The 57,671-nt window shown below is 38.1% G+C and carries 56 protein-coding genes, 1 tRNA gene, 1 other RNA gene and 1 riboswitch (2 of these 59 running past the window's edge); of the genes, 8 read left to right on the forward strand and 50 right to left on the reverse strand.

The window, feature by feature from the left end; genetic code table 11:
- The 16 genes in view from rpe to dapF are tightly spaced (at most 56 nt apart) and all read right to left on the reverse strand, a layout consistent with a single transcriptional unit that may run on beyond the window.
- On the reverse strand, nucleotides 1–249 hold the 5' end (the start) of the coding sequence (gene rpe / locus ACZ47N_RS00875) for a ribulose-phosphate 3-epimerase (RefSeq protein ID WP_464887254.1). 417 nt of this gene lie to the left of the window's left edge; 249 of the gene's 666 nt are visible here — the first part of the coding sequence; its start codon is at nucleotides 247–249; its stop codon lies beyond the left edge, outside the window.
- A gap of 1 nt (nucleotide 250) precedes the next feature.
- Entirely contained in the window at nucleotides 251–1,129 is an 879-nt protein-coding gene (gene rsgA, locus ACZ47N_RS00880; protein ID WP_464887255.1) for a ribosome small subunit-dependent GTPase A, read from the reverse strand.
- Nucleotides 1,130–1,138: 9 nt separating this feature from the next.
- Nucleotides 1,139–3,124, reverse strand: a complete 1,986-nt coding sequence (gene pknB / locus ACZ47N_RS00885; protein WP_464887256.1) for a Stk1 family PASTA domain-containing Ser/Thr kinase — start codon at nucleotides 3,122–3,124, stop codon at nucleotides 1,139–1,141.
- The gene (locus ACZ47N_RS00890) at nucleotides 3,121–3,879 is read right to left on the reverse strand and encodes a Stp1/IreP family PP2C-type Ser/Thr phosphatase (RefSeq protein ID WP_464887257.1); all 759 of its coding nucleotides are present in this window, start codon (nucleotides 3,877–3,879) and stop codon (nucleotides 3,121–3,123) included. Before ACZ47N_RS00890 ends, pknB begins: the two co-directional genes overlap by 4 nt.
- A gap of 18 nt (nucleotides 3,880–3,897) precedes the next feature.
- A complete protein-coding gene (gene rlmN / locus ACZ47N_RS00895) occupies nucleotides 3,898–4,926 on the reverse strand; it encodes a dual-specificity RNA methyltransferase RlmN (protein WP_464887258.1) in 1,029 nt (342 codons plus the stop codon).
- An 11-nt stretch (nucleotides 4,927–4,937) separates the two neighbouring features.
- A complete protein-coding gene (gene rsmB, locus ACZ47N_RS00900) occupies nucleotides 4,938–6,248 on the reverse strand; it encodes a 16S rRNA (cytosine(967)-C(5))-methyltransferase RsmB (RefSeq protein WP_464887259.1) in 1,311 nt (436 codons plus the stop codon).
- 56 nt (nucleotides 6,249–6,304) lie between these two features.
- On the reverse strand, nucleotides 6,305–6,988 hold the full coding sequence (locus ACZ47N_RS00905; protein ID WP_464887260.1) for a zinc metallopeptidase: 684 nt from the start codon (nucleotides 6,986–6,988) through the stop codon (nucleotides 6,305–6,307).
- On the reverse strand, nucleotides 6,975–7,763 hold the full coding sequence (locus ACZ47N_RS00910) for a DUF116 domain-containing protein (RefSeq protein ID WP_464887261.1): 789 nt from the start codon (nucleotides 7,761–7,763) through the stop codon (nucleotides 6,975–6,977). Before ACZ47N_RS00910 ends, ACZ47N_RS00905 begins: the two co-directional genes overlap by 14 nt.
- Nucleotides 7,753–8,706 (reverse strand): methionyl-tRNA formyltransferase, encoded by a 954-nt coding sequence (gene fmt / locus ACZ47N_RS00915; RefSeq protein ID WP_464887262.1) that lies wholly within the window; start codon nucleotides 8,704–8,706, stop codon nucleotides 7,753–7,755. Before fmt ends, ACZ47N_RS00910 begins: the two co-directional genes overlap by 11 nt.
- 31 nt (nucleotides 8,707–8,737) lie before the next feature.
- The gene (gene def / locus ACZ47N_RS00920; protein WP_464887263.1) at nucleotides 8,738–9,232 is read right to left on the reverse strand and encodes a peptide deformylase; all 495 of its coding nucleotides are present in this window, start codon (nucleotides 9,230–9,232) and stop codon (nucleotides 8,738–8,740) included.
- 14 nt (nucleotides 9,233–9,246) lie between these two features.
- Nucleotides 9,247–11,574: a primosomal protein N' gene (gene priA, locus ACZ47N_RS00925; RefSeq protein WP_464887264.1), complete on the reverse strand. Its 2,328-nt coding sequence runs from the start codon at nucleotides 11,572–11,574 to the stop codon at nucleotides 9,247–9,249.
- Between the two features lie 33 nt (nucleotides 11,575–11,607).
- Entirely contained in the window at nucleotides 11,608–12,822 is a 1,215-nt protein-coding gene (gene coaBC, locus ACZ47N_RS00930; RefSeq protein ID WP_464887265.1) for a bifunctional phosphopantothenoylcysteine decarboxylase/phosphopantothenate--cysteine ligase CoaBC, read from the reverse strand.
- A 4-nt stretch (nucleotides 12,823–12,826) separates the two neighbouring features.
- Complete coding sequence (gene gmk, locus ACZ47N_RS00935; RefSeq protein WP_464887266.1) at nucleotides 12,827–13,441, reverse strand: guanylate kinase; 615 nt, start codon at nucleotides 13,439–13,441, stop codon at nucleotides 12,827–12,829.
- Nucleotides 13,442–13,487: 46 nt separating this feature from the next.
- Entirely contained in the window at nucleotides 13,488–13,736 is a 249-nt protein-coding gene (gene remA, locus ACZ47N_RS00940; protein WP_464887267.1) for an extracellular matrix/biofilm regulator RemA, read from the reverse strand.
- Nucleotides 13,737–13,748: 12 nt separating this feature from the next.
- Nucleotides 13,749–14,630, reverse strand: a complete 882-nt coding sequence (locus ACZ47N_RS00945; RefSeq protein ID WP_464887268.1) for a YicC/YloC family endoribonuclease — start codon at nucleotides 14,628–14,630, stop codon at nucleotides 13,749–13,751.
- Nucleotides 14,631–14,647: 17 nt separating this feature from the next.
- On the reverse strand, nucleotides 14,648–15,460 hold the full coding sequence (dapF, locus tag ACZ47N_RS00950; protein WP_464887269.1) for a diaminopimelate epimerase: 813 nt from the start codon (nucleotides 15,458–15,460) through the stop codon (nucleotides 14,648–14,650).
- Nucleotides 15,461–15,568: 108 nt separating this feature from the next.
- Here dapF and ACZ47N_RS00955 point away from each other — a divergent pair, with 108 nt between their 5' ends.
- Nucleotides 15,569–17,347 carry an Rqc2 family fibronectin-binding protein gene (locus tag ACZ47N_RS00955; RefSeq protein ID WP_464887270.1) on the forward strand — a complete coding sequence of 593 codons (1,779 nt, stop codon included), beginning with the start codon at nucleotides 15,569–15,571 and terminating at the stop codon, nucleotides 17,345–17,347.
- Between the two features lie 14 nt (nucleotides 17,348–17,361).
- On the opposite strand, the gene glsA is transcribed toward ACZ47N_RS00955, so the two are convergent.
- On the reverse strand, nucleotides 17,362–18,282 hold the full coding sequence (gene glsA, locus ACZ47N_RS00960) for a glutaminase A (RefSeq protein ID WP_464887271.1): 921 nt from the start codon (nucleotides 18,280–18,282) through the stop codon (nucleotides 17,362–17,364).
- Between the two features lie 252 nt (nucleotides 18,283–18,534).
- Here glsA and ACZ47N_RS00965 point away from each other — a divergent pair.
- Nucleotides 18,535–18,609, forward strand: a tRNA-Thr gene (locus ACZ47N_RS00965).
- Nucleotides 18,610–18,747: 138 nt separating this feature from the next.
- Here the strand turns inward: ACZ47N_RS00965 and ACZ47N_RS00970 are convergent.
- The 15 genes from ACZ47N_RS00970 to ACZ47N_RS01040 form a co-directional block, all read right to left on the reverse strand.
- Nucleotides 18,748–19,167: a PspC domain-containing protein gene (locus ACZ47N_RS00970; protein WP_464887272.1), complete on the reverse strand. Its 420-nt coding sequence runs from the start codon at nucleotides 19,165–19,167 to the stop codon at nucleotides 18,748–18,750.
- 140 nt (nucleotides 19,168–19,307) lie between these two features.
- A complete protein-coding gene (locus ACZ47N_RS00975; RefSeq protein ID WP_464887273.1) occupies nucleotides 19,308–20,453 on the reverse strand; it encodes a PP2C family protein-serine/threonine phosphatase in 1,146 nt (381 codons plus the stop codon).
- 13 nt (nucleotides 20,454–20,466) lie between these two features.
- Nucleotides 20,467–20,934: a chemotaxis protein CheX gene (locus tag ACZ47N_RS00980; protein WP_464887274.1), complete on the reverse strand. Its 468-nt coding sequence runs from the start codon at nucleotides 20,932–20,934 to the stop codon at nucleotides 20,467–20,469.
- A complete protein-coding gene (locus ACZ47N_RS00985; RefSeq protein ID WP_464887275.1) occupies nucleotides 20,934–21,413 on the reverse strand; it encodes a chemotaxis protein CheX in 480 nt (159 codons plus the stop codon). Before ACZ47N_RS00985 ends, ACZ47N_RS00980 begins: the two co-directional genes overlap by 1 nt.
- 21 nt (nucleotides 21,414–21,434) lie before the next feature.
- The gene (locus ACZ47N_RS00990; protein ID WP_464887276.1) at nucleotides 21,435–21,791 is read right to left on the reverse strand and encodes a response regulator; all 357 of its coding nucleotides are present in this window, start codon (nucleotides 21,789–21,791) and stop codon (nucleotides 21,435–21,437) included.
- Nucleotides 21,792–21,852: 61 nt separating this feature from the next.
- The gene (locus ACZ47N_RS00995; RefSeq protein WP_464887277.1) at nucleotides 21,853–22,344 is read right to left on the reverse strand and encodes a chemotaxis protein CheX; all 492 of its coding nucleotides are present in this window, start codon (nucleotides 22,342–22,344) and stop codon (nucleotides 21,853–21,855) included.
- Nucleotides 22,337–22,720: a response regulator gene (locus ACZ47N_RS01000; RefSeq protein WP_464887278.1), complete on the reverse strand. Its 384-nt coding sequence runs from the start codon at nucleotides 22,718–22,720 to the stop codon at nucleotides 22,337–22,339. The genes ACZ47N_RS00995 and ACZ47N_RS01000 overlap by 8 nt, the downstream gene beginning before the upstream one ends.
- A 7-nt stretch (nucleotides 22,721–22,727) precedes the next feature.
- Entirely contained in the window at nucleotides 22,728–23,573 is an 846-nt protein-coding gene (locus ACZ47N_RS01005) for a CheR family methyltransferase (protein ID WP_464887279.1), read from the reverse strand.
- Between the two features lie 5 nt (nucleotides 23,574–23,578).
- Nucleotides 23,579–24,703, reverse strand: coding sequence for a chemotaxis-specific protein-glutamate methyltransferase CheB (gene cheB / locus ACZ47N_RS01010; protein WP_464887280.1), 1,125 nt, complete (start codon nucleotides 24,701–24,703; stop codon nucleotides 23,579–23,581).
- A 31-nt stretch (nucleotides 24,704–24,734) separates the two neighbouring features.
- Complete coding sequence (locus tag ACZ47N_RS01015) at nucleotides 24,735–25,169, reverse strand: chemotaxis protein CheW (RefSeq protein ID WP_464887281.1); 435 nt, start codon at nucleotides 25,167–25,169, stop codon at nucleotides 24,735–24,737.
- Complete coding sequence (locus ACZ47N_RS01020; RefSeq protein WP_464887282.1) at nucleotides 25,166–28,228, reverse strand: hybrid sensor histidine kinase/response regulator; 3,063 nt, start codon at nucleotides 28,226–28,228, stop codon at nucleotides 25,166–25,168. Before ACZ47N_RS01020 ends, ACZ47N_RS01015 begins: the two co-directional genes overlap by 4 nt.
- 32 nt (nucleotides 28,229–28,260) lie before the next feature.
- A complete protein-coding gene (locus tag ACZ47N_RS01025) occupies nucleotides 28,261–28,563 on the reverse strand; it encodes an STAS domain-containing protein (protein ID WP_464887283.1) in 303 nt (100 codons plus the stop codon).
- Nucleotides 28,560–28,967: an ATP-binding protein gene (locus tag ACZ47N_RS01030; RefSeq protein ID WP_464887284.1), complete on the reverse strand. Its 408-nt coding sequence runs from the start codon at nucleotides 28,965–28,967 to the stop codon at nucleotides 28,560–28,562. Before ACZ47N_RS01030 ends, ACZ47N_RS01025 begins: the two co-directional genes overlap by 4 nt.
- Before the next feature lie 24 nt (nucleotides 28,968–28,991).
- Entirely contained in the window at nucleotides 28,992–30,047 is a 1,056-nt protein-coding gene (locus ACZ47N_RS01035) for an HD-GYP domain-containing protein (protein ID WP_464887285.1), read from the reverse strand.
- A gap of 98 nt (nucleotides 30,048–30,145) precedes the next feature.
- Complete coding sequence (locus ACZ47N_RS01040; protein WP_464887286.1) at nucleotides 30,146–31,486, reverse strand: MATE family efflux transporter; 1,341 nt, start codon at nucleotides 31,484–31,486, stop codon at nucleotides 30,146–30,148.
- Nucleotides 31,487–31,598: 112 nt separating this feature from the next.
- On the opposite strand from ACZ47N_RS01040, the gene pgmB reads away from it, so the two are divergent.
- Complete coding sequence (gene pgmB / locus ACZ47N_RS01045; protein WP_464887287.1) at nucleotides 31,599–32,249, forward strand: beta-phosphoglucomutase; 651 nt, start codon at nucleotides 31,599–31,601, stop codon at nucleotides 32,247–32,249.
- Here pgmB and ACZ47N_RS01050 read toward each other — a convergent pair.
- The 8 genes from ACZ47N_RS01050 to ACZ47N_RS01085 all read right to left on the reverse strand — a co-directional run bounded on the left by ACZ47N_RS01050 (nucleotide 32,238) and on the right by ACZ47N_RS01085 (nucleotide 42,670).
- Nucleotides 32,238–33,353 carry an ABC transporter ATP-binding protein gene (locus ACZ47N_RS01050; RefSeq protein ID WP_464887288.1) on the reverse strand — a complete coding sequence of 372 codons (1,116 nt, stop codon included), beginning with the start codon at nucleotides 33,351–33,353 and terminating at the stop codon, nucleotides 32,238–32,240. The two genes, pgmB and ACZ47N_RS01050, sit on opposite strands and share 12 nt — an antisense overlap.
- Before the next feature lie 5 nt (nucleotides 33,354–33,358).
- Complete coding sequence (locus ACZ47N_RS01055) at nucleotides 33,359–35,710, reverse strand: glycoside hydrolase family 65 protein (RefSeq protein ID WP_464887289.1); 2,352 nt, start codon at nucleotides 35,708–35,710, stop codon at nucleotides 33,359–33,361.
- A 93-nt stretch (nucleotides 35,711–35,803) separates the two neighbouring features.
- Nucleotides 35,804–37,144: an ABC transporter substrate-binding protein gene (locus ACZ47N_RS01060; RefSeq protein ID WP_464887290.1), complete on the reverse strand. Its 1,341-nt coding sequence runs from the start codon at nucleotides 37,142–37,144 to the stop codon at nucleotides 35,804–35,806.
- 117 nt (nucleotides 37,145–37,261) lie between these two features.
- Nucleotides 37,262–38,134: a carbohydrate ABC transporter permease gene (locus ACZ47N_RS01065; RefSeq protein WP_464887291.1), complete on the reverse strand. Its 873-nt coding sequence runs from the start codon at nucleotides 38,132–38,134 to the stop codon at nucleotides 37,262–37,264.
- Entirely contained in the window at nucleotides 38,121–39,200 is a 1,080-nt protein-coding gene (locus ACZ47N_RS01070) for a carbohydrate ABC transporter permease (protein WP_464887292.1), read from the reverse strand. The genes ACZ47N_RS01065 and ACZ47N_RS01070 overlap by 14 nt, the downstream gene beginning before the upstream one ends.
- Entirely contained in the window at nucleotides 39,197–40,690 is a 1,494-nt protein-coding gene (locus tag ACZ47N_RS01075; protein WP_464887293.1) for a glycosyltransferase, read from the reverse strand. Before ACZ47N_RS01075 ends, ACZ47N_RS01070 begins: the two co-directional genes overlap by 4 nt.
- The gene (locus tag ACZ47N_RS01080) at nucleotides 40,681–41,646 is read right to left on the reverse strand and encodes a carbohydrate kinase family protein (RefSeq protein ID WP_464887294.1); all 966 of its coding nucleotides are present in this window, start codon (nucleotides 41,644–41,646) and stop codon (nucleotides 40,681–40,683) included. The genes ACZ47N_RS01075 and ACZ47N_RS01080 overlap by 10 nt, the downstream gene beginning before the upstream one ends.
- Entirely contained in the window at nucleotides 41,633–42,670 is a 1,038-nt protein-coding gene (locus tag ACZ47N_RS01085) for a LacI family DNA-binding transcriptional regulator (protein WP_464887295.1), read from the reverse strand. The genes ACZ47N_RS01080 and ACZ47N_RS01085 overlap by 14 nt, the downstream gene beginning before the upstream one ends.
- A gap of 196 nt (nucleotides 42,671–42,866) precedes the next feature.
- On the opposite strand from ACZ47N_RS01085, the gene ACZ47N_RS01090 reads away from it, so the two are divergent.
- From ACZ47N_RS01090 to ACZ47N_RS01105, 4 genes are read left to right on the forward strand one after another with little or no spacing between them, the layout of a single operon-like run.
- Nucleotides 42,867–43,280, forward strand: a complete 414-nt coding sequence (locus ACZ47N_RS01090) for an OsmC family protein (protein ID WP_464887296.1) — start codon at nucleotides 42,867–42,869, stop codon at nucleotides 43,278–43,280.
- 32 nt (nucleotides 43,281–43,312) lie between these two features.
- A complete protein-coding gene (locus ACZ47N_RS01095) occupies nucleotides 43,313–44,380 on the forward strand; it encodes a pyridoxal-phosphate-dependent aminotransferase family protein (RefSeq protein WP_464887297.1) in 1,068 nt (355 codons plus the stop codon).
- Nucleotides 44,381–44,407: 27 nt separating this feature from the next.
- On the forward strand, nucleotides 44,408–45,337 hold the full coding sequence (locus ACZ47N_RS01100) for a D-2-hydroxyacid dehydrogenase (protein WP_464887298.1): 930 nt from the start codon (nucleotides 44,408–44,410) through the stop codon (nucleotides 45,335–45,337).
- Between the two features lie 2 nt (nucleotides 45,338–45,339).
- Nucleotides 45,340–46,581, forward strand: coding sequence for a DUF1015 domain-containing protein (locus ACZ47N_RS01105; RefSeq protein WP_464887299.1), 1,242 nt, complete (start codon nucleotides 45,340–45,342; stop codon nucleotides 46,579–46,581).
- A 28-nt stretch (nucleotides 46,582–46,609) separates the two neighbouring features.
- Here the strand turns inward: ACZ47N_RS01105 and metA are convergent, their stop codons facing one another.
- Complete coding sequence (gene metA, locus ACZ47N_RS01110; RefSeq protein ID WP_464887300.1) at nucleotides 46,610–47,524, reverse strand: homoserine O-acetyltransferase MetA; 915 nt, start codon at nucleotides 47,522–47,524, stop codon at nucleotides 46,610–46,612.
- Nucleotides 47,525–47,542: 18 nt separating this feature from the next.
- On the reverse strand, nucleotides 47,543–48,823 hold the full coding sequence (locus ACZ47N_RS01115; protein ID WP_464887301.1) for an O-acetylhomoserine aminocarboxypropyltransferase/cysteine synthase family protein: 1,281 nt from the start codon (nucleotides 48,821–48,823) through the stop codon (nucleotides 47,543–47,545).
- Nucleotides 48,824–48,900: 77 nt separating this feature from the next.
- A riboswitch (SAM riboswitch) is annotated at nucleotides 48,901–49,001 on the reverse strand.
- A 163-nt stretch (nucleotides 49,002–49,164) separates the two neighbouring features.
- On the opposite strand from ACZ47N_RS01115, the gene ACZ47N_RS01120 reads away from it, so the two are divergent.
- A complete protein-coding gene (locus ACZ47N_RS01120) occupies nucleotides 49,165–49,689 on the forward strand; it encodes an arsinothricin resistance N-acetyltransferase ArsN1 family A (protein ID WP_464887302.1) in 525 nt (174 codons plus the stop codon).
- A 59-nt stretch (nucleotides 49,690–49,748) separates the two neighbouring features.
- Here the strand turns inward: ACZ47N_RS01120 and ACZ47N_RS01125 are convergent, their stop codons facing one another.
- The 8 genes from ACZ47N_RS01125 to rihA form a co-directional block, all read right to left on the reverse strand.
- Entirely contained in the window at nucleotides 49,749–51,542 is a 1,794-nt protein-coding gene (locus ACZ47N_RS01125) for a glycerophosphodiester phosphodiesterase family protein (protein ID WP_464887303.1), read from the reverse strand.
- 131 nt (nucleotides 51,543–51,673) lie between these two features.
- Nucleotides 51,674–52,032: a transfer-messenger RNA gene (gene ssrA / locus ACZ47N_RS01130) on the reverse strand.
- Nucleotide 52,033: 1 nt separating this feature from the next.
- Nucleotides 52,034–52,498, reverse strand: coding sequence for an SsrA-binding protein SmpB (gene smpB / locus ACZ47N_RS01135; protein ID WP_464887304.1), 465 nt, complete (start codon nucleotides 52,496–52,498; stop codon nucleotides 52,034–52,036).
- A 6-nt stretch (nucleotides 52,499–52,504) separates the two neighbouring features.
- On the reverse strand, nucleotides 52,505–53,401 hold the full coding sequence (rbsK, locus tag ACZ47N_RS01140) for a ribokinase (protein ID WP_464887305.1): 897 nt from the start codon (nucleotides 53,399–53,401) through the stop codon (nucleotides 52,505–52,507).
- Nucleotides 53,398–54,801 carry an ADP-ribosylglycohydrolase family protein gene (locus ACZ47N_RS01145; protein WP_464887306.1) on the reverse strand — a complete coding sequence of 468 codons (1,404 nt, stop codon included), beginning with the start codon at nucleotides 54,799–54,801 and terminating at the stop codon, nucleotides 53,398–53,400. Before ACZ47N_RS01145 ends, rbsK begins: the two co-directional genes overlap by 4 nt.
- A 22-nt stretch (nucleotides 54,802–54,823) precedes the next feature.
- Entirely contained in the window at nucleotides 54,824–56,122 is a 1,299-nt protein-coding gene (locus tag ACZ47N_RS01150; RefSeq protein ID WP_464887307.1) for an amidohydrolase family protein, read from the reverse strand.
- A complete protein-coding gene (locus ACZ47N_RS01155; RefSeq protein ID WP_464887308.1) occupies nucleotides 56,112–57,044 on the reverse strand; it encodes a nucleoside hydrolase in 933 nt (310 codons plus the stop codon). Before ACZ47N_RS01155 ends, ACZ47N_RS01150 begins: the two co-directional genes overlap by 11 nt.
- A gap of 36 nt (nucleotides 57,045–57,080) precedes the next feature.
- Nucleotides 57,081–57,671, reverse strand: partial view of a pyrimidine-specific ribonucleoside hydrolase RihA gene (rihA, locus tag ACZ47N_RS01160; RefSeq protein WP_464887309.1) — the 3' portion only. It continues 339 nt past the right edge of the window; 591 of the gene's 930 nt are visible here — the last part of the coding sequence; the start codon falls outside the window, past its right edge; its stop codon occupies nucleotides 57,081–57,083.

A 57,671-nucleotide genomic window follows, 5' to 3' on the forward strand; every position in this document is an offset into this window, starting at 1 on the left:
TGCTCCTGCATTCGCAAAGGCTTCAATATATTTTTCTGGTTCAACAATCATTAAATGAACATCAAAAGGAAGCTTGCTTTGATTTCTTAAGGACTTAATAACAACTGGTCCAATCGTTATATTGGGTACAAACCGTCCGTCCATAACATCAATGTGTAGCATATCACTCCCTGCCGACTCAACCATCTCTACAGATTCACCCAATCGCGCAAAATCCGCTGATAGGATTGATGGTGCAATTTCAACCATATCAATACCTCCTATTTGTCTGTATTTCATCTATTATTTTTTTGTAATTTTCATAACGATGTTGCATAATCCTACCTTCTTTAAGCTCTTCTTTCACGCGACAGCCAGGTTCTTTTAAATGAAGGCAGGATTGAAAGCGACAGTTTTCCTGTAGTGGCATAAATTCTCTAAAGAAAAACCGCACTTCTTCTGTTTCTAAATCACTGGCTTTCAGTGTACTAAAACCAGGTGTATCTGCAATCCAAGTATTCTCTCCTGCTGCATGCAATTCTGTGTATCGTGTAGTGTGTTTTCCACGTTGTATTTTTCGACTAAGCGCACCAGTTTTTAATTGAAAGTTGGGGTAAAGAGCATTGATCACCGTAGATTTCCCTACACCTGAAGCCCCAGCAAGAGCGGTTGATTTATCTTTCAAAAATTCTCTTAAGCTTTCAATCCCATCGCCGGTTTTAGCACTAAGAAAAAAAACTCGATACCCTATCTGTCCATACCCTTCCAACAACTTCAGACCTTCCTCTGATACCATTAAATCTGTTTTATTAAAACAAATCCCCGAACTAAGCCCTTGCATTTCAGCTCTCAGTAGAATTCGATCCAACAAGACTAAATTAGGGATAGGATCCTTAACTGCAAATACGGCCAGTAATTGATCTAAATTAGCCAAGGGAGGACGGAGCATTTCATTTTGTCTTGGCAGTATTGCTTCTATCAATCCTTCATCAGGTGATTCACTCACCAAACTAAACTCTACCCAATCACCAGCAATAGGCACTGCTCCTGTTTTTTTAAGCGTTCCTCTGCCTTTACACGTAATCATTCTATCCTTCCACAGAACGTAAAAAAAACCACTCAGCGCTTTGATAATTCGGCCTTTTTTCATAAATGCCTCCTATTCAAAATCAACTTCTGTTTGTTGAATTGTCTCTCCATCGATGACAATTCTATATAATTCTTTGCCACTTCCCGTAACATTCACTTCTATAAAGTCTCCGTCTTCATCTATGTTATGAGTTTCCGTAAAGATTAGCATATCCTCTTCGGATTTCACTCGATACAACTCAACTATCACAGTACCGCTAGCTCCCAATGGTCCAATGCGTAGTGTTTTAGTTGTTGATTGACTAGTATCCACTTCTAAATCCTCATCAATTGGCTCTTCGCCTTCTTCAGTTTCGACTTCAATATCTTCCAGCTCATCGATTTGCGGTGAATCCACGCCTAAACTTACGGTCAACGAAACATTCGTACCTTCTGGTATATCCCTACCCGAAGCAATGCTTTGCTGAAGCACAATATCTTCTACAAATTCGTCACTCGTTTCCTCTCGCAAATTTCCAATTTTCAAGTTTAGATTTTGAAGCGTCTCTTTTGCACTATCAATTGTAGATCCAACTAAATCTGGCATAATTACTACTTCGTATTCAGGTCCTTCGCTAATAACCAAATCTACAGAACTCCCCTGTGTCGAAGCCGATCCAGCCCGTGGGGTTTGACTAATGACTGATCCAGCAGGAAAATCGCTCGTAGCAGACTCTACTTGCCCTACGGAGAAGCCTGCTTCTTCCAGCCTGAAAATTGCATCTTCTTTGGATTGGTACATAAGATCCGGTACTTCATCTGTCTCTTCTCCTGTACTAATAACTAATTGGACTGGATAATTTTCTCGAACACTCATTCCTTGGGATGGATTTTGTGATAATACCGTATTTTCCTCTCCCTCCCCATCATAACGATATTCAATTCTGTGTTGAAGGTTTATTTCTGCTAACGCATCCTTTGCATCATCTAGTTGCATGCCAATTAAATCAGGTACCTCAATTTCTTCTGATGATTGGAACAGATTGCTAACATAAAACAGACCAAAAGTAAATAGCAATGCTGCAATCAGAGCTGTCAATACACCAGCTACTAATACAGCTTTTGTTTTATTGGTGCTCTTTTTTTTGCGCGTGGTTTTTTTAACTGCCATATTTCGTAATTCTTCTCCTTCCATATATCCATTTACGTGGGTTGGATTTTCATCTACTTCATCCACAATATCGTTCAAAACATAATCTGGATCTGTTTCCAGCTGATTTAGTGCCTCAATAAGGCTAGCAGCATTTTGAAATCTGGATATTTGATCTTTTTCTATTAATTTCATAATAATACTCTCTAGTCCTTCAGAAACCGTCGCATTAATGCTGGAAGGAGGTTCAGGATCTTCTTGTAAATGCTTTAACGCCACAGTAACTGGACTTTCACCTTCGAAAGGCAACTTGCCAGTTGCCATTTCATACATAGCAATACCCAAAGAATAAAGATCTGATTTAGCATCGGTGTATCCACCTCTCGCTTGCTCTGGAGAAAAATAATGAACAGATCCCACTAAATTCCCAGTATTCGTTAGGGTATTCGCACTAGCTGAAAGGGCTATTCCAAAGTCCGTTAACTTAGCTCTGTGATCTTCCGTTATTAAAATGTTTTGAGGTTTAATATCTCGATGAATCACATAATTTTCGTGGGCATGTTTAAGGGCTCGAGCAACTTGCTTAGAATAATGAATAATTTCTTCTTGGTGTAATGCTCCTTTTTCCTTGATCACTTTCTTTAAGGTTTTACCTTCCACCATTTCCATTACCATATAATATAGATCATCTACCCCTCCCACGTCATATACGTTAACAATATTGGGATGAGAAAGACTTGCAACAGACTGAGATTCCTTTTTAAACTTATTGACTAAATCCTTATCACTTATTAGTTCCTCTCTAAGAATTTTTACAGCCACATTTCTATTCAATAAATGGCACTTCGCCTTATAGACCATGGCCATGCCGCCGCCACCTATTTTCTCAATAATTTCATACCTATTTCCTAGCATTGTGCCAATCAACAAGAACACCTGCCTTCCGCATCAGATAAAAGCTGCCTGATAATCATTGCCGTGCTGTTGTCATGACCGCCTCTTTCATTGGCGATTTTGATCAGTTCTTTGGCTGTTTGCTTTGCAGAATCTATTCTCATCAATATATTTCGTAATTCATCATCACATATTAAGTTAGTGACACCGTCGGTGCAAAGCAATAAAACATCTTCAGCTTGTATCTCTATAGGGATAAAATCCGCACGCAAAGTATCGTCAATCCCCATAGCTCTTGTAATAATGTGTTTTTTAGGATGAGTTAATGCTTCTTCTTCTGTAATTTCGCCCTTTCGGAATAGTTCTGCTACCAAAGAGTGATCCTCCGTCAACTGGATCAATTTGTTTTTTCGAAGCATATAAATTCTACTATCTCCCACATGTCCAATGACGCCACGCCCCTCTTGTATCCAAATCATTGTTAGCGTAGTCCCCATCCCTTTGCATTCTTTATTTTCCTTAGCATACTCAAGTATTTTTTGGTTCGCCTGATGAAAAGCTTCGTATAGAACACCAATTACTTGACTAGGTTCTGGAAATAGATCTAAAAACTGGCAGGTGTGACGACTAACTAAATCTACTGCCATGCGGCTAGCTACTTCCCCACAACTATGCCCACCCATTCCATCAGCAACTAAAAACATCTGATAGCCATTACAATGCACTAAATAATCATCTTGATTTATTGCTCTGATAATACCAGTATCCGATAAAACACCAATTTCCATGGATACGCCTCCTGTTGATTAGAGTTCTTCTTTACTTCTACGTTTTAATTGACCACAAGCAGCATCAATATCTGCCCCCAACTCTCTTCGAATTGTAGTGGATATGCCATGTTTTTCAAGGATTTCTACAATATGGTGATACCCTTCCCGGCGGTGATGTACTGTAAAATTATCGCCTACTGGATTCATAGGAATTAAATTAACATGACATAGTTTTCCTTTTAGTTTTTCAGCTAGTTTCAGTATTTCTTCTGGAAAATCATTTATTCCTGGAACCAACGCGTATTCATAGGTAATCCGTCGATTTGTTTTTTCTATATAATCATCACACGCTTTTAACAGTTCATTAATACAATAATGCTGCGCAATAGGCATCATACTTTTTCGAATATCATCGGATGCTGCATGTAGTGAAATAGCAAGATTGATAGGAAGTTTGTATTGGGCCAACTGATAAATCTGAGGAATCAGACCGCAAGTGGACACAGTTACATGTCTCAAACTTATATGCAATCCCTGTTCATCATTAATTATGTTTAATAATTTTACTACTTCCTCTAAATTCTGTAAAGGCTCACCGCTTCCCATCAATACTACATGAGAAATTCGTTCTTTTGCATACCGAGATATCTCTAAAACTTGATCGATCATTTCTCCAGCCGAAAGATTTCTAACCAGACCTTCTATGCCAGATGCACAAAACCGACAACCCATAGCACATCCAACTTGGGTAGACAAGCAAATACTATTACCGTGTTTATAACGCATCAACACAGTTTCAATTAATTCACCGTCCGGTAGTTGAAATAAATGTTTTTCTGTTCCATCCCTAGAAACTTGTTTTTTTATTTGTTTCAGTGAAGTCAATCTATACTGTTTCAATAAAATTTCACGCATGGATTTAGATAGGTTCGTCATTTCATTAAAATCATTGCATCCGCTATGAATCCATTTAAAAATTTGATCCGCCCGATACGAAGGCCATTTTAATGCAGAGAATTCTTCATGCAACATTTCCCTCGTAAAAGCTTTTAAATCTTTTTTCAACCGATTTCCTCCTACTCCACCCGTTGCAACTTAGCCATAAAAAATCCATCAAGATCTGTATTCATTGCTGGATTTAAAGATCTCATCCCCTCTGGTTCCAGTTGAAACTGTGGGTTTTTTTCTAGAAACAGATTAATTACATCCTGATTCTCATAAGAAAATAAAGTACAGGTGGAGTATACAATATGTCCACCTAGTTTGACAAACTCCGCAGCTCTATTTAACATTTCAAACTGAAGTGCAGCTCTTTGCATTAACACTCCTTTATTATTTATCGTGAATTTTATTTCTGGTTTTCGACGAATCATCCCAAGACTTGAACAAGGAGCATCTAGCAAAACTTTATCCATTTCACCTTGTAACTCCGAATCCTTTTGAGTAGCATCAAAAATCTGTGTTTTAATGATCGTGATTCCCATCCTCTTTTGATGCTGTTTCAATTGCTTAAGCCTATCTTCCGAAAGATCCCTTGCAAGTACAAGTCCATTATTATTCATTCGTTCTGCCATAAAAAGACTTTTCCCGCCAGGAGCTGCTGCCATATCTAATATTCGTTCTCCTGGCCTTGGATTCATCATTTCAACCGTCAGCATAGAACTAATACTTTGAATTTGAAACCATCCCATTTTATAGGCTTTTGTGTGTGTCAAATTTACAACAGATTTAATTATTTTAACAGCCTCTGGCACCCATTTGCTTTTTTCAGCTATGACTCCATCTTCTTGCAGCGAAACAATTAATTCCTCCACATGACATCGAAGCAGATTACACCGAATAAATATATTTGGTGCTGTTTGAGAAGCCTTAAGAATATTTAAAACAACTTGTCCATCATATTCCTTCTTTAGTTCTTTGATAATCCATTTTGGATATGAAAAGCGAAGTGATAGTGCATCCGAATCCATGCCCATGGGAATAGATTTTTTCAATTCATCTTTTTGACGAATCACGTTTCGAAGAATTCCATTAACAAAACCAGACGCTGATGCTTGTTTTTTTCGAGAGAGTTTAACCGCTTCATTAACCACTGCATAATCTGGTATCCGATCAAAGTTCATCAATTGATAAATCGAAATCAACAAAAGGGTTCGAATTGCTGGATCTATTCTCTTTAAAGGACGACGACTCACCTGCTGCAAAAAATGACTCATTAACTGATATTGCTCTAAAGTCCCATATACTAGATTCACAAATAAATTAGCATCTACTTCAGACCATTCAGACCTAGTTAAATGGTCATTAACAAGAAGATTAGAAAAAGACTCGCCTTCCATAACCTTTTGTATGACTTTCACCGCTGATTCCCGTGGCGATTCTTTCAAAAACATCACTCCTATACGCAAAAAGAAAGGCGTTCATGACGCCTTCTCTCTTATTTTTACGATCTTCGATTTCTTAAAGCAACTAACCTTAACAACTGGGCTAGAGCAGTTGCCATTGCCGCAACATAAGTAAGCGCTGCTGCATTCAAAACTTTCTTTGAATGTGTCTTTTCATCCTGAGTAATAAATCCGCTATTACTAAGGAGCTGCATAGCTCGGTTGCTGGCATTAAATTCTACAGGGAGGGTCACCACTTGAAAAATAACTGCTGCTAAATATAGTAAAATCCCTACATCGATAAGATTTAAAGAGTCAAATACAAATCCACCAATTACGAAAAACCAAGCCATGGATGAACCAAAACTAGCAATGGGAAAAATGGAATTTCTAATGGTCAACGGAGCATATCCATTGGCATGCTGCAATGCGTGTCCTACCTCATGAGCTGCAACACTAATGGCTGCAACAGAATTTCCTTGATACACTTCTCTAGACAACCGCAACACGCGTTTCCTAGGATCATAATGATCCGACAGGTACCCTTGGGCCATTTCTATGGGAACATCCTGTAAGTTGTGGTCGTCCAGAATAGAGCGTGCGACCTGAATACCCGTATACCCTTTTCGTGCTGCAACTTTTAGATATTTTGCAAAGGTTGTTTTTACTTTGCTTTGTGCATACATGGCAAAAATCATGGCTGGAATCAGGTAAATAATTCCAGTTGTATCAAATATCATCATTGTTATCACCTCTCGTAAAATGCTTTATGGTATTTTCTACTATTTCTTTTTGTACTGCCGTATTATAACACGGCCCTTCTGGTCGATCATTAATAATGGCATATACAGGAATGTTTTTAACATCCATTAGGCCACTGACTAAATCTCGCTCACAGGCAATGGCTATCACTAAGCTGGGAGTTTTTTCTTTAATTCTTCTTCTTGCTAGAGTCCCTCCTGTCACAACATCGCATTGAACTCCATATCTCCTTTTAAAATACTTTAAATCGGCTACGTTACATAATCTGCACTCTTTACAAAGATCAATATCATTCGTAACTTTAATAGAACAACAAGCCTTTTGCAAGCAATGGGGTGTCAGTAAAAGGATTTCTTCTCCTAAATATGTTTTGCTTTCGCTGATCATAAACCGATTGTTCAGTAATGTAAAGACTTTTCTGATGTCGTCCTTCTCGTAATTCATGAAAACGCCAACAATTTTAAGAATTGGATAGATCCTATTCAGAGAATATTTCGACCACTGCAGCATTGTCTTAGGAACCGTTTTATTATACCATATCCTTTGAAATGTAAACAGGCTCACCAACACCATGAAAATAAAGGTTAGGATCACCACCATCAATATCGTATTGAAGATCGCAAAGAGAATCATATGTTGCCTGGTGATCATCCATCCCACTAAAACAATCAACAATGCAGAAAAAAACAAGCAAAACAACAACAGTTTTATGGTCGTTGGAAATGCAGAGACAGCATGCTTCTTTTCATTCATCATTATGTTCCGCTCCCAGCACAACCTTTGTTTCAATGGCATTGCCTGCCAAATAAGAAGCAATAGACATTCGTTTTTTGCCGGAGAATTGTATTTCTTCGATCAAAAGTTGATCTTCCGCTGTATCCACCAATAAGCCTTCTGGGGAAACCTGTCTAAGAACTCCTGGATTCAGCGACGTAAACGGCCCTTTAATAACCTTACTCTTCCACACTTTCATTTTCTCACCCTTGTAAAAAGTGTAAGCTGCTGGCCAAGGTTGAGTTCCCCTAATGAGACAATGGATAGACGTTGCTGATTGATTCCAATTAATTTCCCCAGTATCTTTATGAAGCATTGGTGCATACGTGGATTTAGAATGCTCTTGTGGTTCAGCCAACAAAGTTCCCTCTTCTATGGCTTCTAGGGTCTGCCTTAACACCTTTGCCCCCAAGATAGACAGTTTATCATGCATAGTAACATAAGTATCTGTCTCTTTAATAGGTATCGATTCTTTCATTAACATGTCTCCAGTATCCAGCCCTTTATCCATCTGCATTGTTGTGACTCCAGTTGATTTTTCTCCGGAAATTATAGCCCATTGAATAGGAGCAGCGCCTCTATAGTGTGGTAATAACGATGCATGTACATTGATACACCCATAAACTGGAAGTCTAATAACAGAATCAGGCAAAATCTGTCCATAAGCCACTACTACAATTAAATCCGGATTCAATTTTTCTAGAATATCCATCTCTTCTGTACTTATTTTAGCTGCTGGTTGAAAAACAGGTATCCCCTTGGCCAATGCGACTTCCTTAACTGGAGGCATCGCCATTCGATGACCCCGGCCTTTCGGTTTGTCTGGTTGTGTAAATACGCCTATTACATCGGTTTTAGTGTTGTTTATCAGCATTTCTAGTGTTGGAACAGCAAAACGCGGCGTTCCCATATATACAATTTTCACGCTTTCTTTTCACCTCTCTTTCACCTGATCATTACTCCTTAGAGTCCTCTTCCATAAATGTCTTTTTGTAAGTTTCTGCTTCCTCTTCTGAAAGCATAATATCCGTAAATAAAACTCCATTTAAATGATCAATTTCATGACAAAAAACCCGTGCCATTAGATCTTCTGCTTCCAATTCAACTATTTCCTGATACCGATTTAGTGCCTTTACGATTATTTTTTTAGGCCGAATCACTATGCCACTTTGTTCAGGAACACTTAGGCATCCCTCTGATCCAAACTGTTCTCCTTCTATTTTTATAATTTCTGGATTAATCATTTCAACCAAACCCTCACCAATGTCTAAAACAATGATGCGCTTAAGCACCCCCACCTGAGGAGCTGCCAAGCCAACCCCTTCCGCCTCGTACATAGTTTCAGCCATGTCATCTAGCAGTGTTAGAATCCGATCATTGATTTTTTCAACCGTACGTGAGGTTTTTCGTAAAATAGAATCTTCGTCTGTTCGTATATTTCTAATAGCCATGATTTTCTCTCCTATCACAATAAAATATATGGATTCATATCAATCACTGTCGTGACAGATGGATCAATCCACTTCTCTTTATTTTCAATTAAAACGAATTTAACCATTTTTTTCAACAATACCATAGAAACATCTCCAGATTTCATCAAAAGATGATATCGATGCTTTCCTTCAGCACGTGCTAAAGGTGCAACCACTGGCGGCATTAGTGTATTATCCACTGAAATAAACCCTTGCTGCTTTAGTAAGAAGATAAAACTATCGTAGCTGATCTGAGCACCAACTTTTACTTTTTCTTCTTCTTTCCCAGAAAACGTAACTAAAATCATATCATTAAATGGAGGATAGCGGTAGGCTTTTCTTAACTGAATCTCTTGTTGATAAAAAGCTAAGTACTGCTGCCCTGCAGCCAGAGATATAGCATAATGATCTGGTTGATAGGTTTGTAATACCACGTCACCAGTTACATCTCCCCGACCAGCACGTCCAGCTACTTGAGTAATCAATTGAAAGGTTTTTTCCGATGCCCGAAAGTCTGGTAATCCTAAACTTGCATCCGCCATCAGAACTCCTACTAATGTCACATTTGGAAAATCCAAACCTTTAGTAATCATCTGAGTCCCGATCAGAATATCGTATTTCCCTTGACCAAACTGTTGCAACCATTTTTCATGAGACCCTTTTTTTCGAGTGGTGTCCGTATCCATCCTAAGAATTCTTGCCTCAGGGAAAAAATCTTTTAATAATTCTTCGACTTTTTGGGTACCAAAACCTTTATAGGTCAGTTCCTGACAACATTCAGGGCAGTGGGTCATGGTTTCCTGTTCCCAACTGCAGAAATGACATTTTAATCGATTATCTTTTCGGTGCCATTTCATAGGAATATCACAATGATCACATTTAATCGTATGACCACATTGAAAACAGTTGACTAACGTGGAATATCCTCGCCTGTTTAGAAAAAGTATGGACTGTTCACCCTTATTTAGACACTCTTGTATCCGTTGAATCATCCTATTGCTAAACAGTGTGACATTACCTTTTTTCAGCTCTTCCCTCATATCTACTGTTTCGATATCAGGTAATTTAGCTCCAGGTATTCGATTTTCAAGGGTTTCCAGATGAAACTCTTGTTGTAAACTATGGTAATATACTTCTACAGAGGGAGTGGCTGAACCCATAAGAAGAGTTGCCTTTTCAAAAACAGAACGCGCTCTGGCTACGTCTAGGGCATGATAACGTGGCGATTTTTCTGATTTGTAGCTACTTTCATGAAATTCATCAATAATGATCATACCTAGATTCCGAAAAGGTGCAAAAATAGCAGATCGGGGCCCAATAACTATCTTTGCTAGACCCTCTTTTATTTTGCGCCACTCGTCTAACCTTTCTCCTTGAGAAAGATGACTATGAAGTACCGCTACTGTTTCACCAAATCGTCCACGAAACCGGTCCACCATCTGTGGTGTCAAAGAGATTTCCGGTACCATAACAATGCTATCTTTTCCTTTAGCAAGGCTTTCTTCAATTAAGTGAAGGTATATTTCTGTTTTTCCACTGCCTGTAATCCCATGGAGCAATACCGGTCTTTTGGGATTTTGAGCCAAGCTTTTTTTGATGCCTTCCCATACACGAAGCTGATCTTTCGTGGGTATAGGCGCTGGATAAGGAATAATTGGTCGATCTTTAAACGGGTTTCGACTAACTACTTTTTCTTCAATTCGAAGCAATTGTTTTTCTTCTAAAGCTTTTACTGTCTGTCGACTAGTATCTGCCAGCTTGATAAGTTCTGCCACAGGAAGCATCTTCTTCTCTTTTAAAATTCCCAGTACTTTCAATTGAGCTGGTGCTTTTTTTAAGGAAGCCTCCATTTTTTTTTCATAGCTATGATCCTTTATTATGCAAGCATAAAGAATTTTTTTAGGCTTATTAAGGGCACTTGACTTCTCTTTAATCTTTCTAATACCGTTTTCATAATAAATTTCACGACTGGTTTTAATTGCTAAACCAGCAGGCACAAAACAACGAATCCCCTCTATATAGCGGCATAAATAATGATTTTTCATCCAATGAACCAATTTTAATTGACCACTGGTCAACACTGGCTGATCTTCAATCAGACTTTGAATGAATTTGAGTTTTTCTGGCACTTCTTCTGTATCCCTTAGATCCATTACATAAGCTTCTAGAGTTTTATTAGCGTTTCCAAATGGAACTAACACACGCATTCCTAACTGAATAAAGTCCCTGTATTCTTCCAGAACCATATAGTCAAAATAACGATCCATTCTTTCGTGATAATGGTCTAGAATCACACTGGCAATCTTTGTTTTAGAACCCAAAAAAATTTCCCTCCTGCTTAACCTGGCTCCTTGTCACTTTGTTGCATGTTTATGCTGAAGCAAATAGCTAGCTTCATCTAAAACACGGTTGGCAATTTTGCATTTTTCTTGCAAGGCCATGTCTTTCCTTGTACCATCTGGAAAAAGCAATGTCACTTGATTAGTATCGTAATTAAAACCTGACCCTGGCAAAGTTAAGTCATTTGCTACCATCAGATCCAAATTTTTACGTTTCATTTTTGATGCAGCATTTTCTATAAGATTTTCTGTTTCAGCTGCAAATCCAATTAACACTTGCTTTTTCTTTATTTTACCTAATTCCCATAAAATATCTGGATTCTTCACTAAATCTAACCTCATCAATTCATCTTGCTGCTTTTTAATTTTTTGATCCGATCGATCAGCAGGACGGTAATCCGAAACAGCCGCTGCTTTTATAACTACATCCTGCTCTCCGTAGCGCTTCATCACAGCCTTTAACATTTCATCTGTTGACAGAACTGAAACAACTTCATCCACCTGGGGAATTGGGATTTCACACGGTCCTGTCACCAAAGTTACATTAGCACCTCTTTTCTTTGCCACTTCGGCTAAGGCATAGCCCATTTTCCCAGAGGAGTAATTAGTGATGTATCGGACTGGGTCAATTTCTTCTCGTGTTGGTCCTGCCGTAACCAAAATGCGATACCCATCCAGATCTTTTTTTGATATAAGAAGATTAATTAAGTACTCTTCCAACACACTTGGATCAGCCATTTTACCTTTCCCAATATCTCCACATGCCAGCAGACCACTGCTGGGGTCCACCATATGGTACCCTTGAGATTCTAGAAATTGCATATTTTTTTGAAAAATAGGATTTTCATACATTTGCGTATTCATGGCCGGTGCTAATATCACTGGTGCTGTGGAGGCCATCACCATAGTAGACAGAAAATCATCGGCTATCCCACTAGCAATTTTACCAATTATATTGGATGTTGCTGGTGCTATAATCACTGCATCGGTTTTTTGAGCTAAAGAAATATGTTCGATTTCCCAATATTTCACAGACTGAAAAAGACTCGTCACTACTGGATTCCGACTTAAAGCCTGAAAAGTTTCTGGGCTCACAAAAGAAGTAGCTGATTCAGTCATCACTACGTTTACAGTAGCCTGTTGCTTTCTAAGGCGACTCACCAACTCACAAGCTTTATAAGCAGCAATGCCTCCAGTGACTCCAAGGACAATGTTTTTTCCTTTCAGCATGAACTTACCTCCTTAGTCCAAAAAGATTCTTCCAGTAACTTTGACTACGTTCCACACTGGCAATTTCTGCTTCTACTATAGATTCAATCAACTTGGTCGCTTTCTCAATTTCATCATTAAGCACCACATAGTCATACCTTTCTAATTCTTCTATCTCTTTCAAAGCGCTATCCATTCGTTTAGCCATTTGTTCAGGTGTTTCTGTCCCGCGTTTTTTTATTCGTCGTTCCAATTCTTCCAGCGAAGGTGGAAGAATAAATAAAAAAACAGCCTCTTCGAATTTTTCCCTAATTTGCAAGGCACCAACAATATCTATTTCTAAAAGTACATTCTGTCCACTACTCAATTTTTCTTCTACAAACTCTTTCGGCGTACCATAGTAGTTGCCATATACTTCTGCATATTCCAGAAATTCTCCCTGAGATAATTTTTCTTCAAAATCTGGATTATCCAAAAAAAAGTAATTCACTCCATCTACTTCACCAGGCCTTGGATTACGCGTGGTCGCAGATACAGACAATTGAATTTTATTATTTCTATTTAATAAATGTTTGACAAGAGTTCCTTTTCCAGTTCCCGAAGGGCCTGAAATAACCATTAGTAGACCTCTCTGATTCATTTAGCTTCCTCCCTAGTGCCCCATCGTTTGATTTTAATCGTTTCTTTTATTCTTCTTTATCCTGCAATCGTGCAGCTACTGTTTCTGGCTGAACAGCCGATAAAATAACATGATCACTATCTGTAATAATCACAGCTCTAGTTCTACGACCATACGTAGCATCAATTAGACTCCCTTGATCTCGAGCTTCTTGAACAATGCGTTTTATTGGTGCAGATTCTGGGCTAACAATAGCAATAATACGATTTGCAGAAACAATATTTCCGAATCCAATGTTAATGAGCTTTATCCCCATGTACATTCTCCTTTATTCAATATTTTGTACTTGCTCCCGCATTTTTTCTAGTTCACTTTTCACTTCCACTACCAAAGAATTAATCGTAAAATCACTGGCTTTAGATCCGATGGTATTTATCTCCCGATTGACTTCTTGAAGCATAAAATCCAGCTTTCGTCCAACTGTCTCTGTCTGACCTAAGGTTTTTTTCATCTGACTCAAATGACTTCGAAACCTAACGAGCTCTTCATCGATACATGTTTTTTCCGATAAAATAGCTACTTCCATGGCTATTCGTTGTGGATCCATTTCAAATTCATTGTTCGTCAGTTCTAAAATTCGCTTCGTCAACCTTTCTCGGTATGATTTGCTATAATCTGGCGAAAGCCCTTCAATGTTATCTATGTATCCTTCAAGGCTTTTAATACGTTGATGCAAATCCTCTTCCATTTTCTTTCCTTCCGATGCCCTCATGACACAAAGCTTCTCTACGGCTTCCTTAATTCCTTTTTCCATCTCAGCCCACAAAGCATCTTCATCCATCTCTGCTTCTTCTAATATGATCATTTCCGGTAATCGAACCAAGCTAGTAGTAGTCAAATCATTTTTCAACCCCAACTCTTCACTTAGGGCTTCAAATGCGTCTCGGTATGCTTTTCCTAGATTTTTATCCAAAGTAACCGCTTTAGAAGCGTCACCTTGACCTGCATAATTGATAAAGACGTCCACTCGCCCCCTAAAAACAAATAATTTCACCCACTGTTTAATTTTCTCTTCCATAAAATTAATTTTACGCGGCATTTTAACGCTAACATCTAAGTAACGGTGATTCACACTTTTCATTTCAATGGTATAGGCATTTGAGTGTAAGGTAACATCAGACCTTCCATACCCTGTCATGCTATTAATCATATTTTAAACCCCTTCCCTCAAGAATGTAGCAAATAATTTCCCCGAGCAACTACAATACTAGGACCTGTCATATAAATGCCATTATCATTATCTATTTCAATCGTCAAGGAACCACCTTCTGCCATTACATCTATTTTGTCTTCTACTTGTCCTTTCTGATGCAAAAAACTACAAACGCTACAAATACCAGTACCACAAGCCAATGTATGACCTGCCCCCCTTTCCCAAGTCATCACCGAAAGACAGCCGCGGTCATGTATCTTAACAAAGTTCACATTGGTCCCCTGAGGAAAGCAATCCATCTTTTCTATCTTAGGGCCCAAGGTATTTACCTTTTGAGCACATAGCTCTGACTCTACGAGAACAACATGTGGTACTCCTACCGTAAGATCTGCCAGTTCAATCTCGACCTCATCCAACACCATTGTCTTTCCAAGACTTCTTACTTCTGGAGTTCCCATATATACTTTGACCACGCTACTCTCCTGTGCATAACGTTGAATCTCTACGTCTCTGACATCCAGTAATGTTTGAATTCGTAACACCGATTTATATGGCACTAACTTTTCTGATAGCACATAATGTGCAAAACACCGGATGCCATTACCACACATCTCTCCCTGAGAACCATCAGCGTTATAGTATAACATTTTCACATCCGCTTTTCCCGAAATATCTGCCACCATCATTCCATCTGCACCTATTCCAAAATGACGTTGACAAATTTTTCTTGCCAGATCCCCATCCTTAGAGGCGTCCTGAAAATCTTGACGTTTCAGCAAAATAAAATCATTGCCAATGCCATGCATTTTTACAAAAGGAATGTTCATTCAATTCTCCTCCTTTGTCCTTCGGTTCATTATATCAAATTCCGATCATCAATGACATGATTTCCTTAGATATGTTATGATTATAACTATAGAATAGGAGTGATATTCATGCCTTTTGACGGCAGTATGGTGCTAGCCCTAAAAATAGAATTGGAAAAGGAAATACTGAATCATCGTATCGATAAAATACACCAGCCAGAAGTCGATGAAATTATTATGGCTACGCGTGGACAAGGTAAAAATAAAAAAATACTACTTTCTGCACACAGTAAATATCCTCGGATACACTTAACCAATCTACCCAAATTAAACCCAGCAACTCCACCCATGTTTTGCATGCTGCTTCGAAAACATTTAGTGGGTAATCGAATCGTTGGCGTATATCAACCTTCTTTAGAGCGCATTATTGAGCTGGAAATGGAAGGCTACGACGAATTGAATCAATTATCAAAAAAGCGACTAATCATCGAAATGATGGGAAAGCACAGTAATATTATATTGGTTGACCATCAGAATCGCATCGTCTTGGATTCAATAAAGCGCATTCCTTTACACATCAGCAGAAAACGTCAAATTCTACCAGGGCTACCCTATCAATATCCACCATCTGAAAAGCAGGATCCATTAAAAACAACAACCTTAGAATCATGGATAAAAATGATGAACACCACTCAGGGCTACTCGATAGAAAACGACTTGATATCTGCCTTCACTGGCATTTCCCCTTCTTTAGCCATGGAACTATGCAATCAAGCTTCCTTAGATCCAGATAAACTTTGGAGTAGCTTGGAAGACCAAGAGCAGCAATCACTGTATAAATCTTTTTCTAACTGGGTAGAAAATCTGCATCAAAAACATCTAATACCGATGGCTTATCAAAATGAACTCTTCCACTACAAAGACATCAGTGCCTTTGCCTTGAAACATGTGATTTTCCCGCACCAAGTGGAGTTCCAAAATTTTAGCCAGATGTTGGAAGAGTATTACAGAGCCAAAGATGAACAACAACGCTTGCATCAAAAATCACAAGACCTACGAAAAAACATGACTATTAAACGCAATAGAACAGCACAACGACTTCAAAATCTCAATGGAGACCTTATAAAAGCTCGCAAAGCTTCCGAGGATAAAACAAAGGCAGATCTAATCATGTCTAATATGCATCAGATTCTACAAAACCAAGAGTTCCTTGAGACATATAATTATTTCGATGAGAAGCAGCCTCTTGTAAAAATCCCATTAAACAAATCAAAAACACCAGTTCAAAATGCTCAAAAATACTATCAGAGATATCAAAAGTCCAAGAAAGCCAACATCGAAATTCAGCGCCAAATCACTAAAACTCAACGTGAATTGCGCTACTTAGATCAAGTATTGTTATTCATTGATCAGGCAGAGAATCTACAGGATTTGGAGGAGATTCGACAGGAATTGATGGAATCCGGCTATATGAAAAGAAAAGCCAGCAACAAAAAAAACAAGCCTTCCAGCATAAAACCCAAAAGTGGCATTCTTCATTTTCAAACAGAAGAAGGGATTGACTTGTATATAGGAAAAAATAATTACCAGAATGAGAAGGTAACTTTTGGTATTGCTGGAAAAAATGATTTTTGGTTCCATGTAAAAGATTTTCCAGGATCTCATGTCATTCTCAAAGCCGGGCAAAAAGAGCCCTCCGAAAAAATCTTAAAAATTGCTGCTATGTTGGCTGCTTACTATTCCAAGGGAAAAATGGGAGAAAACGTAGCCGTCGATTATACTCGATGTCGTTATGTTCGTAAACAGCGTGGAGCACAGCCAGGGATGGTGATTTACGATCATCACAAAACCTTGTACGTTACACCCGACGAACCCACCATAGACCGCATAAAAAAGCAGCGTCCATAACAGACGCTGTTTTTTTAAAAAATTCCAAGTTCAAAGTGGTGTGACATACTTTCCAAAATTTTGACCCCAGCAAGACTATTTCCTTTAGTATCTAAACCAGGGCCACAGACTCCTATACCCATTTTTTGCGGTGAAACAGCCAAAATGCCTCCACCTACCCCACTTTTAGAAGGCATTCCTACATTTACTGCATAATCTCCTGATCCATCATATAATCCACAGGTTGTCATCACAGCTTTCACCGTCTTGCATATTTTTTTGCTCAATAGCACTTTAGATTCCTTAAGACTCTTTCCATCATTAGCTAGTACAGCAGCAATGGAAGCAATATCTTTGCAGTTTATCTCCACAGAGCAAAGTCTAAAATATGCATCTAATAATTCTTCTACGTCCGAAGCTATGGTGCCATTGCTTTTCATAAAGTATGCTAGCGCTCTGTTTCGATCTCCTGTCTCTTTCTCTGAAGCATAGACGCTCTCATTTACTTCAATGGAAGGATTGTCTGAAAGTAAACGAATCATATGGATGATCCGTTCATATTTTTCTTCTACCGTGTTGCCTTTTACTAGTTCAATGCTAGCAATAGCTCCAGAATTAATCAGCGGATTCAGTGGTCTATGTTCATTTTTCGTTTCTAGATTGACAATCGAATTGAATCCATCCGAAGATGGCGCCACCGTTATTTTTTCATATAATGCTTCCATCGTATTGTCCTGAAGGACACACATAAACGTAACGATCTTAGAAATACTCTGAATCGTAAAGGGCATCTCCCATTCACCAGCATGGTATATCCCTCCCTTTAGATCGTATACAAAAATTCCTAAAGCTTCCGAGTTTTGTTTAGACAATTCCGGAATATAGGTAGCCACGGCTCCTTTACGGGTCCAGTGCCGGTGTTCCTGCAACATATTCTCAAGTAACTCTTGCATCATATGACTTTCCTCCAATCGTATTCTATAAAGTGTCGCCGATTCCATTATACAATTAGGATCCATTTTACGCTAGCAAAAGCTTTTGAAAATTGTAAATAACTACTATCCTTTTCAGACTCTAATGTGTTGTTTAAAAGCATCTTTCATTTAATTTTAGATTTTTGTATTTTTCTTCTTTACATTTTATTTTTGATGAGCTATAATAATCTTTGTGGTTTACAACTACTTTCTAAACATGTAGTAATTATATATGCTGTTGTAGCTCAGAGGTAGAGCACTTCCTTGGTAAGGAAGAGGTCGGCGGTTCAAGTCCGCTCAACAGCTCCAGTAAAATAAAGGATCCCAGAGGTTTCTACCTCTGGGATTTTTGTTTTCTCTAATCTAATTCTATAATCTAATTCTATAATCTAGTAGTTCCATCAACTACCCAGTCGTCCAAGAAGGGCACATTGATTTTTCATGACTTCAATTCTTATGTTTTGCAATGATATAAAAACCCACTAGAACAAGAGCCATAGGCCATACATAATTGAAGTTGATCCAATGGATCCGAAAAAGATTTCTAGATATAAATAAAGAACCTAATACCATTAATACAATACCAATAGCGATATTATTGTTGTTGGTTGTTGGATTTTTTTTTTCCTCAGATTTCTTTTCATCCTCCACCACTTGAATTACACTATCCTCTTCATAAGTGATTAAGGGTTTCTCTGGCATAATAATAGCAGCAATGATATAGGCCAAAATTCCTGCACCAGCAAAAGTAAAGACAACCCAAGCAAGACGTACTAGAGTAGGATCCACTTCAAAATACTCAGCTACCCCCCCACATACACCAGCTATTTTTTTATCTTCCCGCGAACGATAAAATCGCTTTTCCATATTAATCTCCTCCGTCGATAATTGATTTCATCTTATACTACGCTGTGGTTTCCAATTAGTTTCTATTCACAAAAAAATTCAGCCGATTTATGACGACTGAATTTTAATGTAACTGAAGGCACTGAAATTCTTATATACGCCTATTTTCGAATCAAATACATAATTGCAATATCATCATCGATCATATTTTTATTTGTTTTGCCAAAAGATGCCAGTAGTTGATCCAAAAAATTTTCCGGGTTTTTTAACGCAGTCCTATCCAGAATTTTTGCATGCTCTATTACACTGGTATGACTCTTACTTTCCTCAGGAGTGCCTGGATTTTCAAACAGACCATCCGTGAAATGTAAAAGACCTTCTCCTTTTTTCATACAAGTAGTATGGTCTTCATATTCAGCATCATCAAAAAGTCCTATTAAATATCCATTGGCCTTTAGCATTTCCCAGTTTTCCACATTTTCTCGGATCATCAATGGATACGGATGTCCAGCATTAGAATAAGTAACCTTATCCCCTTCTAATTTTCCAACAAATACAGAAAAACATAGGTTTGTATTTTCAGCCATCAACTTATAGAAGGTATGATTTATTTCCGCTAAAACACAGCTAGGTTCATTGTTTCCGAGAACAGCATGGTTAAAAACCACCTTTAGCATAGAAGCCACCATGGATGCAGCAACTCCATGACCAGTTATATCTGCAATCATAAACCAACTACGATCCTCTATCTCCACATAATCGAATAGATCTCCACCCAATTCCTCACAGGCCATATATTTTTGGTGAATATCCATCCTTTCTTGATTTTCTCTATTTCGAAAAAGAGAACCTTGAAGCAAACTCGCTATTTTCAGCTCATTCTTCATACGTGTATTCATTTCCTTAAGTTTTCTCCTTTGTTCGTAAAACTTAAGAGCATTGTTTGCCTTTAAGGGAATAATAACCTTCATCTGTTCAGGCGTGATAGGTTTAGTAAAGTAATCCATAGCACCCATTTCCAGAGTCTTTTTTATACTCTCCATATCAGTGACAGCAGAATTCACAATGACAGGAATATCCGTGAATTTGGGCTCTTTTTTCATGTCTTCTAATACTTCATATCCATCTTTCCCAGGCATCATTAGATCAAGTATCACTAAGTGAACATCTTCCTGTTCTAATACTTCAATTGCTTGAAAACCATCTTCTGCATCTAAAAAAGTAATTGTTTCAATGCTGTCTTTTAAAACTTTTTTCATTAATTTTCGATTAACCAACATGTCATCCACGATCAGTATTTTATACATAACAATGCGCTCCTTACATCTCCAGACCAATATTCACTTCGATTTTTCCAATGTCTGTCTCCAGATCAATGGCCAGTGTTTCCATTGGTGTGATAATCATATAGATTTCTTTTCCATAAATAATTGATGGTGGTGTCGGTGTTACATCATTCACTTCCTCTATATCAGAAAGATTGCCAATAGCTGTCCCAGTAATCATATTGGCAAATTCGGACATAGCACTTCTAGCCATCTCATCTAACTCATCCACCGGCATTCCCATCATCATTTTGGATGCAATAGCCTTTGCCGTTTCTTCAGAAAAGGCATAGCTAACATTTCCTTTTACATCTCCAACCAGCCCTACTATAGATATAGTATCCATATCCACATTCATATTTTCTTTTTTCTTAATACTACCTCGTTCGATTTTTTCTACCCCAAATTGCTGCATAATAGTTTTCACCGAATCCAAAAATGGTGTAATGTATTTTACATCCATTAAACTTCACCACCCTTTTCAAAAGCTATATTGATTCGAAGCTTTCCATTTTTGGTGTCACATTCTATTGTAGAGGATTGAATCTTCGGAATGGATATAACAACATCTTTACCAGTGAAAACAGCGGGAGATGCTAAACGTAATCCTAGAGACATTTCATTATTCAGTCGTGTGATAGCATCGCCACCAACGATATTATTCAGTTCAGCTATCATTCCCATGTAAGTTGGATCTCGAGGGTCTCTTACATCTTCCCCCATTACTTGTTTAACAATTTCAGACGCTACATCAGATTCCATATCCAAAAGCAATCTTCCTTTAACTTTGCCGACAAAACTCACTAATGTTGCTACGCCGTAAGAATTTATATCCGTTGTCTGCTTTATAAAATCTCCTTGTTCCTCGATTTCTAAAGAGGCCATTTGTCGAATCATCTCTTTCGTGCTTTCTAAAAAAGGCTTTCGTAACTGATCATCCATCGTGTTTCCTCCTTCGATTTCTTATATGACTTTAGAAATAGCGCTAACAATTTTGTAATCATCAAAAGGTTTTTTCAAGAATACATCTACTCCGAGAGCTTTCGCTTCTTCTTTTAACTCTTCATCTCCCATAGCACTCAGCATGATCACTTTGGCATTAGAATCATGCTCTTTAATAAGTTTTACAGCATCCAACCCCTCCATCACCGGCATGGTAATATCCATAAAAACGATATCTGGTTTCAGATCTTTGTACATATCTACGCCTTCTCTTCCATTTTTAGCATCGCCACATACCTCGTAGTCATTTCTTTCCAATACTTTTCTTAATAAATTATGAATAATTGGTGAATCGTCCACAATAAGCACCCTTTTCATTTAACATCCTCCTCCTATTATATTTCTATTTTTTTATTCTATTCTTCCATAGCTTTATCTACTAAACATGAAACACTTTAAGTATAAAGGATAAATCATTTGAAATAAACCGTTTTCGCATTAGTTTTGCTTGTTTTTTATGAACAATATAATGATTTTTTCCCACAATAGTGAATGGTGGAGAAATCTCAAAATGATATTCCGTATCACGCAACAATGCCTTTGCTCTTCCAGCCATTAAATTCATCATTTCAGCCACCCCATCGAAAAGATCGCTGCATTCCAACTCGTAATAAGGGATTCCTGTCATATATGAAACCAAAATGGATGCTGTAGTTCTTGTCATGGTAACGGTAGCCATCCCATTCTTTTTCCCCAGCAATACCATGGCTCCACTGATTTCACAAGGATGAATCCCCGAAGGGTCACAGCTATCCTCTTCCGATTGATAATAGGCCATATCTTCTTCCATTTCAAAACCTGTCATGGTTCCCATAACCTCGGATACAGCTATAGAAAAAGCGCGATGATAGGCCTGTTCCTGTTCATTCATCATGATCCCCCTGACCCAAGCATTCTAGAATTTTTTTAATCAGTTCTTCCATACTAAAGGGTTTCACCACATAATGCTCAGCTCCCGCCTGAATAGCTCGCACAATATTCTCTTTTTCACTCTCAGTAGTCACCATCATAACTGGAATATGCTTAAAGTCTTTATTTCCCTTTATGAGTTGAAGCAACTCCATTCCATTCATGCCTGGCATGTTCCAATCTAAAAGAATCAAGCCAATCTCTTTGTGGTGATCCTCTAACACTTTTCTACCTTCTAATCCATCAGAAGCTTCTACTAAATCATGATTAAGTACCTCCACCGCTCCCCGAATAATTTTACGAACAATGGCCGAATCATCTACTGATAAAATTTTCATTGTTTTATCACCCCTTAACCTGATAGTATATGCCCTTCTCGAGTTGTTTGGATTCAAAATAGTCCTTATAATTTGGAAATATTTCTGAATTTCCAATAAACAAAACTCCTTGCGGTTTGATGCTTTGCGCTAATTTTTTTGTCATCTCCCGCTTAAATTCTTGAGAAAAATAAATCATAACGTATCGACAAAACACAATATCAAACCGGCCCATTGAAGCAAAGGAATTTTGCAGATTGAATTTCCTAAAGGTTACATGCTTACGAAACTCCTCTTTAAATGTCCATACACGTCCTTCATTAAGAAAATAGGTTTCTTTTAACTGTGGATCCAAACCACGCATAATAGAGATGGGGTCATAACGTCCTGCTTTGGCTATTTCTAAAATAGGTGCCGAAATATCAGTACCTAAAATCTCAAAATCATCTAGCGTAACATCTATCACTTTATTTTTTTTTAGATACTGATGAATAGTCATAACAGTAGAATATGCTTCCTGACCTGAAGAAGAAGCAGCACTCCAGATTCGAACTCTTTTTTTTGTTTTACGAATTTCATCAATATATCTGGGAAGGAGCTGTTTTTCTAAAATAATCCAGGGAGTTTTATCGCGAAACCATAGTGTTTCATTGGTTGTTATGGCATCAATAACTTTTTCGGATAGTTTAAGATCTCTATTTCTATAAAGCATTTTGTATAACTCTTCAAAGGTATCTAATTTTGTTTCAACGAGTAATTTAGTCAGTCTACTCTCAATTAGATATGCTTTTTCATCCCCAATGGCAATTCCACATTGTTCTTCAATGTATTTTTGAAAAAGGATAAACTCTTTATTGGATAAGGCTGCAACCAATGGCATCACCTCCCATGATTAACTATTTGTTGGATTCTGTCTGCTATATGATCAATAGCTAACACTTCGTCTGTTAACCCTGCTTCTTCGACACTTCGAGGCATTCCATAAACAACACAACTTTCTTCATTCTGAGACAAACAGTATACATGACACGCCTGCTTCAACAGTTGTAGTCCTCGCATTCCATCACTCCCCATCCCCGTCAGAATGACTACTAAAATTCTATGACCTCTATATTCTTCTGCAACAGTTTTAAACAAAACGTCTGCAGCTGGTCTCACTCCATTTACCATAGCCGTATCCAATAGACGTATTGTCTTTTTCCCATTATTCGTAGTAACAATCATATGTAATCCACCTGCTGCAATAACAACTTCTTTGGATTTCACCATCTGTTGATCTTTTGCTTCCACTATGGAAATTCCACTCTTTGCTTCAAGAGATTCAGCCAACACATTCGTAAAATGCGGTGGCATGTGCTGAACAACCAAAACAGGTTTGAGAAGAGGTTCTCTTATACGTTTAAAAATTTTTTCTAGAGCTATTGGTCCACCTGTCGAAGAAGCGATCAAAACCAAGTCGGGTTTGCTAAAGGTGTTGACTTTGGGGTAGTTTGTTTTTACAGGGGACTTACTATAAAGTGGTGAAGCGATGGTTTTTTGTAACATTTCTTTTGATTTTACTGTTTTCTCTAGTTTATTTGTATGGTTGTTTTCATATTTTCGAATCTGTATTTGAGCAAAAAGTATTTTTAACGTTCTTGTAATGGATTGCATATTTTTTTCCGGATCACTCCCAGAAGGTTTCATCACAAACTCCATCGCACCAAGTTCCAAAGCTTTCATGGTATTTTTAACACTATCGTTCCCATGGCCACTAATCATAATGACTGCTGTCGAAGGATATTCATTCTTGATGCGTTTCAATGTTTCAATCCCATCCATTTCTGGCATAAAAACATCTAATAAAACTACATCAAAAGGTTTTTGTTTCATCCACTCCATGGCAATAACACCATTAGGCGCTGTCTTATCCACTTGACATAGATCCGTTTTTTCCACAGCTTGTGTCAATATTTTCCGATATATAATCGTATCATCCACCACTAAAGCTCTTAATTTTGACATTCCATCACCTGATTTGTAGTATTTTTTAACCCTATGGCTCAAAGACAACTTCTGTATCCAACATTAATAGCAACTCATCATTCAGTTTTACTACTTCTTTGATAAATTCACCTTTAATCTCCTCTACATTGGCTGGTGTTTTTTCACACCAATCATCTTGTATATCAATCACATCACCCGTGCGATCAATCAAAAAACCAACTTGATGAGGCTGATTAGGAAGGGCTTTCAGAATAATACATGCCGCTTCATCATCGTCTTTACCGTCCTCTGCATCTAAACCTAGAATTTTGCCAAGGTGAAAAAGAGTTACTACTTGGCCTCGTAGATTCATTAGTCCTACAATATGAGGATCAGAGTCTGGCACTTCACTGAAATCTACTTTACGACTAATTTCTTTTACCAACTTAATATCCAAACCAAACATTTTGTCTTTCAGAAAAAAAGAAAGGGCTTTTCCTGTCATATGGCTTCACTCCTTTGCTCTATGGCTTTTTTAAGCGTTGACAGTATGGTGGCTTTATCTAATTTAAACTCATAAAAATTAAATCCAGCTTCAATTCCCATCTTTTTATCACCATCGCTCGTCATAGAAGTAAGCGCCACAACTGGCAAAGCTGCTAGGTCAGGGTCCTTTCTAATATTTCTCACCAAGTCTAAACCATCCATCACTGGCATCTGTATATCACTTAGTACTAGATCCACTGACTTTTCTTTTAGAAAGTCTAAGGCTTCCTGTCCGTTTTCTACGGTGTAGACCTGATATCCAGCCCATTCTAAATAATTTTTTGTCATTCGTGCAAAAAAAGGGGTGTCTTCTGCCAACAATATTGTTGTATCACCAAATTTATTTTTTAAACCTTCATTTTCGTACTCTTCTGGCGACACCATTTCAAAGAGTTCATATATATTAATTAATAATACAATTTGCTTATTAATAATGGTAGATCCTAATAGTCCTTTTCCTTTTATATCTTCCTGATTCAGCTTTAGACTAGTCATCAGTGTATCATGAATTTTTTCGATAATAATTCCAATGGGATTTTTTACTAGCTTGGGTATTATGACATATAGTTTGGATGGCTTATGATCCTTTTTGGTCACCGGAAGATAGTTTTCTGGCTTGACAACACGTAAAGCCTCTCCACGATGCTGGATATATTGCTTGTTTCCAATCTGCTCAATACTGGCGGAGCTGATTTCTTCTACCCGTGATACCAAAGACAAATCTATTCCAAAGGTTTCTTCTCCTGAGCATTTAAAAATTAACATATTTTGCATTTCTCTGAGTTCATTCATTTCTTCACTAGTTTCCTTTTCTGTAACTTTTGCTTGATCATCCATAAACCGTAAACTTGCTTTTGATACGATGCCCTCTGGGTCTAAAATCATGGCGGTTTTTCCATCCCCCATAATTGTAACTCCAGAATAACATTGACAACTTTTAAAAAATTTCGGCAGTGGTTTTACTAATATTTCCTCTTCATCATAGATGCGATCTACTACTAACCCAAAACGTTTAGAACCTACTTTTAGAACTAGTATACGTGTGATATCGTCTATCTCCTGATTAATTGTCTTTACCTTGTACCTATCCAAACCAAGTACTTGTTCCAAATACACAATAGGCAATAGTTTCCCTCGGAGCCTAAGCACTTGAGCATTGTGAACATACTCTATCTTCTTAGTTTCATCTCCAGCTTTAATGCGAACCATTTCCTGGAGATTTACTTGTGGCAAAGCAAATTTAAATTCATCTACTTCCACAATAAGCGATGGAATGATGGCTAATGTTAATGGCAAAATCATACGAAATGTTGTTCCTTCTTTTAACTTAGTGGTTATTTCCACAGTTCCACCCAATTTTTCTATGTTTGTTTTCACAACATCCATTCCCACACCTCGTCCAGAAACGTCTGTTATTTTATCTGCCGTAGAAAATCCAGGCATCATTAATAATTGTAAAACTTCTTGTTCGTTCATATTTTTTAAATCCGTTTCGCTAACAAGTCCTTTATCTAAAGCTTTATTTTTTATTCTTTCATCATCAACTCCAGCCCCATCATCAACGATATCAATGTGGACATAGCCGCTTTCATGATAGGCTTTTAGGTCAACTTGCCCTATTGGTGATTTCCCAAGCTTTCTACGTTGATCTGGCTTTTCCAGTCCGTGATCAACTGCGTTTCGAATTAAATGGGTCAATGGATCGCTCAGAGATTCAATGATGGATTTATCAAGCTCCACGTCAGACCCTTCAATATTTAACTCCACTTCTTTCCCTAGTTTTTTGGAAAGATCTCTAATCACACGGGGCATTTTATTGAAGACGTTTCCTACTGGCTGCATTCTAGTTTGCATTACTTTTTCTTGTAATTCAGTTGTAACCCGATCAATGTTCTGTAAAATGGCGTCTAATCCGGTTATTTCTTTTCGATGATCTTCAATGTTACGCAATAACTGATTTCTACCTAACACCATTTCGCTAGCTAAGTTCAATAAGTCATTCAATAAAGAAACATGCACCCGCACACTGTCCTCTACAGGACTAGAAGCTGCTGTTTTTTTAATTGCTATTTCCTGTGGATCTCTGGACTCTAATTCTAGAGCTTCTGTGTTTTCCTCTATAACCTCTTTCATTATCTCCTCTGTCTCTAGTTGATCCTCTAATTCTACTTTTTGAGTAGTTTCAAAATCTACAAGACCCTCTTCTGGAATCCTCTGACCCAAATCTTCAGCCATATCTTCTTTACTAAATTCTTTTTCTAAGTCCAATACTTCAATGGATTTTTCTTCGATATCCAAAGCAATGGGCAACAATTTTTTTTCCAAAACCGTTGTAAAGACAAAAGAAAAGTAAACATCTGAATCCATGACAGAATCTAAATCTTTGATGTCACTAATGTCTGTGTATGAATCGATAATCTCTCCTACAGATTGAACTTTTTTAAAGAAGCGGACTGGACTAATATCTTTTGCGCCGATATCTCGGTTAATGCCAAGACGCACCCGATAGAGATAATGCCCATGCTTTTTTGCTTCTTGGATTTGATCTCTCTGTTTAGAGTTGATTTCCAAAATTGTTTCTTTTGTTTCAGTATTGGTAACCGTAACGCCCTCTTTTTCCTTATCCATAGTATTAGTTGAATTTCCCTCAAGTATGGTGATCATGCTTTCTACTAACTGATGAACATCATAGTCATGACTGTTAAAAATATCCTCCACCATGGCTTTCAATTGATCGTTTCCGTTCAATAATAAATCCACCATCCTTGAGTTTGGTTCAATTTTATCATTTCGCACTTCGCCTAAAACATTTTCCATAACATGTGCTAACTCAACAATTCGATCTAAACCAAAAAAACCAGCTGTTCCTTTGATGCTGTGAATAGACCTAAAAATATTATTGATGTTATCTTTGTTCATACTTCCTTCTTCCATAGCCAGCAGTCCAGATTCGACCATTTGCAGGTGGGATTCCGCTTCCTCAATAAACTCATTAATAAACTCTTCATTTTGAATCAAGTTATTCACCTCTCCATCTTTGGTCTTAGTCCTTACTCAATGGAAAAAATTTTATCTAAGCGGATAATATTAAATAGATCTTTAATCTCCTGACGAGCACCAATTACTGTTAATTTTTTTTCATAGGGTTCCAGAGATTTATATATGCCTATAATAAAAGTGATCCCAGTAGAATCTATGTATTCCACTTGAGATAAATCCGTCACTACTTGATCATAATTTACCTCTTCATCTAGTGAATTTTTTACTACTTCTTTCAATTCTTTGATGCTTTGTGCAGTCAGATTTTCTTCAAATTCAATCACTATTTTTGTTGATTCTTTGCTTATTTTCATCCTTGACCCTCCCAATCATAGTATGCAATTACTCTATTTTTTTCTACAGACAGCACAAAACCTAATTCATTCAAAAGCCATAAGCCACGCTGCCTTGTTTCTAAAATGGATCTCTCTGTTTTTTCCAGTGCATCTCCAAAACAAAAGCCCGATCCATCATCCTCCACAATAATAGTGAGGCCTTCTTGTTCACATTGAATCGTGCACACCACCTTTTTATCAGGATTAAATTGGTTCCCATGTTCTACCGCATTATTAAGTAGCTCACGCAGTGCAAAATTTATGTGAAAGGACTGATCTGAAGTAATATGGGAATGCTTTTCTTCTACGTATGCTGTCAAAAGCATGGCATAGCGATCCGCCTCTTTAAAATCAGATTCAAGTTCTATGGTATATGCTTCCATGACTACACCGCCTTTATAAACAAGTCATTGATAAATCTTAAGAATCTTTACAATAGAATCAATTTCATTCATAAAAACATCCACTAAAGTCGGATCAAAATGTTTTCCTCTCTGCCGTTGTATTTCTTCAATGACTCTTTCAATAGGCCATGCGTTCTTATAAGGGCGATCAGAGGATAGTGCATCAAATACGTCGCAAATAGCCGCGATACGTCCTACTAATGGAATAGATTCGCCTTTGGTTCCAAGAGGATATCCACTTCCATCCCATTTTTCATGATGACTAAGGGCAATCACTTCCGCTGTTTTAATAAAATCTGATTTGCCTCCTATTAAAATCTGTCCCCCTATAGAGGTATGTTTTTTCATCAGTTCCCATTCATCTATAGTTAGTTCTCCAGGCTTAAGAAGAATTCTGTCTGGGATCCCTATTTTCCCAATATCATGTAGTGGAATTGTAAATCGTAACCGATTGACCTCTTCTTGGTTCATGCCAAGTTTTTTCCCTATTCTTTCTGCATAAAGACCAACTCGTAAATCATGATTGCCCGTTTCATTGTCTCGAAACTCTCCAGCTTTCGCTAAGCGAATTGCCATTTCCATTTGAGATGCTTGCAATTCCTGTGTCCTCAAACTTACTTTTTCTTCTAAAGTGCTTTTCTCTGCATTAATTTTATTATACAAGATGCGTGTCTCAAGAATATTCCTGATACGATTAAGGGTTTCTGTTTTTTCAAAGGGTTTGCCTAGAAAATCTCTTGCTCCCATAGAAAGTGCTTTATTTTGATTGATCATGTCATCATTTGCTGTCAGAACCAGTACTGATAAAAAACCATTTTCTTCTATTTTTTGCAAGCCTTCCATAATATCAAAACCATCTAAGTGCGGCATCATTAAGTCTAGCAAAACGATATCTGGCTTCATATCCAAATAAGCAGGAATCGCTTCTCTTGAATCCATCACAGATTTAAAATTTGTATACCCACCGCTTCGCAGCATTTTTTCTATAATAAATATATTGGTTTTCAAATCATCTACTACCAAAATTTTAGCTTTTTTTATAACCGCATCGCTTAACATGACATCCCCCTGAGATACCAGAATAATAATTTCGATGATTAAACTCGTGTTTATTTCTACCCAATATGAAAGCAGGCTAACAAATGCCAATATATTTACTATAGTTTTATCGTTTTCCACTTTCCTTTTTGATAGCGTATTGTCATCAAAAATGCTTCAAGCACATACTGCGTTACCGAAATCCACCAAACATAAGTTACTGGAAGATCAAAAACAAATACAGCCAAAAAAATCAAAGGCAAACGTACTCCTAAATTGGTGATAAGAGACACGCAAAAGGGTCCTTTTGTATCGCCAGCGCCTTTTAAGGCTCCTGAAGTAACCATGGCTATGGCTATGGGTATCTGTTCAAAAGCACCAATTCGAAGACATTCCGATGCCAATTCTACTGTATCAATCTGATTGCTGAAAAGCCGCATGATTTGAAAAGGAAACACAAAAAACATAGTACCTATAGATCCCATTAAAATAGCTGCTAGCAAAATTGATCGCCTTGTACTTTTAAGAGCCATATCTAGGTTCCCTGCACCCATTTGCTGCCCAACCATGGTTGCCGCTGCAACTGCAAAGCCATACCCAGGCATAAATGAAACTGATTCAGCTGCAACAGAAAGAGAGTGGGCTGCATATGCAACAGTTCCCAGCTGAGCAATCCAGAAGGAAGACAACAAACGACTTCCCTCATTCATAAACACTTCCATTCCAGCTGGCACACTAAGTTTTATGAGTTTTTTCAATTTCTCCAGTTCAAATAAATGCATTTCTCTTAGCCTGAGCTTTATTTTTCCTTTGTGGCTAAAAAGAAAATAAAAAGTCACCATAGCTCCTAATATTTGCGCTGTACCCGTTGCAATTGCAGCTCCTTGAGAGCCCAGTTCCGGAAAACCAAACTTACCAAAAATAAGGACATAGTCCGCCATAATATTAAATACGTTGGCAAAAACAGCAGAAAGAAAAGGCACAAAGGTATTTCCGCTTCCACGAATAATTGCATTTCCAATCATTTGAGGTATGAGAAAAAAAACGCCAATAAGAACAATTCGAAGATACATGGACCCTATGGCAACTACCTCTGGATCTTTTACCAAACTTCTAAAAATCCAGTTGGAACTCACCATTCCAATACTTCCAACGACAATACTTAATAGAATACCAATACTAACAGCCTGGGATGCCAACTTGGATGCTTCTTTTTCTTCACCGGCCCCTATGTGTCTAGCAACCATGGCTGTTGCACCAATGCCTAATGCACCAAAAATCATAGCTGTTGTAAACATCATATGTGCACCTAGATTAACTGCAGCAATGTCCGCTGCAGTTAATCTACCTACCATAGCTGTGTCTGCTGTCCATACCAATGTATGCATCAACATTTCCAAAATGGCAGGTCCAGCTAGAACCATTATTTGAGCTGTAAGAGATTTGCTTTTTTTGATCATATCCACATCCTCCGTTACATAATCATGCTATAATAATATTATAGTTAGTTTTTTTAGTATACCACAGCATCAGAGAACATTCATTCCAGTATTATTAGAAAGGGTGTCGAAAATGATAAGAGCTTTTATTTTTGATCTGGATGGTGTCATTGTAGATACAGCTAGATATCATTACCTAGCGTGGAAGAGGCTAGCAAATGAACTCGAGTTTCATTTTAATGAATCTCAAAACGAATTGCTCAAGGGAGTCAGTCGAAGGGACGCTTTGGAAATATTACTTGAAATTGGTGATATCCAAGAAACTGAAATGCAAAAATTAGAATGGACCCACAAAAAAAACCAATGGTATCTTCATTATTTAGAATCCCTAACGTCAAAGGATATCTTACCAGGAGTACTTAATTTTCTTCTGGAAGCCAAGTCATCCCATTACAAAACAGCCCTAGGTTCTTCTAGTAAGAATGCTAGGACTATTCTTGATAAACTGAGTATTATTGATTATTTTGATTTTATCGCCGATGGTACCATGACCACAAAAACCAAACCAGATCCTGAAGTTTTCCTTATGGCAGCGGAGGGATTGCAGTGCAAAGCAGTGGAGTGTTTAGTGTTTGAGGATGCACAAGCCGGAATCCAAGCAGCACACAGGGCTGGGATGAAAGTCGTAGGCATCGGTTCTCCTAGGGTATTAAACCAAGCGGATATGATCATTCCCAATTTTCGTAACCTTCATATCCATCACCTCAAAAAATTATGTCAGTGATTTTTCTGTTACTGGATGAAAAAAATGCATCTTATCCTGCCTCGGTTTAATAATTACATGTTTATTGACAGAAACGACAATAGACGGATCCACACGGGCAACAACACTTTTATCTGCCTTTATTTTCAAAAATAGATATGTTTCCGATCCTAAAAGCTCTGTCACTTCTACTAAGGCTTTGTTGTCAACAGGTTCATCCTGTTTGATATCGGGAATGGTTTCCACATTCAGATGTTCTGGCCTAATTCCCATTACTATTTGTTTCATAGGTTCTTTAATGGATTTCAATCGAGCCGACCGTTCCTCTTGTATCCTTATTTTCCCACCCGCATATACAAAGAAAAGTTGTTCATATTCTTCCTGTAGCTCACCTTCAATGAAGTTCATCTGCGGAGATCCTATAAACCCACCCACAAACATATTTTCAGGATACTCATATAAATTAGTAGGTGTATCCACCTGCATTACGTACCCGTCTTTCAATACAACAATACGTGTTCCCATCGTCATAGCTTCTGTCTGATCGTGAGTCACATAAATAAAGGTAGTTTTAAGTTTCTGATGAAGCTTGCTAATTTCTGCTCGAGTTTGTACCCTGAGCTTGGCATCTAAATTCGATAGAGGCTCATCCATCAAAAACACTCTAGGGTCTCTAACAATCGCTCTGCCCAATGCGATCCTTTGTCTCTGTCCACCGGATAATTCTTTCGGCTTTCTATCCAAAAGCTCTTCTAATCCAAGTATTTCAGCTGCAAACCTAACACTTTTATCAATCTCCTCCTTCGGAACATTTCTCAACTTCAAACCAAATGCCATGTTTTCATAATTGGTCATATGAGGATATAGAGCATAATTTTGAAACACCATGGCAATATCTCGATCTTTTGGTGAAACATTATTAACCAATCGATCTCCGATATAGACTTCTCCGCTCGTAATCTCTTCCAATCCAGCTATCATCCTCAAGGCCGTTGATTTTCCACATCCGGAAGGACCAACAAAGACAATAAATTCATTATCTTCAATGTCTAGATTCATATCATGCACCGCATGAAATCCATTAGGATATATTTTATTAACGTTTTTAAGCTTTAATCCTGCCATTTTAGTCACCTCTTTTCAAAAGTTTTTATTGGTTTTTCAACTGTTAGCCTAAAATATTCTGCTTGATGGCAAATATCAATTCCTTTCCCTTTCACTAATTGATAGATTGATTCCTCATTAGATATGCTTACTTTTATCACGGTACCCAAAAATACCACTTGAAACTCATAAGAATCCCAGCCATCTGGAATACGAGGAGTAAAATGAATTTGTCTTTCTTGTGTTCGCATACCAGCAAAACCATTGACAATCCCCATCCATGAACCACCCATAGCTGCTGCATGAATACCATGCTTCGTGTTGCCATGAAGATTATCCAAATCTAAACGAATATTCTTTAAAAATAATGCTTCTGCTTTTTCCATTTGTCCAATTTCTGCATAAAGAATGCTAAAAATAGAGGTTGATAGTGAAGAATCGTGGGTTGTAATGGCATCATAATAATGAACATTAGTATCTTTTTCTTCTATAGTAAACTGTTTGTGGAGTAGAAACATGGCTAAAATCAAATCCGCCTGCTTGCAAACTTGATGTCGGTAAATATCCAGTGGATGATAATGCAGCAACAAAGGATACTGTGACGCTGGAGTCTGTTGGAAATTCCAAAGTGCTTTTTCCATAAAATCATCGTCCTGTGGAATAATTCCTTTTTTATTCTTGGAAGGATAGTACATTTTTTCACTAGCCTCTTTCCACAAGTTACGTTCTGATTCTTCCAATTCAATTTTTTTTGAGAGCTGTCGATACATCAATGGATCATTTTCTTTTAATCGCTGGCTATACTCCCATGCAAATTCCAGATGATGACTTGCCATAAGATTTGTAAAATAATTGTTATTTACCAACGCTGAATACTCATCTGGACCAGTAACAGTATGAATGACAAACTGCCCTTGTTTTTCAACAGAAAAGTGACCAATAAGCATCCATATTCGGGCTGTTTCCAAAAGGATTTCTGCTCCATATCGATGCATAAAGTCTTCATCTTCAGTAGCTTCCCAATACTTTTTAATAGAATATGCAATATCTGCATTAATATGATATTGCGCAGTACCCGCTGGATAATAAGAAGAACATTCTTCGCCAGAAATAGTTCTCCATGGATAAAGAGCCCCCTTTTTTCGAAACAGTTTCCATCCACGTTCTCGGGCTTTTGGTAAAATATGATAACGAAATTCCAAAAGTTTTCTGGCAATTTCTGGTTGGTTATATAAGATAAATGGCATCATATATATTTCTGTATCCCAGAAATAGTGACCTTGATATCCTTCTCCTGTCAATCCTTTAGCTGAAACATTGGTTTTTCCATTTCGCCCCGTAGCTTGAAGCAACTGAAAAAGATTATATCGAATTCCCTGCTGTATTTTTTCATCTCCAAAGATCGAAATATCTACTTGATTCCAGTAGCGTTCTAGCCATTTTTCTTGACTACTAGCCAAAAAATCCCACTGAAGACCCTCGCAGTTCAGCATTTGTTTTTCCCAAAAATGGATCAATTTATCTTTTTCATCCCATTGATCCATCCTATAAAACAGTTCTTTCTCTAGGGAAATTTCAACAAACCTTCTGGCTTTTATATTGTATCTGTTTTCTAGTAAATCACCCATTATATTTTGAACAGATGTATATGAACATTGGGTGGTCAATCTGTTCTTCGCAGCACTTAGTAGTATCAAGCCTGAATTCTTAGTGCATTGTAGTACCATAGCGTTTTCTTCATCTTGAAATGACTCTACAGTGTTCAGGGCTTGTGCGTTCATATTAGACCCAAACCTAGGGTCTTCTGCAGCTTGCTGGTTTTTTACATTACCGTCTAGCATAGAACTAATTTGAATTTCTCCATCAAAATCCAACGGTGTAATCGTAACACGAAGAATCGCTTTATTAGGAGTTGAAAAAGATACTAATCTCTCCCATTTTAACTGCAAAGTCTTTCCTCTCGGTGACTTCCAAGTCACCAGTCGAGTTAAAATGCCAGTCCTGAAATCCAAGTTTCGACCATAGGCCATTATTTGCCCTCTACTAAGACAAAACAGTTCATTTTCGATATATAGATTGACTCTTTTACCATTAGGAACATTGAGTAGAGTTTCATTATGGGTAGCGTAGCCATAGGCAGTTTCATCATAATGAATCGGTGTTTTTTCATAGAAACCATTGATATATGTCCCTTCCATCGTGGAATTTCCCACTCCTCCATACCCTTCTTCAAAGGTGCCTCTAAATCCCATATATCCATTGCCTTGAGCAAATATAGTTTCTTTTAGATCGTTATTGTTTCTTGGATATGTTTTTTCAATAATCTTCCATGGATGAATTTCTTCATGGGTCCATATGGATGATTCAGGTGTTTTCATAGATGCAGTGCCTCCAATTAAATAATAATTGTATTTAATATGTATAACTGTCCGACAAAAAGCCGGACAGTTTGAAGCCTTAATAAATTAAGTTTATTCTATTTCAAAATCTGTGATATCCTGTAAATCCAACTCTAGCTCTTCTAAAGCCGCTGCTGCATCCATGTTTCCATTCAGTACATTATGAACAGAACGGAAAAAAGCAGTGGATACTGCATTATAATTAGGAGCACTAGCAGTAGAAGGCCTTGCAACAGCATTCGTGAATACGTCATAAAGACTTCCAAAAAATGGAGCCGCTTCTAAAACATCTTCATCTTCATACAACTCCATGATAGTTGGGTTTAGGGATCCATCAACAGCTCTCATTTTTTGCATGTCGTAGGAAGCCATAAACAAAGCGACATCTGCTGCCACTTCAGGGTTTTCACTATATCGACTGACCGCTAACTGCCAGCCTCCTAAGGTTGCAGCTGGCTCACCATTAGCTCCAGCTGGTAAAGGACTTACATCAAAACGATCTTTTACTGCACTGTCATCTTCCTGTCCTAGGCTATAAGCATAGGGCCAATTTCTCATAAATGCTGCATTTCCGCCTTGCCAAATTGCACGTGCATCTTCTTCCGCCATGCCAGTGATCCCTTCTGGAGAAATACTGCCTACCCAAGTAGCAGCCATATCAATAATTTGTGCTGCATTTTCATTGTTAATCGTAATGAGCCCTTCTGGACTAATGATGCTTCCACCATCATTAGATGCAATCCATTCTAATGCGTTACAGGTTAAGCCTTCATAGGCATCACCCTGCCAAACGAATCCAACAAAGTCCTGATTCCCGTCTTCTCTTTCTCCTTCCTGGATTATCTCAGCCTGTTGTGTCAACTCTTCCCAGGTTTTCGGTGGCTCCAAATCATATTTTTCCATCAAGTCAGTTCTGTAATACAGCAAACCCGCATCTGTAAACCACGGTAATGCTACCAATTTCCCATCAACTGTATTGTTCTCTACAATAGCTGGAAAATGGTCTTCGACTACTGCATCTCCTCCATACTCATACAGATCCACAAAATGTTCAGCTAAGTCCCCTGGCCAAATAACATCGATTTGATATACGTCTACTTCAGAACTTTGCGCCTCAAAGAACTGAAGATATAAACCAAGTCTATCCTGAGCCAAGTCTGGGGTATCCAGTACTTCCACTACCACACCAGGGTTGTCATCCATATACATCTGAGCAGCCATTTGTGTTAATTCTAATTCCTGACCAACAGCTCCAGCGGCAATGGTAACCACAACATCTCCTTCAACTGCTTCTACTACTGGCTCCTCAGCAGGTTTTTCTGCTGGCTCTTCATCTGTTGACCCACAACCTGCAAGTAAGCTCACCATTAAGATTACTACAAGCAACATACTTAAATAAGTTTTTTTCTTCATAACTTTTTTCCCCCTTTTTCTTTTCATTCATCCTCATTAATGTGTAATCAACTTCTTGCTCTTTTTTAGGCATCCCCCCCTTTTTATAACTTTATAAATCCATTTAGTACTGCTATTCTACCCCTTTACCGCACCTGCTGTCAGGCCTGCAACAATTCGACGCTGGAAGAAAAGCACCAATAATACAATGGGTACCGTCACCAATACAGCAGCAGCCATTATTTCTCCGAAAGGTTCCTGTCTAGCTACAGCACCAGTAAAATAAGCAATGGCCACTGGAACCGTTCTAGCCGTTGGCTCGATAGAGGTAAACGTTAGCGCAAACAAATACTCATTCCACGCAGCAATAAAAGCTAGTAGCCCGGTTGTCACCATGGCTGGAGCTGTCAATGGCAACATTATTTTATAGAATGTTTGAAAAGGCGTAGCTCCATCCACCTGAGCTGACTCCAGCAAGGCCATAGGAAGCCCGCGAAAAAAAGAGGTTAGCACCCAAGTAGTAAACGGTAATGTAAAGATCATATAGGACAAAATAAGACTGACTAGTGCTGGTAAAGACAAAGCTCTTATAACTGCATATAAGCCAGCTAGAACTGTCACCTGAGGAAACATGGTCATGGCAAGAATCAGATAAAGGGTTGGTTTTTTCCCTCGAAACCGTAGTTTTCCAAGGGCAAAAGCTGCAAAAGACCCTGCTACTAGGGCTAAGGCTGTGGTGGAAAAAGCAATAATAGTACTATTCATAATTCCACGAACAAATTGTTGATTATCAAAAATAACACGGTAATTTTGAAGAGTTGGTGCTATTTCACCTGTTGCTGGATCTCTAGGCACCATTGTTGCTGGTGTCATTTGTAATTGAGCTTCAGTTTTTAAGGAAGAATTGATCGCCCAATAAAAAGGAAATAGCAGATAGATAAAAATAATCAGCAAAAGAGTGTAAAATCCTAGCTTCAATAATGCTTGACGGAAGGTTTTACGTGGTTTCATCCATCTCAACTCCTAACGATTTAATATAGATGATGGCAAATCCAAAAATGATAATAAAAATAATCACACCAATGGCAGAAGCAAGTCCCATGTTTCTATTCCCTATAAGCTGAAAATAATTGTAAGTGGCCATTGAGTATTCACTTTGACCAAGCAGAACTTGGAAAACATCAAAAACTCGAAGTGCATCTAAAGTTCTAAAAATCAATGCAACGGCCATGGCAGGTTTTAACAGAGGGAATGTAATGCTAAAAAATTGTTTTACTGGACCCGCACCATCAATAGCTGCAGCTTCATACAATTCATCAGGTATGGTTTGTAGCCCCGCTAAAAGCAACAAAGCCATAAAAGGTGTTGTCTTCCATACATCTACCGCAATCATTGCAGGTAGCTGATAGGTGCTATTGGCTAAAAAAGCAATGCTTCCATCTGTCAAATCAAAACGGTCCAACAACATATTAAACATACCCGTCCTGTTGGGTGCAAGCATCCATTCCCACATGCGGGCTGAAACTACTGTAATAACAGCCCAAGGAATAAGCATTGCTGTCCGGGTTGCTCCTTTACCTTTAAAGTTGCTATTCACTACCAACGCAATACCCAGGCCCAGTACTAACTCTAAGAAAACAGAAATAACTGTAAAGGTTACAGTATTTTTAATAGCATTGATAAAGTCTACGTCTGTTGCTCCTAAAACATACTGATTGCCCATAAAACGAAACTGCTTATATTCTCGATACCGAACTGGTTCTCTAGGAAGCACATCTATAGGTCTTTCGTAAATCAGCTTTCCAGTTTTTTCATCCATAAGCAATTGATTTGTATCATTATCTACTTGGGGTTCCAGTTTCTGAACCGTCATACTCAACAAACGACGATAATTATCAAATCCAACAAATTGTGTTTCTTGATCGCTTGCAAATTGTCGGTCTGTAAAACTCGTATAAAATACCTGTCCTAAGGGGTAAATGGCAATCAAGAGCAGTATAATCAATGTCGGTACCAATAGTTTATATGCAGTTCGCTCCTCTTTTTTTGCAAAATCAGATTTCTTGGAGTTTTTCAACCTTTTCCCTCCTTTGCATTCAATCTTTTATATTGAATAAAATGGATCATATTCTGCGTAGGATTACTCAGCCATGATTGATAACTAGAAAAATCTTGGTTCCCATCATACAAATGAGTTGTTTTTTTGTTTTTCGCAATAATATTTGCCATAGAATCCTGATAGGTTTCTGCAGTCGAATGCCAAGTATAGTGCTCTCTTACTCTACGAAGTCCCTTCTGATGAAATTTTTTCCACTCTTTAGGTTGTTTCAACAAAAATAACAATGTTTCTGCGATCATCTCAGAGTTTTCTGGATCAACCAATACACCAAATTTTTCGTTACCCTCTTCCAGAATTTCTTTACCACCTCCATTCTTCGTTACTACTACAGGTAATCCACAAGCCATGGCTTCAATGGTCGCTAATCCAAAAGGCTCATAGAGTGAGGTTAGACTAAAAATTCCACCTTGAGAGGCCAAAGCCCTATAACATGCAGCCAGTTCCTTTTGACTGCTTAATTGAATAAAAGCAACTTTACCCTTCAACCCATGTAATTCAATAATTTTAAGTATTTTCATAATTTCTGCTTGTTCTTCTTCTTTAAGGCCCTTTATAGTATGATATGGATTTTCAGTTCCCCTGACTGCCAGTAGTAAATTGGACTTCTTTTGAAGTTCAAAGTTATTTGCATAAGCATTTACTAGTCCTAAAACATTTTTTTTAGGATCTAACCGACTAGATGCAATGGTAATAGGTAAAGATCTTCGGTTTTCATGGAAGTCTCTCCTCTTTACCTTATTCAATTTTTCAAAATCCTGATCTTCAAAGTAAAATAAATTCTGATTGACACCAGGAGGAGCTACCATAAATTCTCTAGTCTGATTTTCAAAAATATCACGGTACATCCCATGTTGGTATTGATTGGTTTTTTCCTGAGAAGTGCTGACGAATCGTATGCTTGCATTCTCCATTGTTATTCGCTCAGCATGAATGCGCTTAGCAAAGGCATATTGATGATTTATGTCTTCAAAAGTACATGTAGAAATATTCATTTTATCCATTTTTTGTGCCCCCAAAGAGTGCGCCGTAAATGAAAATGGAATCCCTGTGGCTTCCTTCATCATCACAGCAGAAATTCCTCCATCTCCATAATGAGCTGTCACAAAATCTGGCCAGTTGTTTTCTTTTTGATAGTAATGAAGAATGCCCTTTACATATTCTGGTAAATAGGGCCATAACAACTCTTTGCGTAAGAACATATCACCGCCAAAAGGAATACGAATAACTCTTAAACCTGTATCTGGGTATGTTTCTACTTCTTTCCCAAACTCTGGCCAATTTGAATCTTTGATTAAACGAGTGAAAATATCTACCTCATGACCTTTCGCTTTCAAAGCATTAGCAAGTTCTTTTACATACACCAGTTGTCCACCAAAATCTGGATGCTCTGTCCAGTAACTGTCTTTGGAGTCAAAATTTCCCTGTGGATTCAGAAAAGCTATTCGCATAGTAAATCCTCCTCAAGTTCAGTGGGTAAGGGTAACTTTGCAATGGCACCAACAAACCCAAGTTTATATCCAGCCGTATAGCTGCCACTTATCAACGCATCCCGTACTGTTTGCTCCAGTAATGCAGAGGCAAAAAAACCTGCCCAAAAAGCATCGCCGGCTCCTGTAGTATCCACTACAGTTTCAGCATAAGACGGCAATTGAATTACCTCTCCTCCTGAATAGGCGGTTAATCCTTTTTCTCCTTGCGTTAAAATAATGGTTACATTCTCCTTTTCACTTAAAGTCTTAAACTCTTCTTCTAAATGCTCATTTCCTTCCCAAATATTTTCTGCATCCACTTCAGATGGTTTAATAATATCCACTAAAGGCACTATGTTTTCTCGAATCCAAATAGGACCATTGTGGTTTTTTTCCCACAAATTTTGCCTAAAATTCGGGTCAAAAGTTATCAGTTTTTGTTTAGATTTCGCATATCGAACTAAATCTATAGTGATCCCTCTTATTCCTGGCATTGATAATGCCCAAGCTGTAAAATGAAAAATTTTGCATCGATCTATTAAGCGGTAATAGTCTTCTTTCTCCACCAAGCAATAGTCTGCCTTTCGTACTGGCAAATATTTAGGATTTCCCATGCTTTTAGTGATAAAAATCATGGATGTTGGCTCTTCTACTTGCTGGAGTCCTTCTATATTAACCTTCCGTTGCTCCAAAAATTCTTTGATATAGGAACCAAATTCATCCTTCCCTACACTTGCTATGACTCCAGTTTTAAAACCCATCCCAGAGAGATTCACAGCAATATTTCCTGGTGATCCACCAAATACTTTTTGAAAATGTACGGCTTTCTTTAGCTCCGTCACATAATCTGTTGAAATAAAATCTATAAGTAACTCCCCTAAGGTGAGCACATCTAGATCTCCATCACATAAACTAATTTTTTCATCTAATTTCATCTACTACACCTCCAACGACAGGAGATTTTAAAGTGCTTTTTCTGAATATAACCGTATGCGGCAATACAATATTGTTTTCTAACATCGTTTTATCTTCAATCTTTGCCATCAATATTTGAGTAGCAACTTTTCCCATTTCCATAATTGGTTGACGTACAGTAGTGATGGAAGGAGAATAATAAGTCGCCATAGGGATGTCATCAAAACCTGAAACTTCAACATCTTCAGGTACTCGATAGCCATAATCTGTCAAGCATTTTATAGCACCTATAGCCATTAGATCACTAGTGGCTACCATAGCAGTAGCCCAACGGTTATTTTCCAGAAAATTCCGCACGGATTTGTATGCATTTTCAATTTTAAAGTTGCTTCGCAACACTAAATGATCCTCTATTGACAGGTTAAACAGTTTTAGAGCATCTTGATATCCTCTAAATCGTTCATAACCAGATGTCTTATCTGTTAATGGAGCACGAATCACCGCAATACGCCGATGACCACGATTTAAAAAAAATTTTGTCATTTCAAAAGCAGCAGCATAATTATCGATATCCACACTGTAACTATCTAAATCTCTACACCTACGATTCACAAAGGTGACAGGCAACTTGGTTTTAATAAAAAATTTCCGATGTGATTCTGTCACTTTTGATGTCATAAAAACAATGCCATCTACATATTTTTCATGAAACATATTTAAGTGTTCAAGCTCTTTTTCATGGCTGTGGTAAGTATGACACAGCAAAATACTAAAATGATATGCTTGAATAACGTCTTCAATTCCTCTCACAATTTCAGCAAAAAAAGGATTGGTGATATCTGGTATCAATACCCCTATAAGACCAGTTTTTTTATGTACTAATCCTCGCGCCATGGGGTTAGGTCTAAATTCAAGTTCAGAAATGGCTTTAAGCACTTTTTCTTTTTTATCTAAGTTTACTGGTTTGGAGTTGTTAATAACACGAGAAACCGTTGATTTTGAAACACCAGCGAGTTTAGCAACTTCATTAATGGTTTTTTTCATTATTACCATACCCTTTCAGGAAATCGGTTTCCTAGTTTTTATTATAGAGTTCTTTCAATTAATTGTCAAAGGATTTTTAGATTTTTGTCAGAATATTCCAATGCGTTGTACGGATGTTCAAATTGGTTAGAACCCTGTTTATCCAATATTCATTGAGGTATAATAATTACATAACCAAAAATAAAGGAGCGATAATATGAGCCATAAAGTTGAATGTACATGGATCGAAAATATGGTGTTTGACGCTAATTTAGATGGACACCACGTCATTATGGATGCTAGCCCAGAGGTAGGAGGCGAAAATAAAGGGGCTCGTCCTAAGCCATTACTACTAGCCAGCCTTGCAGGTTGCACTGGAATTGATGTTGTTTCTATATTAAAGAAAATGCGCATTGAATTAGAAGGCTTTAGAATGGAAATTGATGCAACACTGACTGAGGAAGACCCTAAAATTTACGATAAAATTATGCTCACTTATTATTTTAAAGGCAGAAATCTTCCTCTAGACAAATTAGAAAAAGCAGTTCACTTATCCGAAGAAAAGTATTGCGGCGTTTCCGCAATGTTAAAAAAAGCAGGTCTGATCGAGTATCAAATTATAGTTGAATAAGCTATTCATCATTAATAAATGGGAGGGATTGTATGCATAAAAAGTTATTCATACCAGGACCCGTAGATGTAGCCCCTGATGTATTAAATAAAATGGCAACTCCTATGATCGGTCATCGAAGCGAGGAAGCCAGTCATTTGCAGCGAAGCATTTCTGAAAAAATGCAGAAACTTATGTTTACAAACAATCAAATTATGCTATCCACCACCTCCGGTAGCGGTTTAATGGAAGGTGCTCTACGCTCCTGCACACAAAAACGTGCTGCGATTTTCTCCGTAGGAGCTTTTGGAAAAAGGTGGTATGAAATGGCAATAGCCAACGGCATAGCCGCTGATATTTTCGAATCGGAAATGGGTCATCCCACTACACCAGCAATGGTAGAAGAAGTGCTTTCAACAAAAAAATATGACCTCATCACCATCACTCACAATGAAACTTCAACAGGCATTATGAACCCCGTAGAGTCTATCGCTGATGTGATTAAGAAATATCCAAACTTGATTTTTGCCTTGGATACTGTTAGTTCTATGGCTGGAACCAAGATTGAAGTAGACAAACTTGGGGTGGATATTTGCATCACATCTACACAAAAAGCCCTAGGCCTTCCTCCAGGTATGGCCATTTGTTCTATCTCAGAAAGAGCTGTTGAAGCAGCAAAAAAAATCCCTCATAGAGGGTATTATCTGGACCTGCTGACTTTGTATGAATATATCAAGAAGAAAGATCATCAATATCCCTCAACCCCTTCTTTATCTCATATGTTTGCTCTAGACTACCAGTTAGATCGAATTTTTGAGGAGGGTTTAGAAAATCGGTTCCAGCGTCATCTTGAAATGGCCCAATATGTCCGCAGTTGGGCAAAAGAACATTTTGATTTGTTTCCGGAAGAAGCCTTTGCTTCCAACACTTTAACCACCATTCGAAATACGAAAGAAATCAATATTACCGATTTAAACAAATCACTTGGCCCAAAAGGGTATGCCATTTCGAATGGATACGGTTCCTTAAAAGAGAAGACCTTTCGTATTGCTCATATGGCTGAGACTACACTTGACGATATCAAGATACTACTAAAAACAATCGACAACATTATCCATTAATGCTAGTTATTGCTAGGAGGAAATTGTATGAAGGTCAACAATAAAATGAGAGTACTTGTTGCAGATGATATTGCACCAAATGCATTGAAATTGTTACAAGAATCCTGTTACGAAGTAGATACACAAAAATACAGTTCAGATGAGTTGAAAGAACGCTTGAGAAATTACCATGTTTTAGTAGTTCGCTCCGCTACCCAAGTACGTAAAGATCTTCTCGATGCAGTTGAAGGATCACAACTCCAACTGATTATTAGAGCTGGCGTTGGATTGGATAATATTGATGTCTCCTACGCAGAGTCCAAGGGAATCCAAGTGAAAAATACACCAAACTCTAGTATTACTTCTGTAGCTGAACTCGTCTTGGCGCATATGCTCTCATTGGCAAGAAATCTCCACCGCTCTAACATCACTATTCGGCAAGGAGAATGGCCAAAAAAAGAATATAAAGGCATGGAACTATTAAATAGCACTTTAGGTATCATTGGTTATGGTCGAATTGGACGAGAAGTTGGTTATAAAGCTAATGCCCTTGGTATGAAGGTTCAGTTTTACGAGATACAGGAAATTCAAAATGCAAAAAACGCTACCCAAGTTGATATGAATACCTTGCTATCCACTTCAGACTTCATCACACTCCATGTTCCTGCATTACCCGGTAAGCCACCTATTCTTGGAGAAGCAGAGTTTCAAAAAATGAAAAAAGGTGTTTATCTATTAAACTGTGCCCGAGGAGGTGTTCTTTCTGAAGAAGCTCTTCTAAGAGCAATTGATAATGGGATTGTTGCTGGCGCAGGATTAGATGTTTTTGAGAAAGAACCGCCAGAGAATAGAGCTTTACTTGAGAATGAGCATATCTCATTTTCACCTCATATAGGTGCCAATACATTTGAAGCACAGGAACGAATCGGTAGGGAACTGGTAGACATCTTACTTGATTTATGCGAAAGGAGCATATAAAAATGAAAATCCGACCCTTTAAAGCACTTCGTCCTGATCCAAGCTTAGCTTCAGAGGTTGCATGTCTTCCCTACGATGTTATGAATACAGAGGAAGCCGCAAAAATGGCTAAAGGAAATCCAAATAGTTTTTTACACGTAATTCGATCAGAGATAAGTCTTCCCAAAACATCCAATCAATATGACCATTTAGTATATCAGCAGGCCAGAAGAAATCTATCTAACATGATAAAAAAACAAGTTCTAATACAGGATGAAGTTCCTTCTTTTTATTTGTATCAACAACAAATGAAAGGACGTCAACAACTAGGAATTGTTGCTTGTCATTCTATTGATGATTATAACAATGGATTTATAAAAAAACATGAATTTACTCGACCAGAAAAAGAACAAGATCGTATACGTCACTTTGATGAATGCGACGCTCATACAGAACCTATTTTTCTAACTTATCGAAGTAATGAGCTTTTCACTAAATTACTCCACCAATATGCCTCCACCCATGAACCTGTTTATGATTTTGACACCGAAGATGAAATTCAACATACCTTATGGGTTATCGATGAAGAAGACTGGATTCATCGCATCGCTCAAACTTTCGAGGATACTATTGCGGCTCTTTATATCGCAGACGGGCATCATCGTACCGCTTCCGCCTTCAAAATAGGGATGAAACGACGGGATCAAAATCCTAATATGGATCCCAATGATGAAAGCCAATTTCTTATGGCTGTTTCATTCCCCCAGGAAGACCTTTATTGCATGGAATATAATCGGGTAGTAACGGATTTAAATGGAATGACACCAGATGAATTATTAGCTAAACTAGCTGAACATTTTGAGTGTGAACCTTTAGAACATCCCTATAAACCTAAAGAAAAACATGAATTTGGAATGCTGTTAAATAAAAACTGGTATCGATTAATTGCGAAACCACATACTTACCTTGATAATGATGTGATTCAGCAATTAGACGTATCTATTTTACAACACTATTTGCTTCAGCCAATTTTAGATATTATTGATCCTCGAACGGATAAGCGAATCGATTTTGTGGGTGGCATCCGAGGAATTGAAGAGTTGGAAAGACGAGTTCAAGAAGATATGCAGCTTGCTATTTCCATGTATCCAACCACTATAGACGATTTATTGCAAGTAGCGGACGAGGATAAAATTATGCCCCCTAAATCAACTTGGTTTGAACCAAAGCTTAGAAGTGGTATTTTTATTCATCCCTTCATCTAATATTAAAAAGGAGCCTATCGGCTCCTTTTTAAATTCGATTAATGTCGAAAGGGGTTTCTTGGTAGACATAATAATTGAGCCAATTTGAAAACAGTAAGTTTGAATGAGCTCTCCATGTAACGACTGGCTTCTTACTTGGATCATCCTCAGGATAATAGTTTTTTGGAACTTCAATATCCAAACCCGCATTCACATCTCGATCGTATTCAGCTTTTAACGTCATCGGGTCATATTCTGAATGACCCGTTACAAAAATGCTTTTTCCATTAGCTGTAGTGGCAATATACACACCGGCTTCATTTGACTCTGATAGTATTTCCAGTTCTTTTACCGACTCTATATCTTCTCTTCTTACTTCTGTATGCCGAGAATGCGGAGCCCACACTCTATCATCAAATCCTCGCAGCAATCGGTGATTGACAGAAAGAATTTTGTGATCAAATACGCCAAATACTTTTTTCTCCAGCGGATATTTGGGAACACCAAAATAATGATACATTGCTGCTTGTGCAGCCCAGCAAATAAAGATGGTGGAAAAAACGTGAGTTCTTTTCCACTCCAATATATTTTGTAATTCTTCCCAATAAGAAACTTCATCAAAGGGTAATTTTTCTACTGGGGCCCCTGTCATAATCATCCCATCAAACTTTTCATTTTTGATTTGTGAGAATGTTTTATAAAATGCCCTCAAGTGTTCTTGTGAGGTGTTTTTAGATGTATGAGTTTCTGGATGCAAAAAAGTTACATCCACCTGTAATGGAGAATTTCCAAGCACCCTTAACAGCTGTGTTTCTGTCGTAATTTTTGTTGGCATCAAGTTAAGAATAAGGATTTTAAGTGGTCTAATATCCTGTGAATACGCTCTAGTTTCATTCATTACAAAAATATTTTCTTTATTTAATGTTTCGTAGGCCGGAAGATTGTCTGGTATTTTTACTGGCATGGTTTCTCCCCCTTTTTTTCAATTATTCAGCGCCTGATCCAAGTCTTCAATAAGATCTTCTGCATCTTCAAGTCCTACAGAAACTCGAATCATATCTGGCGTAATCCCAGCAGCTCTTTGCTGTTCTTCTGTTAGCTGTGCATGCGTAGTACTGCCAGGATGAATGACAAGGGATTTCGCATCTGCTACATTCGCCAACAAGGAAAATACTTTCAAGGCATTAATGAAAGTTTTTCCAGCCTCCACTCCTCCTTTAATTCCGAAAGTAAAGATGGATCCAACACCTTTTGGGAAGTATTTCTGATATAAATCAAAGTATGGACTGTCTTCTATTTCAGGATAGTTCACCCATGATACCCTAGGATGTTTTTTAAGAAATGAAACAATTTTTCTTGTATTCTTCACGTGGCGATCTACCCTTAAGGACAAGGTTTCGAGTCCCTGCAAAAACATAAAGGAATTAAATGGACTTAAGGCAGCTCCCATATCTCTCAATAGCTGTACTCTCATTTTAACGATATAAGCCGCTGATCCAAAGGTTTCTGTATATCGAATCCCATGATACGTTGAATCTGGCTCTGTTAGGCCTAAAAATTTTCCACTCTCTTCCCAATCAAAACTACCACCATCGATTATCACACCACCTATACTCGTTCCATGCCCTCCAATAAACTTTGTTGCAGAATGAACAACTATATCAGCACCATGATTGAGCGGTTGAAATAAATACGGTGTCGCAAAGGTATTATCAATAATAACTGGAATTCCATGACGATGGGCTATTTGAGACACTGCTTCTAGATCTATCAGATTAATATTTGGATTACCGATACTTTCCAAAAATATAGCCTTCGTTTTTTCAGTAATGGCTTTTTCAAAATTATCAGGTTCATCTGGTTCTACAAAGATTGTTTTAATCCCATACTTAGGCATTTGTGCATCTAATAAGGTGAACGTCCCTCCGTATAATGCATTAGAAGCTACTATTTCATCTCCCGCTTGGGCAATATTCATTATAGAATACGTCACTGCTGCAGATCCAGATGCCACTGCCAGCGCACCTACGCCACCCTCAAGGGCTGCCATTCTTTTCTCAAAGACATCACTAGTAGGATTCATAATACGCGTATAAATATTTCCTTCTTCTTCCAGTGAAAACAGTTTTGCAGCATGATCCACGTTATCAAACACATAAGATGTGGTCTGATAAATAGGAACAGCTCTAGATCCTGTCGCAGGATCAGGTTCCTGACCTGCATGAATTTGCAACGTATCAAACCTTCTCGTTTCTTCAGTCATTCTTATCACTCCTTCATTTTTTTTGAGAATAAGAAACCCTCTCTCGCAGGTGCAAAAGAGGGTTAATTACATTGAGTCTCTCATCTCTTAGGTAGTCACCTACAGGATTTAGCACCGTACATTTTCTGCCGGTTGCCGGGTTTCATCGGGCCAGTCCCTCCACCACTCATTATAAGAGTTACATTATTTAATTGATAAATATATTACCATTCTTAAAACAGTCTGTCAACATTTTCTTTTTTAATTTTTTAGATTTTTCACATAAAACTGTTTTAATGTAGCTTATTTTTATGTTATACTGAGGAAATATAATTATTTAGTGTTAACAGGAGGGAATCTATTTGTCTAGTAATCACAGTGAATATAAAATTCGTTCGGCACGTAAACAAGATCTTCCCGCCATTACTCGTATTTATAATCAAGGCATTGCAACTCGCCATGCAACAATGGAGTCGGAGTATAAGAATCTTGATGAAATGAAAGAATGGTTTATGACGAGAAATCCCCGTTATCAAGTCCTTGTACTTGAATACCAAAATGAGATGATGGGCTGGGCTTCTTTGAACTCCTTTCATTATCGAACTGCCTACGATGGTGTTGCAGATTTTTCAATCTATGTTTCTGAGAATCACAGAGGAAAAGGCCTTGGCAAAATATTATTAGAAGAATTAGAAAAAGTAGCCCTAGAAAATGGATTTTATAAACTCGTTCTCTTCACTCCAGACCATAACGAAGCAGCTAAGCGGCTTTATATTAGCCGTGGCTTTCGAATCGTCGGTGCATATCACAATCAAGGGACAATTGATGGAAAATGGATAGATATCGCCATAATGGAAAAGCAATTATTAGAAAGTATGGGAACATAGTACAACCAGCCTTAAAGTGTAGAACCCTCATCTCTATGAAGGTTCTACTTACCATATACCTATTTATTTTCCATAGCCTCTGAGTCATATCCAATGATGCCTTGTACACGACTCACATAATCTGTGATAATCCCATCAATATCATACATCAGAACCTCTCGAATATCTTCTTCTGTATTCACAGTCCATACCCATATTTCTCGTTCATCTACTCGTGCCTGACGGATGATATCCCTATCTAACATACTTTTATCGATGGCATAAAAATCCACATCTAACCGGGATAAGTTTCCAAGAGCGTAATACATTATCTGTCCCAATTTAATATCGGGGTTAAGTATTCGGACACGCTGTAAAAACTCATAATCAAAGGACTGTATATATGCATCCTCAACCATATCTGCATTTTCTATTGAGCGAACCACTTCTACCGCTAGAATATCGACAGGGCCATATGTTTTAACGTCCACGATCACACTGGCTTTCCCTTTCACTTCTTCTAATACTTCATCTAATGATACGACAGACTCCCCTTTGAAGGCCTCCGAAAAACGACTTCCCACATCTAACTGCGACAACTCTTGGAAAGTAAGCTCTATAGGTCTTTCTGGAATACCCGCAACCCTACTCAGTCCCCTATCGTGATTTAAAATCACTACATGATCTTTAGATAATTGCACATCCACTTCAATGAAATCTGCATGTTGATCTAATGCTGATCGAACAGCACTCATAGTATTCTCTGGTGCGTTTACAGGATCTCCCCGATGAGCAGCTATTTTTATATCTCGCCCTATATGCATCAAATTTTCATTTAAAGAATGTCCAAGAAAAAAGGATCCTACTAAAACACTCATCAAAATCACTGCTAATAGAAGTTTTCGTCTTCTAAACAAACGACTTACTAACCATTCAAGTTTTTCTAAAGTATAATTCCGCATGGTTTCCAATTCATCCGTAGCTTTCATACCTGCATCTTGCCTTAAATGATAAAATAATCTTGTTAAATAGATCATATTGAGAGGGAGCAATGCCATCGCAAGTAAAACGCCTAAAAAACTATTTAATGTAAGTAAATAGGTCTCCAGAAGACCACTAACACGAATCCCCAAGTAAGATGGTATCATGGAAGCGCCTGCTAAAAAAAGAAATCCGCCTCCTAAAACCACTAGATTCAGAATAAACAAGTTGACTAGCATGATGCAATTTCTTCCTTGAGTTAGTTTAATACTGTAGCCAATAGCTTTTCTAGTTGTTGTTTTTTCTAAAAGAATGAAATGAACCGTGAAAATAAGCCTCAGTAAAACAAAGACAAAAACCAATAAGACAGCTTGATAAAAATACATGATGATCTTAGAACCTTCTATAAAGTCCATCATTTTAGGTGGAATTTGCACTTCACCAGTTATACCAGGCGATATTGGTAATTCGATCAACGGAGATAGGATTAACAAGATAAAAATAAGGTGAATCATACCAATACCGAGAATTCTTGGTATTGTTCTTATAGCCGTAAAGATCGCCTCTGAAATAAAAACATTTTTAGAAAAATACTTTTTTTGTACTAATACAATAAGTCCACCTAATTCGACGATCATCATAATAACTGCGACAGATGCAATGAAAATCAATCCTATTAACCCTCTATAGCTGAGAACTATTCGAAAAGCCTGACTATTCAAAAGCACTCCAGAACCAAAGGATATTATTAATCGATTAAAAAGATAGGATAAGATTGGCACAAAAATAAAACTACTTAGTACCATAAACACCAATCCATAAGCAATGTATTTTTGATAGTGCTGCCGAAAGTCATAAAAACTCTGTACAAGTAGATTTTTTCGAAGACTCATTCCGAAGCCACCTTTTAAATAAAATACTCTATTTTTACATACCAACCTTCTAGGATAGTAATACAATAAGCCGCACTGATAGACAGTGCGGCTCAGAGGTTTTAAAATAATTAGAATTCTTCTTTCATTATTGGTGGAGGCGAGGAGAGTCGAACTCCTGTCCGAAGGCTCTTTATCGTCGGTTTCTCCGAGCGCAGCTGCTGTTTTAAATCTCGTCTCTTCTGTCGTTCAGCAACAAACTACAGATTTGACCAGCCTCAGTTGTACAACCCAGGGTCAAGGCACCCCCTGCGACGTTCCCCGCTTAAATGACGTTACGACCCTGAATGGCGGGACACTCAGGCGCAACGAGCTACCTTATATTAGGCAGCTAACGCGTAGTTATTGTCTGCGTTTATCTTTAGGTGTTCCGTTCTTTTACGTGTACCCGAAACTAAAACACGGCTCGCTTCCGAAAACTCCAAACCCCCGTCGAAACCATTACGCCCCCTCTATTGTTTTTGCCGTTCCCGAAGCTCTTTTTGAATCTTGCGGTCGGCATCCCGTTTAGCAATATCCTGACGTTTATCATACTTAGCTTTGCCTTGAGCAACCGAAAGTTCAACTTTTACGAGTCCATTTTTCAGATAAACTCTCAAGGGAATCAAAGAGTATCCTTTTTGTTGGACGTAACCAATGAGCTTACGAATCTCCCTCTTATGCAACAAAAGCTTTCGAACACGAAGAGGATCTGCATTGAATATGTTTCCTTGTTCGTACGGGCTTATATGAACATTATACAGGAAAACTTCACTATTTTCAACCCTGGCATATCCGTCCTTTAAATTGATTTTGCCTCCACGAATGGATTTAACCTCTGTTCCTTTTAATTCTATTCCTACCTCATACACTTCTTCGATAGAATAATCATAATAAGCTTTCCTATTTTTTGCTATCGTTTTTATATTTTCAGGCATTTTGCATCAGTCCTTTATCATCAATTCCAGTACTTCTTCTTTCATTGGCAACGAATTCTGTGCACCAAGCTTTGTAGTTGCTAAAGCCCCAGCTGCATTAGCATATTGCAATGCTTCCTTCATGGATTTTTTTTCCAGCAACGCTACCAGTAAAGCGGCATTAAAGGTATCTCCAGCAGCTGTTGTATCTATGGCTTGTACTTCATAGGGGGATCCCTTAACAGTCTTTTGATGACTAATAGCGATGGATCCTCTCTCCCCCATGGTAACCACTACTTGCTTTACTCCTTTCTCAAGTAAGACTCGAGCTCCGGCTTCTATATCTCGTGTGCCAGTTAGAAGCGCTAATTCCGTTTCATTTGGAGTAATAATATCAATCATAGCATAAAGACTTTCTGGCAGTTTTTGGGCCGGAGCAGGATTTAACAAAATGCTTTTGTTAGATTCTTTTAAGCGCTGAATACTTTTTTCTACAGTAATTATAGGCGTCTCTAGCTGAAACATCACCCACTCCGCTTTTTCTAACAACTCTATTTTATCATAAATCCATCTTTCTGTAACGTCAAAGTTAGCGCCAGGATAAACAAGAATGGTATTATCTCCCTGTTCATCAATGGTGATCATAGCATTCCCTGAAGGTGAATTTGTTCGCAGGATTCCATCTGTACAAATTTTTTCCTGTTTTAAGCCCTCCAGCAATTCATCTCCAAAGGCATCTTTTCCCAAGGCACCCATCATAGTCACTTTAGCTCCTAATCTAGAAGCTGCTACCGCCTGATTTGCACCTTTCCCACCTGGTACTGTCATATAATGGTTTGCTAGTAAAGTTTCTCCTCTTTGTGGCAATCGCTTGACTTTCAATATCATATCCATGTTGATGCTGCCAACAACAGCTATATTCATTGATTTTTCCCTTCCTTTCTTGCTTCTTGAATAGCCTTAACTGTCCATTCCGCCAAACCAGAAATGGTCATTTTCTTCATGCCACGTATATATGTATCCAATTCATCTCCAATGGGCGCTTTCCATTTATATTCAATGCCTTCAGACTCCAAAATTACTCCTAGAATCGTTGCTATCTGCGCTGCATTGCAGTCAACATCCTGTCCAGCTAAAGCAATAATTTCCATGGTAATATTAAAGTCACCATTGCCATACCACAAAGCAACCACTTCTGCTGCTGCATTTGGGTAGGCATGTATCCAATTATATCTCCTGTATTTTTCTTCGCAGAATTTCCAGGCGTCCATCCAATCATCATGTTGCTGACATTTGGAAAAAGCATACCTTACAACTTCATAGTATTCACTTGTTTTAGGTATCATTTCAATGCTATGAGCCAATATTTTACGAACATCTTCTTCCACGAAAGCAAAGGAAACCATGGTAGCATTAAAAATTTCACCAATAATACCATTATTGTAATGAGAAATAGATCCATCCATCCAGGCCAATCTAGCCGCTTCTTTCGGATTACCAGGTGCCACCATACCACATATAGCACCCCTCATTTGAGCACCTATCCATTCATAAAATGGATTGCTTCGTATACCACTCTCAGGCGGATAAATTCCCAATTTCAAATTTCTAATGGCAATATCTTCTGCAGACCAAGCAAAAGGAATAAGTGATACCCATTGATCCGCAATATCTATTGCCTCTACTCCATATCCCTTTTCAGAAAAAGCCTTAAGGAAGGCAATTTCATACGTAATATCATCGTTAAATGTATTTGGTTTTCTTAAGTAATTCTTCACTTCACCAAAAGTTTTCAATAATTGTTCTGTTGAATATCCTTCTAGGGCAGTTCCCATGGCACCAGCAATGATTTGTGCTAACCATCCGGCGTATATTTTGTTTTTAAAAGAACTTGCTTCTATGCATATTTCTTTTTTCTCAGGAAACCTCACGGAACTCGCATATTGCTCCCAACTCTTAAACTCTTCATAATTCCAATAAGGATCCTCCTCATTTGGCGATGCTTGAAAAAGCTCACGAAATATTTGAGCAGTAATCCTATGTAAAGATGCCATGTCTTCGTCTACCCACGCCTTCATCCCATGATCTATCAATGATTCAGCAGCACTGACATCCATCCCACGATTTTCCATATCTTGCATGGCTGCTATAATCAGTCTTTCTGGGGCACCGGAGCCTGGCACTTCGCTATACCACCACATTCTTAATCGGTGGTCCTCCATTGCCTCTATCTGTTCAATCGTATTCCAAGATTGATCTTCCTCAGATAGTAACTTGGGGATAGCATTTTGCATAAGTGCTATTTCCATTTTTCGAGCCTTCATTAAAACAACTCCTTATAAATTACTAGAAAGTTAGTTTCGTTTTTCCCTTTCCTTTAGTTGTTAAATCTTTAGCATTTATTTGAAGGATATGTTTGATTCTTTCCTCATCCAAACACAGTGCACCATTGCGCTTTATCCATTTTCCTCCTACCATCACATGGGATATATTGGAATGATCAGCACTGTAAAGAATTGTCGCTAGGGGGTTATGAGCAGGCATAACCGTAATGCTATTAAGATCCCAACATACTAAATCTGCTACATATCCAACTTCTATTTTTCCACTGTGAAATGAAAAAGCATCATGGCCTCTCATTAATATTTCCCAAAGATTGCTTATGTTAAACTTGGATGCATCCTCTTCAATATGCTTGCCCACGAGCCCAAAATACCGAATTTGTTCAAGTGGATTTAATGTATTAGAGCTGGCGGCACCATCCGTAGCAGAAACTAAAGGTAGTTGTTCCCAGTACTTCCATAATTTTCCCTGCCCCATGGCAAGTTTTAAGTATGTTTTAGGGCTGATGGCCATAAAACTGTCCTTCTCCATAAAGGGTATATCCTTTTCTGTGATCCAAAGCCCATGGGCAATTATCAACGGAAGTTTAAAACCACCTGCCTCTGATAGTATTTGAAAAGGCGTTTTTCCATAGGTTTTTAAGCTTTCATTTACTTGCTGTTTTGTTTCTGACAGATGAATGTGCAACCCTATATTCATTTTTTTAGCTTCATCCACAATAGTACTTAAGCTATGAGGTGGACAAGTATACGGTGCATGGGGTCCAAGTCGAAAAGCAAGATTTGGAACACGGCCCTGGTGCTTATCAATAAAACAAAGAGCCGTTGTCAAATCCTGTTTAAAGCATGGTGAAACACCAAATAAAGTGGGTGCAAAGTCACATCGAATTCCTGTTTCTTGTACCGCTTGAATTACTTCTTCTCCAAACATATAATGATCTGCAAACGCCGTTACTCCATGATGAATCATTTCACAGCATGCAATTAAGGCACCCGCATAGGCATTTCCTTCACACATTTTGCTTTCCAGTGGCCATATTTCTTGGTTAAACCAGTCTTCTATAGATACATCTTCCGCCAAACCTCTCATTAAGTTCATAGGAGAATGGGTGTGTACATTGACTAAACCCGGACTAATCACCAACTCAGAGGCATCCATTATTTCATCGGCTTCCCAATCATTTTTCCATTCTTTGCTTATGTTTATAAGTTTTCCATCCCGAATACAAATATGTTTTTCAGATGTAAAGAAACCGGCTTCATCTAGAATGCCGGCGTTTTTAATAATAAGATCATACTTCATAATGCTCTAGCAGCCCTTTCACCAATTTCACAAACCTCTCTCTATCAATACTAAGGGCTACCTGTGTATTTGGTGTATCGCCTGTAACCCGTAGAGTATCGACTACAGTTTTTCCAGTGGTATGTTCACCCTTGGTTTCTACTGTGACAAAATAATCTTTCGTTTGAATCAATGTTGGATCAATCACAGCTGCAATAGCAGCAGGGTCATGCATAATAGCTCCTTTAAGTCCTACCTGTGTAGCAAAAGAATGACTATGACGCATCATTTCTTGCGCCAACCAAACTCCATTTTTCTCTGCCGGACTACCCATCTCTTCAATTTCTTTTTCACTGATCCATGCCTGATGGGTACAGTCAAGCCCTACCATCGTTATGGGAATTCCAGATTCAAAAACCATTTTGGCTGCTTCTGGATCCGCATAAATATTATATTCTGCAGCTGGTGTTACATTGCCATAGGCGACCGCTCCACCCATCATAGTAATGTGAGAAATCCCTTGTTTTAACGAAGGATATTTCATTAATGCAGTGGCTATATTCGTCAATGGTCCCAGCGCTATCAGATGGATTTTTTCATTTTTCTGTATGCTTAGTTCATAAAACAAATCCCAAGCCTTCGTGTCAACAAAATCCATTTTCGATTCTGGTAGCACCACATGCGCCATACCAGTATCACCATGCACATGGCCTGCCGTTACAAGAGGTCTCATGATTGGTTTTTCAGCACCTTTAGCTACAGGGACCGACTTATGCAAAAAAGAAACAATCGCTAATCCATTCACAGCTGTTTTTTCAGCCGTTTGATTGCCAGCAACGGTTGTAATCGCTTTAACATCCAAATGATCCGAAGCTAATGCCATGATCAATGCAATTGTATCATCCGTTCCAGGATCACAATCTATTATAACGGGTATTTTCATTCAGTAATCCTCCTCTACAGCATAAACTTCTCGAGTTTAATCATATTTTTCAAAACATGTGGTAAGCAGTTGAATAAATGCACTCCTATCTACATCATATACCACATCTGTATTTGGTTTTCTCCCAGTGACACCTCGATAATCCACTACGGTAGCACCACTGGTGTACTCCCCTTTAGTCTCTATCTCAACATGTAAATGTTGTGAGGTAAACAGTTCTGGTTTAATTAGCCAAGCTACAGCACAAGGATCGTGTAAAGGACTTCCTTCGAACCCTAAGTCTTTATGAAATTTAGCAAAGAAATCTAATAGTTCTGCCACCATTAAAGATATTTTGCCACCATGGCAGCGAATTTTTTCAATTTCATTGTCAAAAATTTGAGCCCTATGAGTCACATCTAATCCACACATGGTAATTGGAATACCACTTTTAAAAACCACATCCGCCGCTTCTGGATCCACTAAAATATTAAATTCAGATGCCGGTGTCCAATTGCCACCCACCGCAGATCCTCCCATCAAGGAGATCCGTTCAATTCGATTTTTCACAGCTGGCACCGCTAATAATAAAGCAGCAATATTTGTTAATGGACCAGTAGGAACCAAGGTTATTTTTTTATCATTAGA

This window comes from Tindallia texcoconensis, from assembly GCF_055383815.1.

Coding starts and splice junctions, on each gene's coding strand:
- ACZ47N_RS00955 (WP_464887270.1), top strand. CDS start 15,569: ATGCCTTTTGACGGCAGTATGGTGCTAGCCCTAAAAATAGAATTGGAA.
- ACZ47N_RS00905 (WP_464887260.1), bottom strand. CDS start 6,988: ATGATGATATTTGATACAACTGGAATTATTTACCTGATTCCAGCCATG.
- cheB (WP_464887280.1), bottom strand. CDS start 24,703: ATGTCAAAATTAAGAGCTTTAGTGGTGGATGATACGATTATATATCGG.
- ACZ47N_RS00910 (WP_464887261.1), bottom strand. CDS start 7,763: ATGATGAATGAAAAGAAGCATGCTGTCTCTGCATTTCCAACGACCATA.
- def (WP_464887263.1), bottom strand. CDS start 9,232: ATGGCTATTAGAAATATACGAACAGACGAAGATTCTATTTTACGAAAA.
- remA (WP_464887267.1), bottom strand. CDS start 13,736: ATGGGGATAAAGCTCATTAACATTGGATTCGGAAATATTGTTTCTGCA.
- ACZ47N_RS01105 (WP_464887299.1), top strand. CDS start 45,340: ATGAAAATCCGACCCTTTAAAGCACTTCGTCCTGATCCAAGCTTAGCT.
- ACZ47N_RS00945 (WP_464887268.1), bottom strand. CDS start 14,630: ATGATTAATAGCATGACAGGGTATGGAAGGTCTGATGTTACCTTACAC.
- ACZ47N_RS01145 (WP_464887306.1), bottom strand. CDS start 54,801: ATGAAGGCTCGAAAAATGGAAATAGCACTTATGCAAAATGCTATCCCC.
- ACZ47N_RS01080 (WP_464887294.1), bottom strand. CDS start 41,646: ATGAAATTAGATGAAAAAATTAGTTTATGTGATGGAGATCTAGATGTG.
- ACZ47N_RS01085 (WP_464887295.1), bottom strand. CDS start 42,670: ATGAAAAAAACCATTAATGAAGTTGCTAAACTCGCTGGTGTTTCAAAA.
- ACZ47N_RS00980 (WP_464887274.1), bottom strand. CDS start 20,934: ATGGATGTAAAATACATTACACCATTTTTGGATTCGGTGAAAACTATT.
- gmk (WP_464887266.1), bottom strand. CDS start 13,441: ATGAATCAGAGAGGTCTACTAATGGTTATTTCAGGCCCTTCGGGAACT.
- ACZ47N_RS01100 (WP_464887298.1), top strand. CDS start 44,408: ATGAAGGTCAACAATAAAATGAGAGTACTTGTTGCAGATGATATTGCA.
- ACZ47N_RS01015 (WP_464887281.1), bottom strand. CDS start 25,169: ATGACAGGAAAAGCCCTTTCTTTTTTTCTGAAAGACAAAATGTTTGGT.
- ACZ47N_RS01030 (WP_464887284.1), bottom strand. CDS start 28,967: ATGGAAGCATATACCATAGAACTTGAATCTGATTTTAAAGAGGCGGAT.
- ACZ47N_RS00970 (WP_464887272.1), bottom strand. CDS start 19,167: ATGGAAAAGCGATTTTATCGTTCGCGGGAAGATAAAAAAATAGCTGGT.
- ACZ47N_RS01025 (WP_464887283.1), bottom strand. CDS start 28,563: ATGAAAATAAGCAAAGAATCAACAAAAATAGTGATTGAATTTGAAGAA.
- ACZ47N_RS00975 (WP_464887273.1), bottom strand. CDS start 20,453: ATGTATAAAATACTGATCGTGGATGACATGTTGGTTAATCGAAAATTA.
- metA (WP_464887300.1), bottom strand. CDS start 47,524: ATGCCAGTAAAAATACCAGACAATCTTCCGGCCTACGAAACATTAAAT.
- ACZ47N_RS00995 (WP_464887277.1), bottom strand. CDS start 22,344: ATGAATGAACAGGAACAGGCCTATCATCGCGCTTTTTCTATAGCTGTA.
- ACZ47N_RS01050 (WP_464887288.1), bottom strand. CDS start 33,353: ATGGCAGGATTAAAGCTTAAAAACGTTAATAAAATATATCCTAATGGA.
- ACZ47N_RS00985 (WP_464887275.1), bottom strand. CDS start 21,413: ATGGATGATCAGTTACGAAAGCCTTTTTTAGAAAGCACGAAAGAGATG.
- glsA (WP_464887271.1), bottom strand. CDS start 18,282: ATGATGCAAGAGTTACTTGAGAATATGTTGCAGGAACACCGGCACTGG.
- ACZ47N_RS01115 (WP_464887301.1), bottom strand. CDS start 48,823: ATGACTGAAGAAACGAGAAGGTTTGATACGTTGCAAATTCATGCAGGT.
- ACZ47N_RS01040 (WP_464887286.1), bottom strand. CDS start 31,486: ATGATCAAAAAAAGCAAATCTCTTACAGCTCAAATAATGGTTCTAGCT.
- pgmB (WP_464887287.1), top strand. CDS start 31,599: ATGATAAGAGCTTTTATTTTTGATCTGGATGGTGTCATTGTAGATACA.
- ACZ47N_RS01000 (WP_464887278.1), bottom strand. CDS start 22,720: ATGAAAATTTTATCAGTAGATGATTCGGCCATTGTTCGTAAAATTATT.
- ACZ47N_RS01155 (WP_464887308.1), bottom strand. CDS start 57,044: ATGAAAATACCCGTTATAATAGATTGTGATCCTGGAACGGATGATACA.
- rsgA (WP_464887255.1), bottom strand. CDS start 1,129: ATGAAAAAAGGCCGAATTATCAAAGCGCTGAGTGGTTTTTTTTACGTT.
- dapF (WP_464887269.1), bottom strand. CDS start 15,460: ATGAACATTCCTTTTGTAAAAATGCATGGCATTGGCAATGATTTTATT.
- ACZ47N_RS01075 (WP_464887293.1), bottom strand. CDS start 40,690: ATGCGAATAGCTTTTCTGAATCCACAGGGAAATTTTGACTCCAAAGAC.
- ACZ47N_RS01055 (WP_464887289.1), bottom strand. CDS start 35,710: ATGAAAACACCTGAATCATCCATATGGACCCATGAAGAAATTCATCCA.
- ACZ47N_RS01150 (WP_464887307.1), bottom strand. CDS start 56,122: ATGAAGTATGATCTTATTATTAAAAACGCCGGCATTCTAGATGAAGCC.
- ACZ47N_RS00990 (WP_464887276.1), bottom strand. CDS start 21,791: ATGAAAAGGGTGCTTATTGTGGACGATTCACCAATTATTCATAATTTA.
- ACZ47N_RS01035 (WP_464887285.1), bottom strand. CDS start 30,047: ATGTTAAGCGATGCGGTTATAAAAAAAGCTAAAATTTTGGTAGTAGAT.
- ACZ47N_RS01095 (WP_464887297.1), top strand. CDS start 43,313: ATGCATAAAAAGTTATTCATACCAGGACCCGTAGATGTAGCCCCTGAT.
- ACZ47N_RS01065 (WP_464887291.1), bottom strand. CDS start 38,134: ATGAAACCACGTAAAACCTTCCGTCAAGCATTATTGAAGCTAGGATTT.
- smpB (WP_464887304.1), bottom strand. CDS start 52,498: ATGCCTGAAAATATAAAAACGATAGCAAAAAATAGGAAAGCTTATTAT.
- ACZ47N_RS01090 (WP_464887296.1), top strand. CDS start 42,867: ATGAGCCATAAAGTTGAATGTACATGGATCGAAAATATGGTGTTTGAC.
- ACZ47N_RS01125 (WP_464887303.1), bottom strand. CDS start 51,542: ATGAGTCTTCGAAAAAATCTACTTGTACAGAGTTTTTATGACTTTCGG.
- coaBC (WP_464887265.1), bottom strand. CDS start 12,822: ATGCTGAAAGGAAAAAACATTGTCCTTGGAGTCACTGGAGGCATTGCT.
- rbsK (WP_464887305.1), bottom strand. CDS start 53,401: ATGAATATAGCTGTTGTTGGCAGCATCAACATGGATATGATATTGAAA.
- ACZ47N_RS01060 (WP_464887290.1), bottom strand. CDS start 37,144: ATGAAGAAAAAAACTTATTTAAGTATGTTGCTTGTAGTAATCTTAATG.
- ACZ47N_RS00890 (WP_464887257.1), bottom strand. CDS start 3,879: ATGGAAATTGGTGTTTTATCGGATACTGGTATTATCAGAGCAATAAAT.